Below are 57,671 nucleotides of genomic sequence, written 5' to 3' on the forward strand. Positions count from 1 at the left end.
CTTTTACGATGTTGCTGATGCAAACGGATATCAATCCAACGGACAGCCTTCGTTATGCCATGTTCAATAGTGTCTCTGCACTGACCACCACTGGATTTATGATGCCGCCAGTTTCTAATGGCACTCTGGTATGGCCTATTGGTGTCGTGTTTTTGATGTTGCTGGCGGCGACCATCGGAGGCTCTACAGGTTCTACAGCAGGTGGTGTGAAGCTTCTGCGTATCATCATGTTGCTGAAACTTGGGCTCGCCGAAGTGCGTCGATTGAGTTTTCCACGTGCTGTAATCCTTCTTAAATACGGGAAGGAAAACATCACCAAGGACACGATATTGTCCACTTGGGCGTTCTTTGCGTTCTACTTGTTCGCCGCCATTTTAGTGTCATTGGGACTGGCCCTTACTGACTTGGATATGGAAGCGTCACTGACGCTCGCGCTTGCAAACCTTGCCAATGCAGGAGCTATAGTATCCACTGATTTAATTGTTCAAACGTCAGAAAATCCGCAATTTGTCTCCTACGAGGCGCTCAGTGGCTTTGCCAAAATAATCTTGTGTATCGCCATGCTGGTTGGACGTCTTGAGTTTTTTGCCATACTTACATTATTAAATCCCGCCCTTTGGCGTCGATAACGAGGTTAGATTATGTCGCGCATTGCATATGTTAACGGCCAATATGTTCCACATGGTGAAGCCGCAGTTCATATTGAAGATCGGGGGTATCAGTTTGCAGATGGAGTGTATGAGGTTATTCCCATTGTAAACGGTAAAATGATAGGCGAGCAGGGGCACATGGACCGTCTGTGGCGCAGCATGGACGAGCTGCAAATGGATGCCCCAATGGCGCCAGGTCCAATGAAGATTGTCATGCGAGAAGTCCTACGTCAGAATAAAGTTGAAACAGGTTTGATCTATATTCAGGTGACTCGTGGGGTTGCTCCGCGTGATCATCCGTTTCCCCTAGATGCAGTACCATCTCTTGTGATGACGGCAAAGAAAACCTCCATGGATGCCGCAGATGCCAAAGCTGATAAGGGTGTGTCTGTAATCACGACCCCTGATATCCGCTGGAATCGTTGCGACATTAAATCAGTGGCGCTGCTTCCAAATGTTCTGGCCAAACAAGCCGCAAAAGAGCAGGGGGCCTATGAAGCCTTTCAATATGATGCTGACGGAAACATTACCGAAGGCAGTTCTACAAACGCCTGGATTGTTGATCAGGATGGCACATTGATCACACGACCTACTAGCAATTCCATCCTCGCAGGTATTACCCGCGCAGAGCTTCTGGACCTGCTGGAAAAGGAAGGGATCAAAGTAGAACTTCGTGCCTTTTCAAAAGATGAACTGATGAATGCCCGTGAAGTGTTTTTGACTAGTTCTTCCTCCTATGTTCAGCCGGTTGTTGAAGTGGATGGAAAGGTGATCGGCAACGGAAAACCTGGTAGTATTTCCAGTAACTTGAGGGGAATTTTCAAAAGCTATATGCAGAATTAGTGCATACTAATTCCGTTTGTTCATGAAATTCACAGTTTTTTAAGAGGAAACTTGGATTATTTCTGTGATTTCACTGCAAATGTGCTTGTGTTTTTGGGATTATATCCTTATGTCAGGAAAACTTTTTTTGCCTTTCAGAATTTCGGCCTTATTATAAAAACCTGATAAAGCTGAAAAACTTTGAAAGTTAATTTTAATAAAAAGAAAGAGACTGTTAAATGGCCTCTGAGAAATCACTGAACGTTCAAGACGTTTTTCTTAACAAAGTTCGCAAAGACAATGTCCCTGTCACCATTTTTCTCGTAAATGGCGTTAAACTTCAGGGTTCTGTTAGTGCTTTTGACAATTTTTGCGTAACTCTGCGTCGCGACAAACAGGATCAACTGGTTTATAAGCATGCCATCTCTACCGTCATGCCAGCTACTCCAATCCAACTATATGATCCGTCAGCGCAGTAAGCGCGCCAAATGAGTATTTGACGATTTAGTATGGATAATGATCAAGAACGGGCAACGTCCCGTTCCGGGGATCAGGCACTTGTCCTGCATCCTTATCTGAAAAAAGGCGAAAAAATAAGCGGCCGTGACCCCGAAGCTTGCCTGCAAGAGGCGGTGGCACTGACGGCTGCTATTTCCCTAGACGTTGTTCACAGCGAAGCTGTTCCCCTATCTAAACCAAAACCCGGCACGCTTTTTGGCGAAGGAAAGCTGGAAGAATATAAAGACTACATTGAGGCCAATGACATTGATGTGGTGATCATTGATGGAGCAGTGACACCCGTTCAACAACGCAACATCGAACGCCGCATCAAGGCCAAGGTTATTGACCGTACCGGTCTTATTCTCGAAATTTTCGGAGATCGCGCGCAGACCCGTGAGGGTGTGTTGCAGGTTGAGCTTGCCCATCTTTCCTATCAGCGTACACGCCTTGTTCGGTCATGGACACACCTTGAACGTCAGCGGGGCGGTGCAGGCTTCCTTGGTGGTCCCGGTGAAAGCCAGCTTGAGATTGACCGTCGTTTGATTGACGACCGAATTACCAAGTTAAAGCGGCAACTGGAAACGGTTGTGCGTACACGTGAACTGCACAGGTCAAAACGCAAACGGGTTCCATATCCGATTGTGGCACTTGTTGGCTATACCAATGCCGGTAAATCCACCTTGTTTAACCGCCTGACAGAATCCGATGTCTTTGCCAAGGATCTGTTATTTGCGACACTGGACCCGACCATGCGCAAAATTGATCTACCGGGCGGTCAAACTGTGATTTTGTCTGATACGGTGGGCTTTATCTCAGATCTTCCCACAGAACTGGTGGCCGCTTTTCGGGCGACTTTGGAAGAAGTGCTTGAAGCTGACCTCATTGTTCACGTGCGCGACATCACCCACGCAGATACTGAAGCGCAGAAAAAAGACGTCTTTAACGTTCTCAAAAAACTTGGGATCAATCGGGAAGAAGACGGCCTTTACCTTGAAGTTTTAAACAAAATCGATTTGCTGCCAGAGGAAGAGAGGGATTTCATTGAAAATGAAGTTTCTCGCCGTGAAGACCTGTTGATGATGTCAGCAGTTACAGGTGAGGGGGTGGATGAATTCCTTCAAACTGTTGAGAATATTATCACTCGGAACCAGAAAAACCTGATTATTGAGGTGCCAGCCTCAGATGGGGCAACAGTGTCCTGGATCTACCGTAATGGCACTGTTGTTAATCGGCAGGATGTGGATGATGTGGTTAGGCTGGAAGTGAAGTTCTCACCAGAAAACTTTGGAAAGTTAGAGAAAATGGATGTGGAAATAAGCAAAGCCGCGAAATAGGAATGCTTATTCCTTCGCTTTTGCTTTATTCCAAAGATCATCCATTTCTTCCAAATTTGAAGTAGCAGGGGTTTTGCCCAATTTGGCAAGCTCCGCCTCTACATCCTGAAAGCGGCGCGTAAACTTGCGGTTGGTCCGGGCTAAGGCCACTTCCGGATCAAGGCCTGCTTTACGGCCGAGGTTAACAACCGCAAACAAGATGTCGCCAAATTCATCTTCCAAGCGGTCTTTTTCCGCATTTTGCGTCAATTCCTGCTTAAATTCGTCGATTTCTTCGTGAATCTTGTCAAAAACCGGTGGAAGGTCAGGCCAGTCAAAACCAACTCGTGCCGCCCTTTTTTGTAATTTTTCCGAACGGGTAAGTGCAGGCAGGGTTTTAGCGACCCCATCCAGTGCAGATATAGGCCCTTCGGATTTAGAGGCTTTGACCGCGCGTTCTTCCGCTTTTGTTTCTTCCCATGCTTTAGTTTGTGCATCCGCTGTTTTGATAGATTTGTCACCAAATACGTGTGGATGTCGAGAAATCATCTTGTCACTGATGGCCCCAACAACGTCGTGAAAATCAAAATCACCTTGTTCTTTGGCCATCTGGGCATAGAAAACCACCTGAAACATCAAATCTCCGAGCTCTGATTTCAGTTCTGCCATGTCATTTTCTTCAATGGCTTCAGCAACTTCGTAGGCCTCTTCAATGGTATGAGGGGCAATGGTAGAGAAGGTTTGTTCCAGATCCCAGGGGCATCCACCATCAGGATCCCGCAAGCGTTCCATGATTTCCAGAAGACGGGTCATTTGATCTTGGTTTGTCATTTTATTCGGCCTCATCATGGGGGTGTTCAGGCATTTATATCCTGTTTGACCGCTACTGCAAACTATCCGATAGTGTCCCCATGGACGATATGGAAAAACAGCCCAAAAAGCGAAAACCACGACCGCTCAAACCCGTTGAAAAACAAAGGGTGAGGGAGCAAGCATTGCGTTATCTGGATCGCTTTGCCGCCACCACAGACAAACTAAAGCGACATCTTTTTACTAAGAATTACAAAGCGATGGCGCAACATTCTCAGGATGAGGAACAAGTACGTCAATTGATTGAGGAAGTGGTTGAAAGCCTTGTGAAAGCGGGACTGATGGATGATCAGCAATATGCAGATGCAAAAGCCAGATCTCTATCCCGTCAGGGCAAATCCACCCGTCATATTCGTCAGAAACTGCAATCACTGGGGTTGAAAGACCGACAAGCTGATCATGCTTTAACAGAACTGAGTGACGTTGAAGGCTATACAGACCTTATCGGCGCGGCCAAATATGTTAGAAAACGCCGTTTTGGTCCGTATAAAGATAAAAACACCCGTGATGAACGACGGGATAAGGAGTTATCAGCTCTTATGAGAAACGGATACTCCTTTGATATTTCAAATAAAATACTATCTCTTCATACAGTGGATGAAGTTGAAGATATCATTTATGGGTCATCTGATTTAAAGGGGGAATAATTCAATGACATCAACCACAGTTTTGATCACAGGTGCTAATCGCGGGATTGGTCTGGAACTCACCAGGCAGTATCTTGAAAAGACGGATTACAATGTCATTAGTACAGCGAGAAATATAAATAATGCGCATGATCTCAATAACTTAAAGGAAACACATAGAGAACGACTTCAAGTTCTCTCGCTTGATGTCACAAGCGACACTTCTGCAAGTAATCTGAGTTTGGAACTAAAGAATACCGACATTGATATTCTGATTAATAACGCCGGGATTATGGGCGGAGCCCATCAGGAATTTCGGGATATGGATTATGGTGATTGGGCAGAAGTGCTCGCGACCAATAGCATGTCGCCAATGAGAATTACAGAAGCGCTGTATGAAAATCTGAAGCGCAGTAAAGGTAAAGTCGTCACAATATCCAGCCAAATGGGCGCTATGGGCAAAGAAGGTGCGGGACGTATTGCATATAGATCCAGCAAATCAGCAGTAAATAAAGTCATGCAATGTGTCGCGGAGGATGTAAGGCGTGATGGTATTTCAGTAATGTGTGTCCATCCAGGATGGGTTCAAACAGACATGGGCGGCAGTGCTGCAGATATTACTGCGGTCGAAAGTGCGTTAGGCATCCGTCAAATCATCGAAGAGCTGACAATAGAAAAATCAGGCTGTTTCATGAATTGGAACGGCACAGAACATGTGTGGTAGGGATATTTCCTATCACATCAATAATGCGCATAATATATATTATGGAAAATATGGATGTTATAAAACAGCTGAAATCAGAGATATGTTTATTTCATCTTACATCTGAAACTCTTCTTCGGCTTTGGCCACGCAGATCACATATCCGTCTGTGTCTCTTAAATAAAGTTCGTTCATGCCGTACCAGGACAATTTGGGCTCTCTGATGATCTGATCCTTGGTCGCGCGTTTCTGAACGGCTTTAGGATCATGGTCGCGGAAATAAATTGTCCCTGTGAAAATTGGCTGATCTGCCTGTTTCGCATTTGGCATATCTTCACCAAGGCTGTCTGTTCTCTGTAACATTAACTGCTGACCATCCAATTCAACAGTCGTGAATACGATATCCTGACCGGCTTCATCACCGTCATTTAAAACCTGTTGATCCTTAGTTATGAAATACAGAACTTTCATACCAATCACGTCGCGATAAAAAGCTGCTGCTTTTACCACGTCTTTCACCATTAAATTCGGAACAATCACTATTTCCCCCTTTAAATGCAAACGGCGCCGAATTGGCGCCGTTCTTATCAGTTTGATTTAAGCTACAAACTCTTTCCAGGTCTCTGCAATTTTATCGATAAAGAAATCGCTGAGCGCTTCGTTTCGTAGATGTTCACGTGTTGCTGGCAGCGACATGCTTTCAAATGAAGGATCCGCCTGTACTTTTTCTACGAAATCATGATGCAAGATTGCGGCGCGACCTGCCATCACCATGTCAGCACCGGCATTCAGGGCTTCATTGGCATCTGCTGCTGTCATGATTTTACCTGCAACACAGAGTTTTGTGTTTCCGCGATCCAGTCCCGCAAACCAGTCAATCAGGCGCTTTCCTTTATATTCAGGGTCAACAGGTTCCATAAAGCAGTCCCACAAGGACATATCGATGAAATCGAGCTTCCCGTCTTCCATAATTTTCTGTGCTAGCTCAAGAATTTCACCGATCTCCATGCCGAAGCGTTCTGGTGATAAGCGAAGGCTTAAGTTAAAATCAGAGCGAACACGCGCGCGGATACCATCAATAATATCCAATATCGGACGGGCCCGATTTTCAAGGGATCCGCCGTATTTATCGTCACGGTTATTAAGGCCCGGACTTAAGATCTGGCAAAGAAGATACCCATGGGCACCATGAATTTCCACACCATCAAAACCAGCTTTTTCACAGCGGATGGCCGCCAGAATAAAGTCTTCGATCAGCTGATCGATTTCTTCTGTTGTCATGGCACGGGCATTATATTTCGGCTGATCTGACGCTGAAACTGGCTGTACACCTGTCAGAGATTCATCTGAACGCATCCCGCCGTGATATAACTGCGCGATTGCCAATCCGCCGCCTTCATGGATACCATCCGCAAGGCGTTTCATTCCTGGTAACAAGTCATCTGAAAAGACGCCAAACTGCCCTTCAAAGCCTTTGCCACTTTCCTGTACATGTGCGGCGCAGGTCATTGTCATTCCAAAACCTGCTTTTGCGCGTTTTACCAACCAGGTATATTCCGCATCAGACAGTGTGCCATCATCGTTACTTTGCCAGTTGGTCAGAGGTGCCAAGGCAAAACGGTTGGACATCTGCCCGCCATGGGCGAAAACTACTGGTTCAAATAGTGAAGTCATTTTACAGTTCTTCTCTGTTATTGGTTGTTCTTTACAAGATAAACTGAACTTATGTCTCGATGTCGCAGTTCGCAATTTCATTTTATTATGCTTGCGAAGTGCATCACATTTCTTCTAGTTTTTCCAAGAACATCATAAAAAAAGAAAAACAATGCTGCCAGAACATAAATTCCTAAAATTACAAGATTTTGATCTCTCCTACTATGAATGGGGAGATCCGGATGCGTCCCCTATTCTCTTTGTCCATGCGACAGGAATGAACGCGCGGGTTTGGGATGAAACGATCAAACGGCTTCCTGACACTTACCGTATCCTTGCGATTGATCTTCGTGGCCATGGCGGTAGCCGTTGGAAAGATTATGTAAATGATTGGTCCATGCTCGGAAATGATGTTATCGATTTTATCGAAACCCTTGAATTAAAAAATATTTTGGGTGTTGGGCATTCCATGGGCGGGCATTGTATGTTGCAGGCAGCAATGAAGCGCCCTGAGTTATTTGAACGCCTTGTGCTGGTTGACCCGGTTATTTTCGATCAACATTTCTATGATACCGGTGGGCGGCATGAATTTCCATCTCCTACCGAACATCCAATAGCGCGCCGGCGCAATCATTTTAGAGATTGGGAAGAAATGTTCACCGTGTTTTCCCAGCGGGAGCCTTACTCGCTTTGGAATGAAGATGTGCTCGAAAATTACTGCCGTTATGGTCTTATAGATAACGAGGAAGGCAGTAAATCTCTTGCCTGTTGGCCAGAAACGGAAGCCTCGATATATATGAGCCATCGAAGCGTTAACCCGCTCGATCAACTTATTCATGTTGAAGTGCCAACTAAAATATTGCGGGCAAGGTTTGAAGCTGTCCGGGATCCGAAAAAAATAGATTTTTCGCTGTCCCCAACGTGGCCAGAGCTGGCATCTGCTTTCCCTGACGGGGTTGCGAAAGATGTATATCTGCCGCATTTAACCCACTTCATTCCCATGCAAGATCCTGATCTGATGGCAAAAGAGATTTTAGAAGCTTAGAAAGGGTGTGATAAACACACCCTACTTCGTTGTTTTGCTTATTTTTTCCTCTGGCTATCAGCCATGGATTTTGCATCAAATCCACCCAGTTTATCGTCTGAGATAAGTGAATTATGCGCGTGGGCGAAATGGTGCATCCCGAACACAGCTTCCATGCCTGTCCGTTTTCCTTGCAGATCCTCAATATGATTGATCGCCTGCTTGGTAAGGGCAAGGCCAAGCCTTGGCATCACAGCAATTCGTGAAGCGATGTCATATGTTTCAGCTTCCAAGTCATCTCGTGCGACAACTCTATTTACCATTCCCATCTGATAGGCACGATCCGCGTTCATACGCTCACCCAGAAATAGAAATTCTTTTGCAATACGTGGGTTTAGCTCAAATGGATGAGCAAAATACTCAACACCGGGAATACCCATACGTACCACAGGATCAGAGAAAAACGCATCGTCCGAGGCGATAATCATATCGCATGTCCAAGCCAGCATCAGCCCACCTGCAATACAGGCCCCATGCACCATAGCAATGGTTGGTTTTGGGATTTCCCGCCAACGGCGACACATGCCAAGATAGGCTTCCTGTTCTTTAATATATTGGAATTCCGCACCCGGCTTATTCGCATGGTCATACCACATGCTTGTGCGTTTCTGGCTAAGGTGATGATCACGTCCTGGGGTGCCGATGTCATGGCCTGCACTGAAATGCTTTCCTTCACCCTTTAGGATAATGACTTTTACGTCATCATCTTCCACTGCCTGACAATAGGCGGCGTCCAACGCATAGGTCATCTGATTGTTCTGTGCGTTGTTGTATTTCGGGCGGTTCATGCTAATGGTCGCGATGCCATCCTTAACACTGTATAAAATAGGTTCATCTGTTTCATATATGGGATCTGGAAACGCGTTTTCTTGATCGATATCTGCCATGTCAGCCTCCTTTAACCGCACAATTTCTGCGGTGCGCTGTTTCTTGTGGTTACTTTATTCTGTGCGCATATACATGATGGACAGGAAACCAGATACATATCAATTAAAAAATTCGCATAATAGATGGTAATATTGTATGGTTATCATGCAAAAATAGTAAAAGCGGGCGTGTGTTGTGGATTGGAACGGAATTAGAGATTTTCTGGCGGTTATTGAGGCCGGGAGCCTTACATCTGCCGCACAGTATCTGAATGTCAGTCAACCGACGTTAAGTCGCCGCCTGTCCGCTTTGGAAGAGGCTCTTGGAGCCAAGTTATTGATCAGAACCCCCCGTCACCTGCAACTGACGGAAGCGGGAAAACAGATTTACAAGTTGGCGACCCGAATGGGCGAAGAAGCCGTTTCAATTGAAAATATTGCACTTGGCTTGGATAAACAGCTGGCGGGAAAGGTTCGTATTTCGGTTACAGAAATCATTGGGATCAATTGGCTTACCCCGATTTTAAAAGAATTTAACGTCTCACATCCCGGGATTTTGATCGATCTGCAGATCAACAATGATGTTGCCAACCTCCAAAAAAGAGAGGCTGACATTGCGCTTCGTCTTATGCCGCCGTCACAGCAGGAAATTGTTGCAAGGCATATCGGCGATATTGGATATGCCCTTTATGCGTCGAGGGACTATATTGAACGTTACGGGAACCCTACGACACAAGAAGCCCTCTCAAATCATGTCGCGGTCAATCTTGCAGGAAATACATCTACAGCTCAGTGGATGCGGCAGTTATTTGACGAACGTAATATCTCTTTCCAGTTCAGCACATTGCTGGGGGTGCATCGCGCGGTTGAAGCGGGGTTGGGAATTGGTCCCCTGCTCTGCTATTTCGGGGATAAGGACCCTAATCTCATCAGAATTTCTTTTGGAATGGAACCCGTGTTAAAAGAAGCATGGCTTTGCACACTTCCTGAAATTCACTCGAACGCGCGTATTAAGGCTGTCTACAACTTTATCCGCACTAAATTTGCCAAAGAACGGGCAGAATTTAAAGGATAGCCAAACCGGGGAACAACTCCCCGGTTTGATACAAGTTTCTAACTAAGCAAGTTTTGCCAAGCGACTGTTGATAATGTCGTGGGCTTCACTCATGATATTGTCGATCAATTCCTGGCATGTTGGAATGTCATGGATCAGTCCCGCAACCATGCCGCAGCTCCATGCGCCGGCTTCCATATCACCGTCTTGCATGACGGCTGGATAAACACCAGCAACAAATTCCATGATATCTTCAATCTTGGTTTCTGCGCCTTTTTCACGCTCAACCTCGATCAGCTTCTCAACTGCCTGGTTTGTCAGAACCCGCTCTGTATTGCGAAGGGGGCGCATCACGAGGCGTGTATCCAATTCAGACGCGGCCACAATGGCATCTTTTACATTCTGGTGAACCGGTGCGTCTTTTGTCGCGATAAAACGTGTTCCCATGTTGATACCATCAGCACCCAAGGCCAACGCCGCAACCAGTTGCTTGCCGTTCCCCATGCCACCAGAAGCGACAAAAGGAATGTCCAACTCTTCTGCCGCACGAGGCAACAGGATCATGTTCGGAATATCATCTTCACCCGGATGGCCGCCACATTCAAAGCCGTCAACGCTCACTGCATCGCACCCAATATTTTGGGCCTTCAATGAGTGACGAACGGAAGTACATTTGTGAATAACTTTGATGCCAGCATCTTTAAGCGCCGGCATAAAGGCTTCCGGGCTTCGACCAGCTGTTTCAACAATCTTTACGCCGCCATTGATGATGGCTTCGATATATTGAGGATATGGTGGATTTGCAAAACCTGGAAGGAATGTGAGGTTCACGCCAAAAGGCTTGTCTGTCATTTCCTTGCAACGGGCAATTTCTTTTGCCAAATCATCAGGTGTTGACTGCGTCAGACCAGTAATAATGCCTAGTCCGCCTGCATTTGAAACCGCTGCGGCCATTTCCGCAAAGCCTACATAATGCATACCACCCTGAATGATCGGATGCTCAATTTCAAACAGCTCTGTAATTCTTGTTTTCATTGTTGTCTCCAATAGCTTTAATAATGAAAGTTATATGGAGTTTGACCGCATTGAGCAACGCCTATTTGTGCCTGGGTGAAATTAGTGGATTTTGCGCCAGTAAAAGAACTTGCGGACAAGAATAGCTTGTGTACTATTTATTAGTGTACTCAAATTCGTTACCTAAAAAGTCTTCTAGAGTTTAGTCGCTTGCAAATGCACCATCTTCTTTTCAATGCCATCAATAACAAAGAGTAATAAAAATGCATTTCTCCAAGATAGTCCTGTTTTCATTAATCGGAATTTCTTTGAGCGCGTGTCTAACTGACAGCTCTCAAAAAGAAGAGAATTTGGCGGATTGCATTAAGGGCTGGTCATTAAATCAGCGTGGGCAATATACTAATGCTCTGAATCTCTACGACAGATGCATTGAATATGGAAATTTAACGGAAGGCAATTTGTCGCGAACTTATCGGAATATCGGCATTGCTTATCGTGGCTTGAAAGAATATGAAAAATCAATTGATTACTTCAATAAATCAATGTCATTCAAACCATATGATAAACAGAATGATTATATTAACAGGGGTAATTCTTGGTCTGATTTAAAACAATATCAAAAAGCCCTAAATGACTATTCCATGGCTTTAGAGATTGCTCCCAGAAATGGTCAGGCAATGTATAACCGTGCGTTAGTTTATGAACGTATGGGGAGGCTAGATGATGCCTTATCCGAGTATAAACTAGCTGTAAAAAATGGTTACACGTCAATTGATGTAATTAATGCAATCAGACGCATGAATTTTCTCTATGGAAAGACGTAAACTAGTGGATCGCGATCTCTTTGCATTCGGCCGGTAGGCTTTGCAAAATGTTTAATTTGCTGGAAATCTTCTCAAGATATGGATTTTCCAACTTGATATATTTGCGATTGGATAAGTTAAGTTTGTGGATGCTTTTTCCGAAATAATCGCTCCACAACTTAAGAAAACTTCCATCCTCGCAAGCTAATTTGAGACCTTCACTTAAGCGTTTTGCCGCTTTGTGATTATCTTTTGTTGTGAAAAAGAACCTTGGAAAGGGATAGTGTATTAGAATTTCACTTTCCACATATAAGGTTACCGGAAGTTTCTGGTTTTTGACCTCAGCCTCGACTTCATTGGCGCCCCTTAAAAACATATCAACACGTCCATGGGCCACCATTTCCCGCATACTTTCAAATCCTGGTCCTGTTACCACTTTTACGCCATTAGATTTCAGAATATTTGTGTCTGGCCAGCCAATTCCTTGCACCACTTGAAACTTCTTCAGGTCTTCGAGTGTTTCAATTTTAGAAATTCTGGATTGAGAAAAAGAGGAGATCAGAGCAATTCTGTATCCTGTTATTCCCCGATCAATTGGAAAATATACTGGTCTTAATTCGTTCAAAGATTGATCAGATACCATGGCCCGCAAAAAGAAGTTTTTATATAGACCTGACTTTGCAAATTCATAGGCGCGTTTGTAATTCAAGCCAACTGGTGTGCGTTCAATTCGATAAGAGCCGTAACTTGAAATGGTCTTTTCAAGAGCCAGTTTGACAAGCGCATAATCATAGTTCATGCGCTGATCGCCTTCATATTCTGGTCCACGAACAGTAAAAACCGTCTCAGCGGTGACCATTTTTGGAAATATAGATAAGGCGATTATTAAAAATAAAGTTTTCAATTCCCTGGCTCATTCCATTTTGTTAATTAATCAAAATGGAATATAGAAACCAATTTGCGCATGACCATTTGTATAAATGCATATTAGATCTGCGTTTTTGGAATTGCTTTTATATATGCGCCTTATTGATTCAGGAGATCTAGTTTCATACCAAGATGCGAGCCAGAGAAACCCAGATCTTCATAAAATTTATGAGCGTCTTTCCGTCTAAGATCCGTTGTTAGCTGCACTAGGCCACACCCTTGTTTCTTGGCATACTCGATAGCGAATTTCATCATTTTCCCACCGATACCGCCACCCCGCGCTTTACTGGAAATACGCACGCCTTCTATTTGGCAACGGCTCATGCCTTTTCGGGAGATGCCGTGAATAATGGTAAGCTGCATACAGCCGATAACTTGACCATTTTTAACAGTAACAAACAGATCGTTTCCGTTTTGGCGGCTCATTCGTTCAAATGCTTCTCGATAAATAAGGGGCAATGGCCGGGAGGCTTGTTCACGAACACTACCTAGCTGATCATCTGCCAGCATTTCCACTACATCTTCAAGATCTTCAACCTTCGCTTTTCGAAAGCTGATTTCTGCATTTTTGTCAGACATTTATCTCCATTCCATCATATGCGGGTTCTACCCCTTCTGGAAGATCCCGAATAAGCGTCTGGTAGTCCAGATCCACATGCATATTAGTTAAGATGGCCCGGCGGGGTTTCAATCTTTCAATCCATTTGAGCGCTGTTTCCAAATTGACGTGGGTAGGATGCGGTTTGTAGCGCATGGCATCAACAATCCAGGTATCAACGCCTTCCAGAATCTCGAAACCCCGATCATCCAAATTTACCAAGTCATTTGAATATCCGATTTTCCCCATTCTGAACCCAAGGCTGTGAATGGCACCGTGATCCTGTTCAAACGGAATAAAATCGATATTTCCGATCGTAAAATCTCCAGTAATCAGATGATCCTGCAGGATCGCTGGATATGGGCTGCCTGGCAGCTGTTCAAAACAATAATCAAACCTGCGCTTTAGGACAGACAATGTGGCATCATCACCCCATACATCCATGCGGCGTCGATTACGAATGGTGAGCACTCTAAGTTCATCAATGCCGTGGCACTGGTCCGCATGTTCATGTGTCCAAACAACACCATCCAGATCGGTTACACCCGCATCCAAAAGCTGCTCCCTAATATCTGGGGAAGTATCAATTAGGACCTTAGTGCCTTCATTTTCAACAAGGATGCTGCACCGGCGTCTCCGGTTTTTAGGCTCATTCGGATCACACGCTCCCCATTCATTTCCGATACGAGGTACTCCACCGGAAGTTCCGCAGCCGAGAATGGTTACCTTCATGCTGCCCCCGGCTTAGCTTTACTGAAAAGTTTAAAGAAATTATCTGTTGTGGCGGTGCCAAGTTCATCCAATGAAACATTTTTCAACTCAGCCACCTTTTCTGCCGTATGACGCACAAAGGAAGGCTCGTTCGTTTTACCGCGATTTGGAATGGGGGCGAGGTATGGGCTATCTGTTTCTACCAGCAATCTGTCCAAAGGAATTCTTTCTACATGTGCCCGAAGTTCAGAGGCAGCTTTAAAAGTCGCAATCCCAGAAATAGATATGTAAAATCCAATTTCCATTGACTTTTCAGCGACTTCCCATCCAGAGCTGAAGCAATGTATGACACCAGTGAATGGTCCTTTTGCGTATTCTTCCTGCAAAATCTCAATGGTATCTTCGTCAGCATCCCGTGTATGAACAATCAACGGCAAACCAGACTGTCGCGCTGCGTCAATATGGATGCGGAAAGACCGTTTTTGAACGTCTCTTGGTGAATGCTCATAAAAATAGTCAAGGCCGGTTTCACCAATGGCAACAACGTTGGGGTCTTTTGCAAATTCTAACAATGCCTCAACAGTGACATCTGCGCCTTCTGTCTCCGCTTCATGGGGATGAATTCCCACGCTGCAGGTGATGTTTGCATGATCCTGGGCAATTTTAAGAACAGATGGAAATTCACGTAACTTCGTACCAATAGTCAGCATATGTCCAACATCCGCTAGATCTGCCCGGCGGAGGATATCTGGCAGATTGGTAGAGAGTTGTTCGAAGTTCAAATGACAATGACTGTCAACAAGCATTGATAAGCCTATGTTTTATTTATTTAATGTGGCGATCAAAAACAAATCTAAGACAATTTGCTTCTTATCAAGATTGATGCGATCCGCATCACTTATGCGTTCATTAGCACGTTCCCAGACATGTATCCAGAAATCTACAGGCCGTTGAGCTGTTAAAGTCTTGAAAAGCTCTGCTTCGCCAGCAAGCAACTCCTGCCCTGACATAGAGGCGGAGGACATCCTTACCAGCCTTGAAATCCACCACGGAAAGATCTCACAGAACAGCTGATAAGTCGTTTCTGCATTCTTTTTGCCGCAAATGTCTGCAAGATCATGCAACATCTGCCCATCATAGTTGGGGTAGCCGCGAAAGATATCAAGGATGGACGCAAAGACTTCCAGCCCCCCATTTTGAAGCATAAGGGCAGCACGGCCGGGACTACCGTCTGCAAGAATAGGCAACGCTGGGTCCCCTATTCTCTCATCCCCCGGCAATATTTCCTGAAGAACAGTTCGGATATTCGTCTCTGATAACGTTGAAAACTGAACTTTCCGGCAGCGCGATCTGATCGTTGGCAGCAAACCTGCAGGCGCGTGTGATATCAGCATAAATACTGTTTTTTCAGGTGGCTCTTCCAGCACTTTTAGTAGCGCATTGGCGGCGTTGTTATTCATATCGTCGACTGTATCAACAATGACAACGCGCCAGCCATCCCCTGATGTTTTCAACCCAAAAAAGGACGACAAGGCCCGAACATCATCCACGCGGATTACAGAAAAATACTTCTTACCCTTCAGATCATATTCACGTTTGAGAATTTTTAACGCAGGGTGAAGGCCGCTTTGTATCAGATGCGCATCCGGTGATCCGCTGTCCACATCCAAGGTTTCGGGTGGCCCAAACAGCCCACCGCCACTTTGTCCATTTGCCAGCAGGAATTTCGCGGCACGATAAGCAAAGCTAGCTTTTCCAACACCTTTCGGACCTGTTAGAAGCCACGCGTGGTGAAAACGCCCTCCATTAAAACTGGAAAGAAATTCATCCTCGACATTTTTGTGACCAACTAACTGGTTGCACATCCTTGGATGCGGCAGGCCTTCGATACAGTCGATGGGTTCTATTTCTTCAACTGAAGCCATATCTGTCCTTCAGGATCGCCCGCATATCTTCTTGAACTTTGTCGATATTTTGATCGGCATTAATGACAACACAACGTTCAGGATTTTGTTTGGCGATATCAAGGAATCCTTCACGCATACGTTCATGAAATTCAATTTCCATGCGCTCAAACCGATCTTCATTGTGATCGCGCCCTTGTGTACGAGACAGCCCCGCTTTCACGTCGATATCCAGAATAAAGGTTAGATCCGGCTCAAAGTCTCCGACTGTTACTTCATGAACCTTCATAACCTGATCAACACCAAGCTGATTACCATACCCTTGATAGGCAATAGTGCTGTCAGCAAACCGATCAGAGATCACCCATTCACCGCGCTCAAGGGCAGGCCAAACCGTAAGACGTAAATGGTTTCTTCGGGACGCATAGAAAAGCAGAGTTTCCCCCACCGCATCCCAACGATCCGGATCGCCTGTCAGGATCAGTTCCCTTACTTCATCAGATCCCGGTGCACCGCCAGGTTCTCTTGTCAGAAGCGGCTTTATGTTATTTTGCTTGAGAAAGTCAGCAAGAAGTCGGGCCTGTGTTGATTTCCCGGTTCCGTCCCCACCTTCAAGCGTAATGAATTTTCCCGCCATTTTCGACATACCAGGCTTATCCTATACTTTTAATGCACCTGTTAGTTGGCGGAGGCGCCAAATAGTACGTATTTGATTGCAGAGGCAACACGCTTGAACAAACCGGGGCGCTCAACATTTTCAGCGGCCAAAAGCGGAACTTCAATATTTTCCATTTCCGGGGCTGTAATTACCAGCCGCGCAACCGGTGTTCCTTTGATGATTGGAGCAGGTACAGGTTCGTTATAAACTAGTTTTACCTGCATGGAACGGCGGTTTTTCCGGGACATGGTAACGGTTAGATCCTCATCAACCATCAATGGAACCAAGTCTTTAGCACCAAGCCAGACACGTGCTTTGGCAACTTCCTGGTCTTTCTTAAACAGGGCGTAATTGTCAAACTCACGGAAACCCCATTCCAGAATACGTTCCGACTCGCGACCACGTTGTTTGGCACTGTTAAGTCCGTTTACAACAAGAATAAGGCGGCGGTCATCCCGTTTCGCAGACCCTGTCAGGCCATAACCAGACTCTTCTGTATGACCTGTTTTCAGACCATCAGCACCTGAATTGGAATAGAGAAGCGGATTTCTGTTCCCTTGCTTGATTTTGGAGAAGGTAAAGCTCTTCTCAGAAAAGATACCGTAATATTCCGGGAAATTTTTAATGATGTACTTTGCCAATGTTGCAAGGTCACGGGCTGTCATCCGATGATTTGGATCTGGCCAACCTGTTGCGTTACGGAATGTGCTTTGCTCAAGACCAATTTCACGCGCGCGATCCGTCATTGTCTGGGCGAATGCTTCTTCAGATCCCCCTAGCGCTTCTGCAACTACAATGCAGGCGTCATTACCGGATTGAACAATGATGCCCCGTAACAGATCCTGCACGGCAACACGCTTGTTGACCTCCACAAACATTTTGGAGCCACCTTTGCGCCATGCCTTTTCACTTACTGGAAATGTATCTTCCATCTTAAGTGAGCCATCTTTCAAGCGGTCCATAATCATGGTAACCGTCATCAATTTACTCATAGAAGCCGGTGGCATAAGTTCATCGGCATTCTTTTCGAACAAGATTGCACCAGTATCATAGTCAACCAAAAGCACCTGTTTCGCAGGTGTCTCAAGAGCAGTTGCGAGTGAACTGAAACTTCCTAAGACGAGGAAAACAGCTAGAAAAAGCGCATTCTTAGATGACTTTAGGATTTCACTGGCGGCTTTTTTCATTCTATCAAACAATCCGTTATAATCTTGGCTTTACCGGTACCCGCTCCTTAGCGATCAAATTTGCCTCAAATGTGGCAACAGATACAAATAAAGGCTTACTAATCCTGTTCTACAATAATTCGCGCTTCTGTGTGGCCGTTATTTATCAGCTTAGCCAGCAACATATCAGCTTCTTCAACTGATTGAAGTGGCCCAAGGCGCACGCGGTAAAAGTCCTGACCGTTTATGAGGACCTGATAAACTTTTGCAGGGCCGAGGGGAGACAATCTTGCGGTGAGCCTATTTGCGTTGTCAAAATCAATAAAAGCACCCGCCTGAATATACATTTCAGAAGGCGATACCGCGGAGGTAACTACATTCTCAGAGTTGAGTGGCCGGGCCTCTACGCCAATTTTGTTATCTACTGGTTGAGCGCCTGTGGGTGCCGCCAGGGGTTTTTCTGAAACTTTTGCCTGTTTTGGCGGCTCCAGTGAAGTTGAGTTTACATTCGTCTGCGGGGCCGCAGCAACTTTACGCTCTTCCGGTGCTGTGTTTGCTTTAGCCAGATAACGAATGTCCTGCTGATCGCTATCCAGTGCTTCCACCCGAACTTTCGCAGTCCCTTTCTGGATAATACCCAGAAGCTGTGCAGCGCGGCGCGACAAATCAATAATACGGCCATGTACAAACGGACCACGATCGTTGATGGTCACCACAATGGACCGACCATTTTCAAGATTAGTCACACGAACTTCTGTTGGCATGGGCAGGGTTTTATGCGCCGCTGTCATTAAGTTCATATTGTAGGTTTCGCCGTTCGCCGTTTTTCGGCCATGGAAAGGATCCCCATACCAGGAAGCAAGCCCTGTTTCAACATAGCCAGGTTGTTCTTTGGGATAATACCAGATGCCATCAATCTTATAAGGCTTGCCCACTTTTCGGTTTGCACGAATGGAGGCAACTTTCTTTTCTTCTGCTTTCGGGTCCGACAATTCCGATGCTGCATGGCCAAGAAGGCTCATTTCCGCACAGCCGCCTAAAACAAGCCCTCCCGCAACCAGAATACTGGCGGTAAGAGACTTTTTAGAGAAAAGATGCTTAGTGATAGATGACATGAGGGGGCAATCTCCTAGTTTCCAATCCGGTCTGCCAGATGTCCGACAGACATGGCAAAGTAAGTGGATCGGTTCCATTTCAGGATCGTGCGGTAATTGTTATAAACGAGGAAAGTTTGACCGTTACCGCCTTTTGGCTCCACCAGAGATCCCATCAATTGACGGGTTGGAAGATCGGTACCGTCAATGCGGCGCACACCAAGGTCCTGCCACTCCGCCATTGACTTTTTAACTTTTAAGGAGACCAGCTCCTTATCGAAACCAGTTGGGAGTTTCACTTCACGCCCCCAAGTCTGATCATAGCGCCACCCTGATTTGGCCAGATAATTCGCAGCTGAGGCAAAAACGTCTGCTTTGGTAGTCCAGATATCGCGGCGGCCATCCCCATCATAATCGACAGAAAAATTGATAAAGCTGGACGGCATGAACTGCGACTGTCCCATGGCCCCTGCCCAGGAGCCTTTCATATCTTTAACGGTAATATGGTTATCGTTCAAAATCTGCAAAGCTGTCATCAATTCTTTGCGGAAATAATCTGCACGGCGATTGTCATATGCAAGGGTTGTCAGTGCTTCGATGACGTTAAAACCGCCTGTGTAACGACCAAAGCGGGTTTCTACGCCCCAAAGGGCAACGATAAAGCGCGGCTGAACACCGAATTTTTTACCAACTTCTTCCAAAATGGTACGGTTTTCGTTCAAGCGGGCACGACCTTGATCCACCAAAGACTGTGGCAAACGTTTTTCCATATATTGCTGGAATGTCTGGGTGACTTCAGGTTGCTTGCGGTCCAGTTTGACCACTTTTTCCTTGAATTTGACATTGGCAAAGGCGGTGTCGACAATTTCTTTCCGGATGCCGTTTGCAAGGGCTTCGCTTTTCACATCTTCAAGCCAAAGTCCGAATGGTTTTTTGTCAGCTGCAAATGATATAGATACTGAACAGGCCATTACAGTCGCTGCTGCAATGGTCAGAATTTTTGATGTCAACTTTGCCATTCCCCTCACCCGTTGTTGTTCTTCCTTTTTGCCACAGCAAAGGCCACTACGCAATGGTTTGCACACAACAATTATCGTTTACATCAGTAAAACGTAGTTAGAAGCATCTAGCAGGTTAAATTTCTGGGAAAGTTGAAGAAATTTGAAAAGAGGTCATCAAGCCTATTGACACACATCGCCGCTACCATTAAATCAACTGCTCACGGCGTCACGCGCCGAACCGGGCCTATAAAACCCATATTCGGAGGGATGGCAGAGCGGTTGAATGCACTGGTCTTGAAAACCAGCAAGGGTGCAAGCCCTTCCGGGGTTCGAATCCCCGTCCCTCCGCCACCTTACTCAGGGTTTCATTTTCCCGCAATTATGGCGAAGTAGTCTTCGTAAACCAATCCACCTATTGTCTTAAAATTCAAATTTCTTATAGACGTTTTGGGAATGACCAACATGATTAGGGACATTGAAACGAGAAATTGATGGTGTCACCCAACGAATGTTGACACAGCAACTTCGTGAATTGGAAGAGGATAAAGTCGTCGCCCGCAAAGTCTATGCCGAGGTCCCACCAAGGGTCGAATACTCCCTCACTGCCTACGGCCGCACGTTGGAACCCATCATGATTGCCATGCGCGACTGGGGTGCAGAACATCTGAATGTTGAATAAAAAAAGGGACCCGAAGGTCCCTTTAATTTTAGGCTGCTTTTTTTGCGCCGGGTTTTTTACCGAAGCGTTTTTTGAAACCACCTGGTTTGCCGCCTGGACGGCCGCTTGGACGACCACCTGGACCTTTGCGGCGTGGGCCGCTACGGGCGCCGAATTTACGCTCTCCGCCCTCGGCTGAGTTATCGCCTCTTGGACGACCTGCGCCACCTTTACGATGATTGCGGCCTTTGCCTTTTTTACGCTGATCCCGTGGTTTGTCAGGGTTCATCAAACGATCAATAGCGTTCCAACGGCTCCAATCATGTGGGGCAATCAGACAAATAGCGTGGCCTTCGGCCCCTGCCCTTGCTGTACGGCCAATACGGTGGATGTAGTCTTCTGCAGCTTGCGGAAGGTCATAGTTTACCACATGTTCAATATGTGGAACGTCCAGGCCACGAGCAGCGATGTCGGTTGCTACTAGGATACGGAATTTCTGGTCCCGGTAACGGTCCAGAACTCGGTCACGTTTACGCTGTGGCAGATCACCGTGAATGGCCTGTGCTTTGTGGCCATCATCGGACAATTTCGTCGCAAGCTCATCAGCGCCGATTTTTGTTTTCACGAAGATGATGACTGTTCCGGTGCGTGTTTCCAACTCATTCAGAAGCGTTGGGTATTTTTCAGAAGATTTAACTTCAACGATATCCTGCTTCACATTTTTCGCAGGTTCTGATGTCTCACCCACAGCTACACGCTCAGGGTCAGTAAGATACGTATCTGCAATGCGAACAATGTTCTTTGGAAGTGTGGCAGAGAACAACAAAGTCTGACGTTCTGGCGCCATCACTTTGATGATGTCTTCGATCTGTTCGGAGAAACCCATATCCAACATTCGGTCGGTTTCATCCAGAACAAGGAAATCCGCTTTGTTCAGTTTCAGGCTTTTACGGCGCAGATGGTCGTTAATACGGCCAGGTGTTCCCACAATAAGGCGGGGGACATCACGCAACTGACGAAGCTGTTTAACGTATGGTTCACCACCAATAAGAAGTGCAACCTTATTGCGAGAGCGGCGGCTGATCATCCCTTGAACCTGGTTCATCACCTGGGTTGCCAATTCACGTGTTGGTGTCATGATCAGAGAGACAGCGTCAGGATTTTCTTCCATACGTGCCGCAATGGGAATACCAAAGGCACCGGTTTTACCTGTACCTGTCTGGGCGGACCCCAGAATGTCACGCCCTTTAAGCGCGAGAGGAATAGCCTGTTCCTGAATAGGCGTTGGTTTTTCAAACCCCATCGCTTGGAGTCGGTGAACCAGAGCCTCGGATAGGCCGAGACCTTCAAAATCTTCCATTATGTTTCCTTTGCACAGGACAACCCTGTTGCAGTAATACAGATCCCTTTTGGTAAAGGGAGAAAATAAACTTAACTCTTTACCAATCAGAGGATCGTCACAACAAATGGAAGATCATCAAAGGGCTTGTAAAAACAAGCGGCTACAACACCATAGCCCCGGTTTCGCAAGAGTGGGCGAAACAATTGGGCGCTTATAGACCCGTTTTCCCTAATACGCAAGCAATAGATCAATGCGTATAAGGGATAGGAGCTATGCGCGCCTACTTCTTGACCGCGATAAACTGGACAACAGCTCCTACTCCAATACAATATTTGCCTACTTAGTAATTTTAAATTGGAAGCAATTGTATTTCTTAGATCTCACATGAACTTCTTTGGCATTCATATTTTCAAAAACATTTAGGGCAAACTCTTCGATACCCATTGCTGACACTATGTCGCCGCTTCCATAAATGATCCGCTCCTCGGCATCATAACCGCGTATCAAGTATGCATTATCCCCATATGCAATTTTGGGAAATTCATTTTCTTTGTGTCGCTCACATTCTTTTTCACACAGAAAGACCGGACCTGTTTCAGAGTAAGCATGAGTTCCAGAAAATGGTTTATAGGCGAATACAAGAATGCCCGCACCCTCTGGTATTTCTTCAAGACAATGGCGACACGGATTTCCTTGCCCGTCAGAAATAACTCTGTCTGGAGGATTCCCGTAGGCATCAATGCCGCCACGCTGGATAGATCTGGCATGATTTGTCGGGATAGCACAGTAACTTAGTTTCATTTTTCTCTCCAATAGGACTTATCGGAAGAAAAATTAGTCGCACCTACATCATAAGCCGACCCGTTTCTTGCTATTTTATTGAGCCTACTGAATTTGAAACATTAGGTGGCTGGGACACGTAACCTATAGATCCAAAATCACTGTTTATTTTCAAGTTCTGCAAAGATCTTTTGCGCCGTTGGTGTCATGGCAAGGCCGCCTTTACCGGTGCAGCGAAGCTCGCATGGGATGGCGAGGCCGACTTTATGCATGGCGACGATCACCTCGTCCAAAGGAATAAGTGCATCAAAGCCCGCCAATATCATATTAGCTGCGGAAAGCGCATTTCCTGCCATCAACACATTTTTCCCAAGGCATGGTGCCTCAACCCGATTGGCAACCGGATCGCACACAAGACCAAATGTGTTCTGTAACGCAAAGGACGCCGCAGAAACGCATTGATCAACGGTTCCATCAAACAGCGTTACCAAGGCCGCGGCCGCCATGCCGGACCCCGACCCTGTTTCTGCCTGACAGCCCCCGAGTTCTGCCGAAAAAGTGGCCATATGGGCAATGAAAACACCTATAAGACCAGCCGATAGCATCGCTTTGACTTTTAAGTCTTCATCAAGCCCCAAGGCATTGGCAACACCAAGGCAGGTGCCGGGTAAGGTTCCACATGATCCCGCTGTTGGTGCGGCGACAATAACCCCCATGGAACTTTTCACATCCATCAATGCAGTGACGGCCAAGATGACATCGTCTTGCAGGCCAAGGTTCATGCCCTTGTTTGCGCCCATACGTTCCTTGTAAAGCGGAGCTTGCGCGCCATACATACGGTCTTCGTATTCAGTGCCTTTAATCCCTAATCGGATGGAGTTTTCCAGAATGCGGACAATCGCCCGCATTTTTTCAAACACTTCGTCTTCGGAAATGTTGCCGCGGGCGCTTTCGTATTTAACGGCCAGTTCCCAAAAACTCAGGTCCCTGCCTTTATTATAATCCAGCATTTCTTCACTGGTCGTAAATGGAACGGAAAGGTCTTTGCGCGCTCCGACAGGGAGAACCGGCTTCATTTCCTTGGAAGAAACACCTTCCGGTAAGGATATCGGTTTTTGTGATTTAATCTGGAAAGCGCCATCACGCTTAATGATGTAATCAGCGTCTACGCCTTCAACAACGTTTTCGTCATCTGAGAAGACAAGCGTTTCGTGATAGTCGCCAAACATGGAAACTTTTACACCATTAATTTCGGTGATTTCCATCATGCCGCCGCCGATAGAAATGGCATAAAGTGTCATTTCCTCATTGTCGTTGGCGACCGTCAAACGGTAGGTGTTTTCATGGGTTGCACCGTAATCCAGTATCCGGATTTCAACTTCAGTACCGCTCTCTTCAAGATGGGTGCGGGCCTCTGTCATCCGTGGATCGGTTACATCCCACCCCATCAAACCTGTAAACAACCCCATGTCAGAGCCCTGACTTTCATGGGTCGGTCCTAATGAAGTGTTGGGGTCATAATCCACAACGACTTTCTTGATATTTCCATTCATATAGTCCCGCGCAAGTGCACCAATACGGTGCGCCGCGGCCACATGGGAACTGCTTGCCCCGCGCATCACCGGGCCGATGGCATCATTGAAAATGGATGGGTAATTCATGAGTTATCCCTTCAACATGGGCCAAGTATCGCCAATACGGTAGCCTTCTGGCCACGGATCTGTTGGATCCAGCATATGTTGATAAGTGCCGGTAATCCATGCCTGACCGGAAAGCTCTGGAATAATGGCTTTCTTATCGCCAAGAGTTGTCTCGGATATAATACGTCCATCAAACCGGGAGTTAATCACTGATCGTTGGATATAATTTTCACCAACCTGCATTATTCCGCGGGCGTGCAAAACAGCCATTCGGGCGGAAACCGCCGTTCCTGTTGGGGATCGGTCCAATTTGCCCGGCTGAATAACAACTGTGTTTTTGACAGATTTAACGCCCTCTTCTTCCGTCATTGGGGCATGGATCTGACAGAAGGAAATATGCTGCCAATCGGAATTAGTTGGATGGCTGAACCCAAGCTGCTCATTGGCGGCATTGGTGATTTTAATGCCAACCTCCGCCAAATCACGGGCTTCATCCGGTGTAATGTCAAACCCAAGTGCTTTGGCATCCGCCATGACAAAGCTATCGCCGCCAAAGGCGGTATCCACGGTAAGTGTCCCTACCCCGGCAACTTCTAATGTGGCGTCCAGTTTATCGGCAAAGGACGGAACATTTTGTACATACACCTTGGTGACCTTGCCGTCCTTGCAGTCGGCACGCACTTCAACCAAACCGCCCGGGGCTTCCAAAGTCATATGGGTCACCGGCTCCTGCATCGGTATAATCCCGCTTTCCAGAAGAACCGTGCTCACACAAATGGAATTTGATCCGGACATGGGCGGCGTGTCTTCGGGCTCCATAATGATCCAACCCATTTGCGCCTTCGGGTTTTTGGGCGGCACCAATAAGTTTACATGGCGAAACACACCACCACGGGGCTCGTTTAGCACAAAGTTACGAAGCGTTTCGTCTTTTGCAATAAAGCGGGATTGTTCCCAGATAGTCTCACCCGGCGGCGGGGCAACGCCACCAACTATAACATCGCCAACTTCACCTTCGGCGTGACAGCCAATGATATGGATGGATTTACTGGAACGCATTACTTCACCACAAACCCGTGTGCATACGGATCCCTGTCATCAATATAAATTGTATTGGTTCCTGTCTGGCGCGCCCAACCTGCCACGGATGGAATAATTGCTGATTTTCCAGCAACTTCCGTCACATCTTCAACACGTCCTTTGAACATGGAGCCGATGATGCTTTCATGATGAAACTCATCCCCTTTATTCAATTTTCCAAGGGCTGCCCATTGCGCCATCCGGCTGGACGTTCCTGTTCCGCAAGGAGATCGATCAATAGCCTTGTCTCCATAAAAAACAGCATTACGGGCATGTGCACCGTCAACTGTCGGCTCCCCAGTCCATAGGATATGACTAAGGCCATTGATTTCTGGATGTTCAGGGTGAACAAAGTCGTATTTGTCGTTTAATGCCTGGCGTAGCAGCGGGCTGTATTTCACTAATTCCGTTGCAGAATAATCTGCCATGTCACGGAAATTATCCTGTGGATCAACGATGGCGTAGAAATTACCGCCATACGCCACGTCTACGGTAATTTCACCCAGATCTTCAATTTCCGCTGTAAGCCCTTGTTTGTAAAGGAAGGCTGGCACATTGGTAAGCCGCACTTCTTCCACATACTCACCTTCTTGACGATATTCGACAACAACGCGTCCAGCAGGCGTATCAAGGTTTAGAACTCCTGGGGTTTTGGGTGTCACAAGACCGTTTTCAATGGCCATGGTCACGGTTCCGATGGTCCCATGACCGCACATAGGCAAACATCCAGATGTTTCGATATACAGAACACCCACATCGCAATCGTCACGGGTTGGCGGATACAAGATCGATCCTGACATCATGTCGTGACCACGGGGTTCGAACATCAAGCCGGTTCGGATCCAGTCATATTCCGCCAGAAAATGTGCCCGCTTTTCCAGCATGGTATTGCCTTTAAGTTCCGGTCCGCCGCCAGCGACCAAGCGCACCGGGTTACCGCATGTATGACCATCAAGACAGAAAAAGGTGTGTCGTGCCATTAGTTGTACTCACTTAAAACGAGCTGCGCTCAACGCTTTCATATTGATATCTTTAGGTGTTTTGCCCTGGATCAGCTGGCTTACCATTTCGCCCATCGCAGTGGATTGGGTTAATCCCAGATGGCCGTTTCCGAAGGCATAAATGATGTTATCAGAGGCGGAAGAATATCCAATCACTGGCAGAGTATCCGGCAAGGACGGACGACGTCCCATCCATTGCTCACCCCCTTCAGGATTTAGTTTTGGCAGCATTTCTGCAGCCTTGTTCAGCATATATTCTGACCGCTTGTAATTTGCGGGGCTATCCAATGAGGCAATTTCTGATGCGCCGCCAATTCGTACGCCATTAGCAAGAGGGGTCACCATAAATCCGTGATCACCGAACACCAAAGAATGCTCCAATTCAGGCCAAGCGGATTTTGGCAAGGTGGTGTTATATCCCCGCTCCCCGATCAATGGGATGTTATCGCCAAGATCATCGGCCAGTGTTTTAGACCAGGGACCGGCTGCGATAACGATTTTATCGGCGACTATTTCGCTGCCATCTGTCAGGTAAACAACCTTGTCTGACACCTTTTTTACCTCTTTTTTCACCATTTTGACGCCTTTTTGCGTCAAATAGTCAAAAATGGCATGACAGAAGTCATTCGGGTTTGAAACAGATTGCCAGGAACTCGCATAGATCCCTGCAACGAACTTATCAGACAATCCGGGCTGAAACTGATGGAGCGCGGTTTTATCGAAAGTCTGGTAAGGAATGCCGTGTTCAGCCACATATTTCCAGTTTTCTACATCCGCATTAAAGGACGCTTCACTTTCATAAAGGCTGAGCGCGCCGTTTGTTCGAACCATGGATTGCAGTCCAGTCCGATCCAGCATTTTTGGATATGTTTCTGCGGCCAAATGCATCAAGGACGCCTGCACATTGATGCTGGTTTTATATTGTGACGCCCGCGTTGATTTCAGAAACTTAAAAAGCCACGGGGCAACCTTGAAGATATCCCGCGGAACCACAGAAAAGGGTCCCACAGGATCCAGAAACCACTTGATGGCTTTTTTGATAACTGAAGGGGAAGCCAGCGGCAAAATTTCCGGAAAGGCAAGTCCTGCTGCGTTGCCAAAACTGGCCCCAGCCGCAATGCCTTCCCTCTCAACCATTGTTACCTGATGACCGTCTGCAATTAAACGTTCAGAGGTGTTGAGGCCAATAATTCCGCCGCCAATTACTACTACTTGATACGACTTCCCCATCTATTTCTTTCCTTAAGGCAATGTGTAAGAAGTTTTTACAACTGAATAGAATTCAGCGGCGTAACGACCCTGTTCACGAGAACCGTAGGAAGAGCCTTTCGTGCCGCCAAATGGAACATGATAATCCACACCCGCAGTAGGAAGATTTACCATAACCATACCCGCTTTGGAATTGGCTTTAAAATCAGAAGCATACTTCAAAGACGTTGTGCAGATACCGGCGGACAGACCAAATTCTGTTTCATTGGCCAGACGCAATGCATCCGCATAGTCTTTTGCTTTGATAACAGTGGCAACCGGACCAAACACCTCTTCTGTGTTGATGCGCATGTCGTTTGTTGTATCAACAAACAATGCTGGTGCCATGAAGTGACCGTTACCGTCAAGTTTCTCACCACCGCAGGCAAGCTTTGCACCTTCCGCCTTGGCGATATCTACATATTCAAGATCTTTAACCAGCTGACGTTCGTCAACAACAGGACCAATTTGTGTAGAACTGTCGCGTGCATCCCCTACTTTCAATTCGGAGACCGCCTTTGTCATAGCCGCAACGAAGTCATCATAAATGCCTTCTGTCACGATAAGGCGGCTGGATGCCGTGCAGCGCTGACCCGTTGAGAAAAAGGCACCGTTCAAACAAGCGCCAACCGCAACGTCCAGATCAGCATCGTCCAGAACCACCATCGGGTTCTTGCCCCCCATTTCCAGCTGCACCTTCTTAAGGTTTCTTGCGCAGACTTCGGCAACAGTTTTGCCTGTCGATACGGATCCAGTAAATGAAATCGCATTGACTTTTGGATGATCAATCATCACAGGACCAATTTCAGATCCGCGACCATTTACAAGATTGAAAACACCATCTGGAAGGCCTGCGCGTTTCAAAATATCCGCAATTGCCCAAGCACAACCAGGTACAAGTTCAGCGGCTTTCAGAACAACAGAGTTACCAAAAGCCAACGCGGGCGCCACTTTCCATGCTGGAATGGCAATCGGGAAGTTCCATGGCGTAATCATACCGACAACACCAACAGGTTCACGGCGGATTTCAACGCCAACACCCGGGCGAACGGAATCCATGCTTTCGCCCTGAATACGAAGGGCTTCACCTGCGAAGAATTTGAAAATCTGACCGGCACGCGCAACTTCACCAATACCTTCTGGCAGAGTTTTACCTTCTTCACGTGCGAGAAGATCACCAAGTTCTTCTTTACGGGCAAGGATTTCAGTACCGGCCGCATCAAGTATATCGAAACGCTGCTGCGGGTTTGATTTACCCCAGCTTACTTGTGCTGCGACCGCCGCTTCAATGGCGGCTTCCATTTCTGCAGGTGTAGCACTTGCGGCCATACCAACAGTGTCATTCGTATCAGATGGGTTGATGTTGGGAACGCTGCGCGTTCCCATTGTCCATTCCCCACCGATCAGGTTTGGAAATTCAGTCATCATCTGCCTCTTAGAGTGCGTATTTGGAAAGGTCAGGACGGCACGCAATCTGATCTTTAACGATCTTTTCTACTTTCGCGCGGTGTTCACCTGCCAGGATCTGACGTGGTGCACGTACATATTCAGTAGAACCGATTGCAATGGCTTCTGCCAATTTGATCTGCTGAACAAGGAATGTAGAAACATCAAGATCCAGAAGTGGACGCATCCAACGGTAAATTTCGCGGGCTTCTTCAATACGGCCGGCTTTTACCAGATCGTAGATGCGCTGGTTTTCTTCAGGGAATGCAATGGAAACACCTGAAACCCAACCATCAGCACCCATTAGAAGTGCTTCAAGACCCAAGTTATCTACACCTGTCAGGATCTTGTAGCGATCGCCACATGTATTGACGATCTCAGTCAGGCGGCGGATGTCGTCTGAGCTTTCCTTAATCGCAACCATACGATCATCTTCAGCAAGCTCTACCATCATTTCTGGTGTCACATCAACACGGTAAGCAACACGGTTGGAGTAAATCATCACAGGAAGATCGCCTGCAGAAGAAATGGCTTTCAGGTTAGTGATCGTCTCATCACGGCTTGTGTGATAGATCGGGGATGGAACCACCATCAGGCCATCTGCGCCTGCTTTGCGGGCTTTGTCTGCCAAATCACATGCTTCACGCGTGCCTGCTTCGTTTACAGTCAGAAGAACTGGCTTGCTGCCCGCAGCAGATTTGGCGATTTTCATCACTTCGATACGCTCATCTGGGCTCAGCATGGAACCTTCGCCCAAGGTACCACATACGATGATACCGGCATTACCTGCATCGATCTGCAAACCTACGCAGCGTTCTGTTTCTTTTGCATCGATTTCACCGTCAGCTGTAAACTTGGTTGTTACAGCAGGCATCATTCCATTCCACATGGTTACTTCCTTCTATTCAACGTAAATTCTTAATTTGGTTGTATGCTACTTCTTAACGAACGTTCGCCAAGAATTTTTTCGTATGTTCACTTTTAGGTTCGCCAAAAATCTGCTCTGGCGGACCAATTTCTTCCATAATCCCCTGATGGAAATACGCCACACGATCAGATACATCGCGGGCAAATCCCATTTCATGAGTAACACAGATCATCGTCATGCCCTCCTCGGCCAGCATGCGCATGGTCTCCAGCACCTCACCCACCAATTCCGGGTCAAGTGCAGACGTCGCTTCATCGAACAGCATATAGTCTGGCTCCATCGCCAATGCACGTGCGATGGCAAGGCGTTGTTGCTGACCACCTGATAAAGCGGACGGGTAAACATCCAACTTGTCTGCAAGGCCCACATGGCGAAGTTGTTTTTCCGCCATTTCCATGGCCTGTGCCTTGGATTGTTTTTTTACAATCCGCGGTGACAAGGCCACATTTTCAATGGCTGTCAGGTGCGGGAAAGAATTCCATTGCTGAAACACCATCCCAAGATTTTGACGTAACTTATTGATATCCGTTCCTTTTTCATGAACAGACACTCCATCAACAATCACTTCCCCTTCCTGAATGCTTTCAAGACCATTAATGCAATAAAGCAAGGTTGACTTACCTGAACCGGAAGATCCGATGACGCTCAAAACTTCACCTTTGGCCACATTCAGATCAATTCCTTTGAGAACGTGCAGCTCTCCGAAATACTTATGGAGTCCCTTGATCTCAATCATGAGGCCCACCTCTCTTCCAATTTCTGTGAGTATTTTGACAGCGGGTATGACAGCAAGAAGTAGAATGCCCCCGCAGACGCTAGAATAATAAATGGCTCTTGTGTTCTGGTGATCAGGATCTGAGAAGCGCGCAATAGCTCCACATATCCAAGAACAGATACCAGTGCACTGTCTTTCACCACGCTAAGGGCAACACCAACCCATGCCGGGAATACTGCTCTCAGTCCAATTGGCCACACCACATAACGCAGATCCTGCCAGTAGCTCATACCTAGTGAGCGGGCGGCACGGCGCATAGGCTCTCCGACTGCTTCGATACCTCCACGGGCTACCTGAGCCACCAGTGAGGCTGTATAAACGCTAAGAACAACTGCACCGGATGCAAAAGGGTCTAAATTAAGGCCAATAATTGGGAAGAAGTTATAGAAGAGTACCAGCTGAATAATCAGCGGCACACTTCTAAACACGTCCAAGATTGAACCGATGGTGGCCCCTGCCACAAATTTGGAGGCTGATAACGCCCAACCAAATACAATACCCAGCACAGTACCTGCGGATATAGATACCGCAGATATCAGCAAAGTACGCCCGGCGGCTTCACCCAGGAATAAAAGGTCTCGTGCCTGAAATTCACTAAAGAAGGCAACTGAATCACTCATATCTTCTTCCTTTCTTTAGTATCTGAACAGACGGCGAGCCGCCAATTTTGAAACAAGTAAAACGATTTTCACGATCACGTAGTAGATTACGGCTGTCATCGCGAAATATTCGAAAATCCGATATGTTTTAGAAGCAAAGAATTGTGTCTCACCAGAGAGTTCCCTAAAGCCAACCAGCATACCGAGGGAGCTCATCAACACCGCCCAAACCATCTGGTTTGTCATTGGGTGGTAAACGATCCTCAAAACCTGCGGAATGATAATTCTGATATAGGCTTGTGTTGCGGTCATCCCTAAAGAACGGGCCGCCCGTAACTGCGTGTCAGGAACTGCCTGAAAACCGCCACGAAAATTTTCCGCAAGATAGCCAGCGTTATTAAAGGATAATCCCATCAAAACAATCAGATAAGGGCTCAAATGCAAGCCAAAAGCCCCAAGACCAAAACCAAAAAAGAACAATTGAAAAAGAACCGGTGTGTTTCGGGCAAGTTCGACCCAAGTGGTTGCAAAAGCCCGAAGAGGTGCAGGACCCGACATCCGAGATATTGCCAGAAGCATCCCAACCACAATTCCGATAATCATGGAAAGCATCGCGACTTCCAATGTCAGAAGACCGGCCTCAAGGAGTTCCGGTAGTTTTCTGATAACAGGGCGCCAGTGAAAATTATAATCCACGATCATATACCTCTCGTGCAAAGGGTCTCCCGCACGGCAATGCGGGAGACAAGTTGATCATTAATACAGGACACCTGGAATACGTAGTTCTGGCGCATCGCCGCCAACATACTTCTTCCAAAGTTCCGCATAACGACCGGAGCGAACCTGATGAGTTACAAACAGGTTGAGGTAGTTCAGCCAGGAAACGTCTTTGCGAGGGCCAACGACTGATGTGTAGTCAGTTGTCCATGGCATACGTGGACCGGCGATGACAGTGTCATATTTTTCTACGATTGGCTTAACAGCTGTGTTTGTCGTGATACCAACGTCAGCTTTACCCTGAGCTACAGCAAGGAAAACTTCGTTTTCGCTTTGGTAACCCTGGTAATTACCTTCCCAGCCGCGCTCTTTCGCGATTTTCAGATATTCTTGTTCTGGAACTGTACCAACAGCTGCCGCAACACGCTTACCCGCAAGATCGTCAAAAGTTACAACGCCGCTGTCTTTACCAACAACTGCTTGTGCGTAATAAATTGCGTATGGAATTGTGAAACCAACTGTTTTCGCACGCTCTAGGCTGTCAGAAGTTGCACCAAATACAACATCTGCACGGTTTGTTACGATAAGTGGAAGACGTTCCGCCCAAGTTGCCGGGATGATTTTTGCTTCAACATCCAATGCTTTTGCAAGGTCAGTACAGTAATCAACATCGAAACCTGCTGGTTCGTTGTTTGAGTCGCGATATCCGATTGGTGGGAAATCAAGAACAACGCCACAACGCAGTTCGCCACGGTCGATAACGTCATCAAGTTTATCAGCTTGTGCTGGGCTCATGGCTAACAGTGTCGCAAGACCTGCACCAAGGGCCGCAGTCTTCATAATTTTAGAAAACATAAGAAAACCTCCAAGTTAGTTCCCCCGACCCTGGCCAATTTGCCTTGTCTCCGCCGGTGGTGAGAGAAACTTATTGTAGATTGGATCCAATATGCAATATATTTTTTACAATGATGTTTTACAATCGTCCGCCATTTGACAGAAACGCGTTAGTCGCCTATTCAAAATGTTATAAAAAACAAGGAGTTTGGATTGTGTATGAGGGTATGAAAGCACGGGCAATTGATCTTGCGAGAACAGCATCGTCATCCGATGTTATTTTCGACGCCCTTCGTGATGAAATCATCAGTGGCAATCTACAAGCTGGTGAGTCGATCCGTCAGGAATACATCGCAAAACTGTTTAACGTCAGCCGAATTCCAGTGCGTGAGGCCCTGAAACGTCTGGAAGCTCAGGGGCTTGTAAAAAATGAACGGTACAAAGGTGCTGTCGTTTCATCCCTCTCTGATGACGAAATCCGCGAGATTTATGAGATTCGCATGAATCTGGAGCCCTTGGTGATCCAGTATTCCGTGGAAAACATGAAGCCAGATACTCTCGCTTTGGCCCGAGAATACTGCGACCGTTTCGGTGAAGAGGAAGACCCCGCCCGCTGGGGAGAGCTTAACCGCAACTTCCATGAAACCTTATACCGGGAATGCAAACGGCCGTTTCATTTAAAGATTGTTGGGGAAGCAATCGACAGGATTGATAGCTACATTCGGGCTCAACTAGTGCTTACAAAGGGTATGAACAAAGCTGTCGTCGAACATCAGGCGATCTTGGACGCCTGCGTTGAGGGGAACGGAAAATTGGCTGCCGACCTCACAAGGCAACATATTGAGGACTCGTACGATTCCTTGATGAGTTTCCTGAATAAAAAAGGGGCTCAATAGAGAGCCCCTTTCACCCCTTTAAACCTACTTGAAAGCTACTGAAGGCAGGTATTCATCTCGGTGGCGATCTTTACGATCAACATCTCGTAAAGATCAGCATCTGGATTTATGGTTGACCCAACTGGATCAAGTGTCCCTGATCTAACCTCTGAACCTTTAGACACGACTTTGACCAACTTTTCGGGGAATTGCGGTTCTCTAAAAATACATACGGCCCCACGGTCTTCGATGACATCTCTCAGTTCCGCGACGCGTTTCGCGGATGCGCCTTCATCGGGACGCAGAAGAATGGATCCTACACCTGTCAATCCATAGTGTTTTTCAAAATACTGAAACGCATCGTGGAAAACGATGTAGGGCTTTGATTTGACACCCTCTAACAAGCCAGCCACTTTCCGATCAGTTGCTTCAATTCTTTCAATAGCCTTTTCAGCATTTGCCTCAAATTGAGCTTTTTTATCAGGGTAAGTTTCAGACAGTTTGCTGGAAATAGCCTTCACCATCTTGATCGCATTTTCGGGATCTAACCATACATGCGCGTCGGATGCACCATGATGATCATGGTCGTCATGTTTTGCATGATCGTGCCCTTTGTGGTCGTCATGCTTCTCATGGTCATGATCTTTGTGATCATGGTGCTTGTGATCGTCATGTTTCTCATGATCATGACCTTTGTGGTCATCATGCTTTTCATGGTCGTGATCATCATGTTTTGCATGGTCATGATCTCTGTGATCGTCATGTCTTTCATGAGATCCGTGATCATGTCCCGCCCAGATACCTCCTTCACGAATGTTATGAAGGGTGAGACCTTTAGTTTCATTTAGTTCGACAGATTTCATTTGCCCGTTCAGTGGTTTGGACAAGAAACTTTCAATATTTGGACCAATCCAAAACACAAGATCAGAAGAAACAATCTTCTTCATTTCAGAGGGGCGCAGATAGTATCCGTGCGGGGAACTGGAACCCGACACAAGAAGATGGTTTTCTCCCTGCTCCCCCATAACCATGGAAACCAGAGAATGAACGGGAGCGATACTAGAGACGACTTTGATGTCTTTAGCGATTGCAGTTTGAGCAGTGATCAAAGTGAGACCAGCAGCAAACAAAGTAGAGATGGATAATTGCTTCATAGTGGTTATGTTATACTATAACATTTCTTTAATCTGCAAGCACAAAAACAAACCCGGGAGGCATCACGCGCTCCCGGGTCAACGATGTTTTAAGACTGGAGAACTCCATAGGGCGGTGCTCTGCTTAGATACCCAGTATTTAAAGCAGGATCAGGTAATTCAGAAACCAAACTTCCGTGAACAACGGGAACTGCGTTCAACAAAAGTATTTCTGAAACGTCTGATGCTGGTAGCGCCGTACCGCCCTTTTCTATTGAGAGGCAAATAGGACAGTTAGACAGTACCTGCTCGGCTACTGGGGTGACATCTTTCCCTGTTTCCAAGTCAATATGACGAAGCCCATAAGCGGTACAAACAATGGTCCGCCCTGGAAGCATGTCGCTGGAAGAATTAGAGGCCGCAATTGCGTGACCAACAGGCAGAAGAAACTGCAAATAAATTGCAAAGAAGGCGAACAGAAAACCCCATCTGTTCCTATGTCTTCTTGCGAGTGTCATTCGTCAGTCTTCACCAGTTTCGAAATTAGATAAGTTTACAATACCAACTATTGCCGTAACCTGAACCCCTAATGAGCCGAGTTGCGGCAATTTGTCGTAAGGTGCGGCCTTATTTTTCGTCTAGCACCTCTATGATTTCCTCTCGACCGATGGTCTCCTCTTTTTCAAGAAGAGATACCAGCTGTTCAATACGAGGTTTGTGATCCTTTAATATACTAATAGCTTTTCCCTCTGCTTCCTGAAGCAGTTTGGAGACTTCACTATCAATTCTGCCCGCCATTTCTTCGCTATAATGCTTTGGTTGCGTGATTTCGCGCCCCAGAAATGGATGAGATTCACTGATCCTGAGATCAACAGGACCGATTTCATCTGACATACCCCACTGAGATACCATGGCCCGCGCAATCTTTGTGGCACGCTTGATGTCGTCATCGGCACCGGAACTGACATTCCCAAGGAAGACCTGTTCTGCAGCCCTGCCCGCCAGCATAACCGCCATCTGATCTTTCAAATAATCTTCAGATTGAGTGTACCGATCTTCTTCTGGCAGCATATGTGTTCCGCCTAAGGATCGGCCACGCGGAATAATCGTCACTTTATAAATGGGGTCTGCATTTGGAAGATAATAGGCAGCCGTTGTGTGCCCCGCCTCATGAATAGCAAGGCGATGGCGTTCATCTTCCTGTATGGCAAGCGTTCTGACGGTACCCAGCAAAATCTTATCTCGGCTCTCATCGAAATGTTGCAGGGTGATTTCAGAAGCCCCTTCGCGTGCCGCAGCAATAGCGGCTTCGTTGGCGAGGTTTTTAAGGTCTGCGCCAGAAAAGCCGGGACATCCGGCAGCTACCGTTTCCAGATCCACTTCTTTGGCCAGTGGTTTTTTCTTTGTATGAACTTTCAAAATGGCCATGCGCGCCTTTTTGTCCGGCAGTTCAAGGGTTACATGCCGATCAAAGCGCCCCGGGCGCAGGAGAGCCGGGTCCAATACATCTGGTCTGTTTGTCGCCGCCAGAACAAAAACCTGTTCATGCCCGGTAAAGCCATCCATTTCAGACAAAATCTGATTGAGCGTTTGTTCGCGCTCATCATTACCGCCGCCAAGTCCGGTTCCCCTCACCCGGCCCACAGCATCCAGTTCGTCGATAAAGATAATGGCTGGGGCTCGTTTTTTGGCTTCTTCGAACATTTTTCGAACCCGAGAAGCGCCCACACCCACAAACATTTCGATAAATTCTGAGGCGGAGATATAGAAGAAATTAACTTCAGCCTCCCCTGCAAGAGCGCGAGCCAGCAAGGTTTTACCCGTACCAGGAGGCCCCATTAAAAGAACACCACGCGGTGGTTCCGCGCCTAATTTCTGGTAATTCTCCGGAAACTTTAGAAAGTCGACAAGCTCAGCGACTTCTCTTTTGGCATTGTCCTGCCCGGCCACATCGTCAAATTTGACCTTCGGGGCGCCTTTCTCTTCACGCTTGGCATCCCCCATTAGGAAATCTGATGCCCCGCGATCTCCGAACCGGTCCATCATGCCTGATTGCATGCGCCTGATCATATAGAAGTAAACACCAATGATCAGCAACCACGGTAGGAAACTCCATAACCAGTTGTTCCCTTCAGGTGCAGGTTCATTCCATATCTGCACGTTCTTTTTTTCAAGCAATGGAATGAGGTCTTCATCCCCGCTTGAAGGCAGACCAGATTGAACATTTCGTACTGGCTCCTGTCGCGATGGGAATTGTCGTGCTGCTTTCAAGGTAGCATCGATAAGTTCCCCTTTCAGGGTAACTGTCTCAACATCCCCCAGTTCCACCAGTTGCTTGAATTCAGTGTAAGAGACTTTCTGAAAAGGTGCCTCCCCTTCGAGTCTTGTGAGCGCCAGAAAACCAAACAGGACAAGTCCAACGACAAAATACCAAACCCATATAGGTTGTAGTTTCATTCAAGCCTCCGGCGGGAACACAAGATAAAGGAGAAAGCGATCCGTTGACTTTATCAGCTGTTCTTCAAGTTGTCTTTGTGAAAACCAGCCAAACGTTTATAAGATGTCGCCACTTCTTCAAGAGTGTCTTCTGGTACGCAAGTATGCTTGTCACCGCATTCACCCTTACACTTTTCTTTGACCATTTCCATCACCCGTTCAGGTCCGGTTTCACGGTTGGCAAGAACGATTTTTGAAACGGCTTCCCGCCGGGCATCTTCGTATTTTTGAAGTAAGGATGGAATATCGCTGCTGTCTTCCGCAATTAAATCTGCAAAGGTCATTGCATCGAGAACCCCTTGAGAAACACCGTTTGACCCGTTGGGATACATGGCATGTGCGGCGTCCCCCATCAAAGTGACAAGTCCAAAGCTCCATTTAGGAATGGGATTCCTGTCGATCATCGGGAATTTATGAATGGAAATTGCGTTCCTATAAAGAGACTTGATATCGAGCCAGTCCAGTTTCCAATCATCAAAGTAAGAGGCAAATTCATCCAATGTGCCTTCTTTATTCCAATCCCCTTGACGGGCTGCTAGGTCTGAAGGAATACGTCTTTCAGCGATCCAGTTGATGTAAGATTTTCCACGCTTGCGACTTTCTTCCCGAATTGGATAGGCGACAAGTTTCAAATCATTATGACCTGCCATGAACATGGACCGTCCATCCAAATACGGATCCATTTCGGTCACACCACGCCAGAGCATTTGCCCTGAATAGTGAGGGGGGCCTTCGTCCGGGTATAGTATTTTTCGTAATCTTGAGTTAATACCATCGGCCCCAATAAGGTAGTCCGCCGTTACATCTTCCCGCTTCTGATCACCCGCGTGATTAGTGAAAGAAGCAATTACCTTGCCCCCCTCTTCCCGATAACTTTCAAAGCGATGATCTTGTACGATCGCGTCCTCACCTAAACGTTCCTTTACTGCGTTAAGTAGAATCATGTGGAAATCGCCACGGTGAATCGAGAATTGCGGAACGTCATATCCAGCAGCCAATCCACGTTTTTCCGACCAGATAAGTTTACCATCGTCAGTGTAATAACTCAGACTGGACGTCTTTATGGCTACTTTTTCAAGCTCGGAGAGAAGACCAAGTTTGCTCAGGCTTGTAACAGAATGAGGCAGCAGGTTGATGCCCACACCCAAAGGTTTAATTTCTGAAACAGATTCATAAATCTTTGATTTAAAGCCCTTTTCATGGAGAGCTAATGCTAAAGTCAATCCAACCAGGCCACCGCCAGCAATAATTCCAACAGGTCTTCCCATGGACAATTCCCCCTAATTAGTTTTATTTGAAACTATATCTGTACGGAGGAAAATAACAAGGGAGTAAAAAATTAGGCCTAAAGATCTATGTGGTAATATTTTCTTAAAATAAGCAGACTACAGAATAGCTAGTTGAATTTTAGGGAAAGTACTCGGTATGGCTGATGCATTTGATCCGTCGTTAAAAGACATGGTCGAAGAATGCTATTTCGAAACAGTGGCTGAAGCCCTTGAAGCGGGACACAGCAACCTTGTAGCACATAAAGAGGGTGTGACCGGGGCCGCCATGCTTCTGTCATCCATGAGCGAGATGGAACATGAAGATGCGAAGGCCGCCATTGTAAGCCTGAACCTTCGCCCCTCCCAATTACATGTGAACTGACCTTAGAAACCGTGCGCGGTTAGCCCATCATCAACCTCGATGATGCTTCCGGTCATGAAATCAGATCCTGGACCCGCTAACAAAAGAAGAGTTCCATCCAGATGTGTTGGCTCACCCACACGGCGGCCAGGAAGACGTGAAATCAGCTTCTTACCTGCGTCTGTTTCCCAGTAATCGCGGTTAATCCCGGTCACGATATAACCCGGGTTAATGCAATTCACCTGAATATTGTAGCGGCCCCATTCATCCGCCAATGCATGTGTCATATGTTTAACGGCGGCTTTTGACATGCAATATGCAATATTCTGTTTCAGAACACGTTGCGAGGCAACTGACGCAATATTGATGATTTTTCCGCCATTGCCATGCTTGATCATGCTACGGCCAACAGCCTGTGCCACAAAGAAAGCACCTTTGGCATTTGTATCCATGACAAAGTCAAAATCTTCTTCGGAAATCTTTTCTGAGGGGCTCAGTGCACTTACACCTGAATTGTTCACCAGAATATCAATTGGCCCCAACTCTGTTTCTGCTGCATGCACACCATCCTGAATGCTCTTGATGTCTGTAACATCCATACGGACAGGTAACGCGCGACCATCAAAGGCTTCAATTTCCTTTGCGAGAGCTTCCAATTTATCAACACTGCGCGCCGCAAGAGAGACTTTTGCACCTGCACGGGCAAGTGTCAGGGCAAACTGCCAACCGAGACCGGAAGAAGCACCAGTTACAAGTGCGTGTTTACCTTCTAAAAAATTCGGGGAGGACAATGATTTTCTCCTATATCACTAGTTTATTTTTATATTCGTCCGAATAGTTTCATTTTAAATGGCTATTTATCTGGTTTCCAACGGAAAATATTGTGACGATGCATAGATTTTTAACAAATTCCGGCCTATTTTCATTGCATAGATAACTGGGAATAAAAAATCGATGGCTGTTTCTGCAAATATTCTGCTCATTTCCGAAGAACCTAACGATTTCATTCTGACATCATTGCAAGATATGGATTTTGGGGTTGTCCAGAAAACGACCACTGAAATTCAACAAGCACCGCAAGTGGCCGAAGGCGCTGATATCGTAGTTCTGCATTTGCCGCAAGCAGATAAAGCCGGGCAGGCCATTGCTGATGATTTGGTGGAACAGAATAAAGCCCTGCTCATTATAGGAGCGAACCACCGCCCATCAGAAATACAATCAATTTCCATAGATTTCTGTGATCTTGAGTTTAAACGCCGCCTCTACTCCCTACACCGCGTCAACATCATGTCGCAGGAATATGAACGCCGATCTGAGACAACAGAGCTCTATGGCCTTAAAAGCGAGCTGGCTGAAGCAGAGGAGACATCACTGGATAAACGTAATGTTCTCATTCTTGGAAATGACAGCACGATGCTAGGTGATACGTTGCTGCACCTTGAGAACAAAACAAATGTGCGGGTTAGCCCCTCCCCTGATGGGACGATTGATTTGCTCCGCGAAAGAAGATTTGATGCGTTGATCGTTTTTGGCGCTGGACAAGGTGATGTTCATTTCCGCCTTTGCACAGACATTCGTGCGGATAGTAGGCTCTACAACCTGCCGATTATCTTCCTGCTGGATAATCGGAATGACCGTAAAGCGGCGTATATTCACGGGGCGTCAGATATAGTTATTTATCCCGATGAACTTGATCAACTAGCTGCCCGCTTAAGTTTGCATACAAGCCGTACAGATTATCGTTTCCAATTGCAGCAGTTATTCCGCACCTCCAAACCGCTTGCCGTGATGGACGGCCTTACAGAGTTGTATTCTTATGGGTTTGTACAAAGCCATTTGGGGCGTCTGATAGAAAACTACCATCAAACGAACCGGCATCTCACATTCGCCGTTATCACGCTGAAAAACCTGGAAGAAATTAACAGCAAATATGGCTATCACGCGGGCGACCAGATCCTTCGCCAAATGGGTAATATCTTGTCTTTTCTGGTGCGTGGTGAAGATTTCTGCGGGCGTTATTCAGGTGATAAATTCATCATCGCGCTGCCCAGTACCAGTATCGAGGATGCAGGTATCGCGCTGAACCGTATCTTTGGAGTCACCAACAACACGGAATATTCGGTTCATGGATCAGAGGAGCCAGTATTCGCTGACATTCATATGGGCTGCGCTCAGCTTCAAGAAGGTGAAACACTGAAAGAAGTAGAAAAACGCGCCAAAAAGGACCGTTTTAACGGATAAACTAATTTTGAACATTCATTCCAGATAGGGCTTGCGATCACTTTCGCAGGCCCTTATCTTTTGTGTTATGAAAATCGATATTATCTCAGATACCGTTTGCCCTTGGTGCCTCATCGGCAAACGAAAAGTGGAAAAGGCTATGCAAGAGCGGCCGGATCTCACTTTCGAAGTGAACTGGCATCCCTTCCAGTTGCATCCTGACATGCCAAAAGAAGGTGCCGATCGCAAAGAATTTACGGCCAAAAAATTTGGATCTGTTGAAAGGGCCCGAGAACTTTATCAGCATGTGGAAAATGCGGGTAAAACAGTTGGTCTTGATTTCCAGTTCAAGAAAATCGCCCGCTCGCCGAACACATTGGATTCCCATCGTCTGATCCTGTGGGCCAATAGCGCTGGCAAGCAGGATGAAATGGTCGAAATTCTGTTCCGTAAATTCTTTATGGACGGTCAGGACCTAGGTGATCATCAGACACTGATTGATGCCGCAGAAGAAGCCGGTATGGATACAACGATTGTTGCTGACTTGCTTAAATCTGACCGCGATTTGGATCGTGTTCAGGCAGAAGAAGGTCAAGCCCGTCAAATCGGTGTTCAAGGTGTTCCCTTCTTCATCATTGACGATAAATATGCGCTTTCAGGGGCGCAAGATCCGGAAGCCTTCTTGCATGTCTTCAAGAAGATCGAGGAAGAAGCCGCGGCCCCTTCCCCATCTGAATAATTTATCAGGCGCTGGCGATACGCGACAGATTTTCTGCAAGTACCGTCACGCCTGAAAGCCTGTCTTCCGCGTGGTTCCAGCTGCGCGTGTAAACCAGCTTGTGATCCCCGCGTAATTTTGCACTTCCCGGCTGACGGGAGATGAATTCAACCAATCCGCCCGGATTGGCAAAGTCATTATTTCTGAACGTCAGAACAGCGCCTTTTGGTCCCGCCTCAATTTTTTCGATATTTGCCTGACGACAATATTGTTTGATGGTCATGACCTTAATCAGATGCTCAACCTCATCCGGCATCGGGCCAAAACGGTCCACCAATTCAACAGCAAAGCCGTCAATTTCTGCACGCGTATCAAGGGCCGCAACGCGGCGGTATAATTCCATACGCAACGACAGATCTGCCACATATTTATCAGGGATCAAGACGGACGTACCGATATTGATGGTTGGTGACCATTTATCTTCAGCTTCTGCTCCATCTTCGAAATCTGATGCTCTTGCATTGGCAACCGCTTCTTCCAACATCTCCTGATAAAGCTCAAACCCAACCTCTTTTACATGGCCGGACTGTTCCTGCCCAAGGAGATTACCAGCACCGCGGATGTCCAGATCATGGCTTGCGAGTGTAAATCCTGCCCCCAATGTATCCAGGGACTGAAGAACGCGTAAGCGTTTCTCGGCAGCTTCGGTCGGTTTCTTGCGCGGTGGCATCGTAAGATAAGCATATGCCCGGGTTTTGGACCGGCCAATGCGCCCCCGGATTTGGTATAGCTGTGCCAACCCAAACATATCAGCCCGATAGGTCACCAGTGTATTCGCCCGCGGAATATCCAATCCACTTTCTACGATATTGGTCGCAACAAGAACATCATACTGCCCGTCATAGAAGGCATTCATGACATCATCCAGATCCTTGGCTGACATTTGCCCATGGGCAGTGACAAACTTCACTTCAGGAACTTGTTCACGCAAGTACTGCCCAACTTCATCCAGATCTTTAAGGCGTGGGCAGACAAAGAAGCTTTGACCACCACGGTAATGTTCACGCATCAAGGCTTCGCGAATAACCACCGGATCAAACGGCAGCACAAAAGTCCGGACTGCCAAACGATCCACAGGCGGTGTCGCGATGATAGACAAATCCCGAATACCCGTCATGGCAAGCTGCAGGGTTCTCGGGATCGGTGTCGCAGTCAGGGTCAAAACATGAAGATCAGACCGCATTTCTTTCAGGCGCTCTTTGTGGGCAACACCGAAATGCTGTTCCTCATCCACAATGACAAGGCCCAGATTTTTGATATTTACCGACTTACCCAAAAGCGCATGGGTACCAACGACAATATCCACCTGACCACTTGCAAGCCCTGCTTTGGTGACATTGGCTTCTTTTGCTGTCACCATACGGGACAGTTGCGCTACATTTACTGGAAGCCCAGTAAAGCGTTCTGAAAATGTTCTGTAATGTTGACGGGCCAGCAATGTGGTCGGGGTGACAATGGCCACCTGTTTGCCAGACAACGCCGCAATAAAGGCCGCCCGCAAGGCCACTTCCGTTTTACCAAAGCCAACATCACCGCACACAAGTCGGTCCATTGGTTTACCTGATGACAAATCACTGATCACATCGCCAATGGCCCGCAATTGATCTTCCGTCTCATCAAAAGGAAAGGCAGCACAGAATTCAGCATACGCGCCAACTGGCGGTGTCAATCGTTCCCCTTTACGAAGTTCACGCGCGGCTGCAATGGCGATCAACTGATCCGCCATCTCCATTACTTTTTTCTTCAGCTTGGCCTTACGGGCCTGCCAACCGGATCCGCCAAGTTTATCAAGAACCGCAGCACTGTCCGCACCGCCATAACGGGACAGCATTTCGATATTTTCAACGGGCAGGTAAATCTTGTCGCCGCCTGCATAATGAAGGGCGACACAATCATGAGGCGCGCCTGAAATATCGATTGTTTGAAGGCCCGTATATTGTCCAATGCCATGTTCCACATGAACAACGTAATCCCCTTCCCCCAACTGGGACGCCTCCGCAATAAATTCACTGCCTTTACGGGCAGCACGCTTAGGCCGCGCCAACCGATCTCCGAGGATATCCTGTTCACTCAGGATCACAAAGTCAGGGGCTTCAAAACCATGCTCAATTGGCAAAACGGTAAGGCCAACTGGTTTCGATCCTTTTCCGGATCCAATTTCCTTGAAATCAGTGATTTCCTGAACGGGGGCAATTCCATGATCCGCCAGTACGGTTTTATTGCGCGCCAATGAGCCTTCTGAGAAATGTGCGAGGATAACCTGGCGTTTTCCCTGCATTGTTGCAACCACATGTTTTCGAACGTGGTCATAGATATTGCTGTCCTGCTGTTTCCGTTCGACCGAAAACTCCCGCCCCTGACGGCCATCAGCATCCAGAATGTTGTCACCCGTTGCACCGCTACGGAACGGGGAAATATGACACAAAGTTCTGGCAGCTGTCAGATCGTTCCATTCTTCTAGGTCCAGATACAAAGCCTTTGGCTCAAGTGGGTGATAATCAGAATGCTTGTCGCCTTCTACTGCTTTTCGGCTTTCATAATAATCTTGAATGGTATCAAGACGCGCTTCCAAAGATTCACCAAACAAATAATCGGTGAAAATCGTGGCATTTGGCACGAGATCAGATACGCGCACCATTTCATTGTGGAAAAGTGGCAGCCAATGCTCCATTCCTGCATGTTTACGCTTTTCACTGACCGCTTCGTAAAGTGGATCCAGTGATGTCACAGATCCAAAATGTTCCCGATATCCGCTTCTGAAACGGCTCACGGAATCATCATCCATCAAAAACTCTGAAGCTGCGATGAAATCTATCGCCGTTAGCTTTTCATCTGAACGCTGGGAAATAGGATCAAAATACCGCATTCCGTCAATCTGATTACCAAACAGGTCAATTCGAACCGGACGGTCTGTGCCCGGTGGAAAAACATCAATAATGCCGCCGCGGATCGCAAACTCGCCAGGCTCCATGACGGTACCGATGCGGCTAAATCCATTGGCAACAAAGAAATCTGTGAGGCGTTTCAGGTTAATGTGGTCGCCAACTTTGACCGGATAACTAGCCTTAGATACCATCTTGGAAGACGGGACCCGCTGCAGGGCCGCATTTACAGTCGTTAGAATAACCCGAGGTGTTTTTGAAGGCGTGCAAAGTTTAACAAGTGCACTCATCCGTTCTGCAACGATTTCGGGGTTTGGTGATACCCGGTCATAAGGCAGACAATCCCATGCAGGAAATGTGATAACTTCAAGTTCAGGATCAAAGAACTTTAAGGCAGCTTCCGTTGTGGCCATGCGCAAGTCTTCACGCAGGATATACAAGATATCCTGAGAGGTCTTTGCCGCATATTGCGACAGGATATACGCGTCATATCCCTCCGGAACGGCTTCCAGAGTGAGAGTGGCGACCTGTTTTTCAGAAGCGACCAGCCTGTCAATCAGACCGGTCATCAAGGCATTAGTCATTATCTTCTACGTGGGCGGGATCGTGTTCGTAGATAGCAAAGTTTTTGAGCTTTTCCATGACTGACGTGTTGTATTCATCTGGAATTTCTTCGCGGCCAACTGCCCAGGCATAAATGCTTGGATCACCTGCCTTCAGCAATTTTTCGTAGATATCCAATTCTTCATCGTCAAATTTCTTCAGATATTTGTTGGCGAAACGGCCAAGCATCAAATCGGTTTCTTTCATTCCTGTATAACGGGAACGATGCAACAGACGTTTACGGCGAATTGTAATATCTTCAGTCATTTCGGAGCTCTTTCACAAGGTATCTGAAGCATATACTCTTTTTAATCTGGAATGTCAGCCCCCCGGCTGGACCCATAGCAAAATTCGAATTAAAGTGCGCTCATGCGACCAGAAGTTCTCTTCCCATTATTTCGCCCAATAAATACCTTAAAAGGTATTGGGCCACGCCTCGCCGCGCTAATTGAAAAATTGGCGGGACCTCATGTGGTGGATGTTCTCTTTCATCTGCCGTCAGGCGCGATTATGCGAGAAGAGATAGAAACTTTAACCCCACAGCATCTGACGCGACAAATTATCATCAAAACGCAGGTTATTAAGCATCATCCGTCTCGAAGTCGCCGTGTCCCCTACAAAATAAGCTGTTTAAGCGGTGATGAGAAACTGACACTGACTTTCTTTAATGGCCGCGAAGACTATTTACGCCGCGCCCTTCCTGAGAGAGAAGAGAGAATTATTTCCGGTAAACTCGAGCAGTTTTCAGGAAGTTACCAAATCACGCATCCGGACCATATCTCCCGTATCAACGAAACAGCAGATATCAAGAGATGTGAACCTGTCTACCCTTTGACGGCCGGTGTCACCAGCAAAACGTTTCATAAAGCGCTCATTCAAGCGCTGGAAGACCTTCCGCATCTTTCTGAATGGACAGACCCTCATCTGATAGGGCGCCAAAATTGGCCCAAGTGGAGGGAGGCGCTTCAAGCCTCCCATAATCCAAATACCATATCCGACCTTGAGCCTGAAAATCTAGTACGGCAGCGTCTGGCCTATGATGAGCTTCTATCGAACCAGGTGGCGCTGGAGCTTGTTCGCCGCAGTATGAGACGGCGCAAAGGTAGACGCTTCGAAGGCAAAGACGGTCTTATCACACAGATTGAAAACGCGCTTCCCTATTCTCTTACCCATGCGCAACAATCCGCCCTGTCAGAGATCTTCGCTGACATGCATAGCGACAATAGAATGCTCCGACTTCTACAAGGTGACGTGGGAAGCGGTAAAACCGCTGTTGCGTTGATGGCGTTGGCGAAATGTGTTCAGTCAGGTGCGCAAGGTGCCATGATGGCACCAACTGAAATTCTGGCGCGACAGCATATTGAAAGCATTAAACCTTTTATAGATGCAGCTGGCCTTAATGTGGCGCTGTTGACCGGGCGTCTAAAAGGCAAGAAACGCGAGGCACTTCTTGAAGAGATCGCAAATGGCAATATTCACATTATCGTTGGAACACATGCTTTGTTTCAAGATGATGTGATTTATCATGATCTTGGCCTCGCCATTATTGATGAACAGCATCGCTTTGGCGTTCATCAGAGACTGTCCTTAAGCGCAAAAGGTCGCCCCGATAAAGGCGGTGTAGATATCCTTGTAATGACCGCAACGCCTATCCCCCGAACTCTGGCTTTAACAGCTTATGGGGATATGGACGTTTCCATCATAGGGGAAAAACCTCCAGGGAGAAAACCTGTCACCACGCGGGCCATTGATATAGCGCGCCTTGATGACCTTGCTAATAGCCTTTCCAGAAAGCTGGCAGATGGGGAACGTATTTACTGGGTTTGTCCATTGGTCGAGGAAAGCGAGGTTATCGACCTTGCTGCTGCTGAGGACCGATATGAATATCTAAATCGTCTCTACCCCGGTCACGTTGGTTTGGTGCATGGCAAAATGAAAGCCGATGAAAAAGACGCAGCCATGCAGAACTTCAAAGAAGGTGTCACCAAAATCCTCGTGGCGACGACCGTTATTGAAGTTGGTGTGGATGTTCCGGAAGCTACAGTTATGGTGATCGAACATTCCGAACGTTTTGGCCTCGCACAACTTCATCAGCTTCGAGGACGTGTAGGCCGCGGTGGTTTGGAAGGATCCTGTCTGCTTTTATACACAGGACCGCTTGGAGAAACACAGAAAGCACGCATTAAAATCATGCGGGAAACGGAAGATGGTTTCAGAATTGCCGAAGAGGATCTACGCCTTCGTGGCGCTGGAGAGTTTCTGGGCACACGACAAAGCGGCATGCCGGTCTTTAAACTGGCTGATCTTGCTCATCACAGTAAGCTATTGAATGTTGCAAGAGATGATGCCCGCGCATTTTTGGAGCAAGACCCTGAACTCAACTCGGAGCGAGGGCAAGCAATCCGCACCCTGCTCTACTTATTTGAAAGAGACAGCGCCATCAGGTATCTCTCTTCAGGTTGATATTAAGATGAGGATTTCTCTTCATCCTCATTTTCACCGTCTTTAGGCCAAATCATGCCCGCCGAAATAACGAGCTTAACCCCCTCTTCCACCGTCATATTCATAAACTTCAGGTCATGTTTTGGAACGAAAAGCAGAAATCCTGATGTGGGGTTCGGCGTTGTCGGTAGAAACACGCTGATCATCGCATCCTCATCCATGTCTGCTACGTCACCTTCCGCTTCACTTGTGACGAAGGCAATGGCCCAGATGCCGCGGCGCGGATATTCAACTAAAACAACTTCACGGAATGACGTACCGGATTGCGCCAATACTGTTTCCATGATCTGTTTCAGGGCATTGTAAATGGATCTTACAACCGGCATCCTTCCAACAATTCTCTCTCCAAATTTTAGGAAAGATCGACCAAGGAAGTTGGCCGTGAGGAAACCTATAAGAATAAGGGCAATAACAGCAACAAGAACACCCATGCCAGGCACACCAAATGGAAGGTATGTTTCTGGATTGTACCGCGCGGGAATAAGAGGCGTTACGTTGGCATCAACAAAATCAACAAAAATGTAGGTCAGGTAAATTGTAATTGCGATCGGCGCAGTCACTACAATACCCGTCAGAAAATAGTTCCTGAGCCGATGCAATAGGCCTACTTTTGGGGCAGGCTCCACTAGAAGTGGCTTGAGTTCACCATCTTCTTCCGGATGTTCAGGCTGCTGATTTTTATGTTTCATGACGCTGTATCACTTGTGAAAATCAAAACGCTCTTACTCGTATGTAAGAGCTGTCAGGATCATAACAACAACTCATAAATCGACTAGCTTTTTCTTTATGCTCGAAATAACTGTTTCTTAATTTTGATATATGACAATCGGCGCAGCTAACTGGTAGAATAACATCTGTCTTAATCTTTGAAATTGGGTAAGCAAGGACTGACGTGGGTATATTATTTCGATATCGCGTATTGATACTCGCATTGCTAGGTTGCACTCTTGTGACACTTTTGGTCGTTGCTTCAGATTTCATTGCATCTTCAGTGATCTATCTGGTTCTTGGAGTTTTCCTTGGAATTATTGTATTTCTGACCATAGATAGGAGCAGCTTTTACTCAGGATCCAAGCAGTTTTTGGAAGTTCTTGCCCCTACGTTGAACTCACTTAACGAAGGCATTTTGGTTTTCGATAACAAAGACCACCTGACTTACATCAACGACACTTTTTACAAACTCTCTCCCATGATGTCGGGTCTAATCAAAGTCGGCATGACTAGAGAGGAAGTCGTCAATCTGTATGTAAGCAGAATTGAGGATGAAGATAGCTTAAGGCGCCTTCAGGAGAACTATGCAGCTTCCAAAAACAATCCAATAGATCGGAATGAGGGGACTGTTGTCAAACTTCCCACTGGCCGCTTTATGTCTTACACGCAGAAAAAAACACCTTCGGGCGGTTTATTTCTTTTTATTCGTGACATAACTGAAGATGTTGCAAAAAGGGAGACACTTCAATTCCAGAGTGAACTTCTGGATATTGTCTATGAGAACCTGCCATTGGGTATTTGTATTCTGGACAAGGAAAACAATATCATCAGCTGGAACAGATCCCTTCAGGATATCACAGGCTTACAAAATGATGAAATATATAAGGGAAAACCCTATCACCTACACCTTCTTGAGGCATTTGACAGATTTTCAGAAAGCGCATCCACCCCTGAAGAGTTTGCAGACAGTGTTTTAGCAGCTTTTGAATCAAAATTTCCGACCAGAGCAGAAAGAGTTTTGAAGAATGGAAAAATAGTAGAAATTTATCGTGCGACCCTGGACGATGGGCGTAAAATCTGCACCATCACAGATGTAACACTGCAACGCACAACTGATAAAATCCTGAAAGATAGCGAAAAACGCTATCGCGAGATGGTGGAACATTCACCAGAAGCTATTTTCGTTCATAAAAACAGCATCGTCATATACGCCAATGACGCAGCGGTAAAATTACTCGAAGCCAAAGATCTTCATGATGTAATTGGGACAAAGATAGATCGTTATTTTGCGCACGAAGATCTGGAAAAACTGCAGCATCATCTTTATCAGGACGAAGATCTTGATACCGATACGGATTATCCAGCTGAAACAGGTCGTATCATCCTCAATAGCGGAGATCTGGTAGATGTTGAGGTTGATTCAACTTCACTTCTCTACGGAAAAAAGCCTGTCTTACAAGTGATTGTCCGTAATATTTCTGCGCAAAAGAAAACCCAGGAGCTCCTTAAACAAGCGAAAGAAGAAGCGGAGTATGCTGCTCAGCTAAAATCAACCTTCCTCGCTAATATGAGCCATGAGCTCAGAACCCCACTTAACGCTGTTATTGGATTTTCTGAGATTATCAGGGGACAGATTTTCGGGAAGATTGGATCCCCGAAATATGTCGAATATGCTGATGACATCCACGCCAGCGGGCTGCATCTTCTTGATCTTATCAACGACATTCTGGATCTTTCCAAGGTAGATGCTGGCGGCATGGACTTGCTTGAAGAGAAAATTGATGTCTCTGAAATTATTAAAGTCTGTATGAGGATCGCCGAGCCACAAAGGGCGAAATCAGGTGTCTATCTCGAATTCGAGGAACCGGATACTCACCCTAAAATTCATGCAGACAAGAAGATGCTCAAACAGGTTCTTCTAAACCTGCTCTCTAACGCCTTCAAATTCACCCCACAAGAAGGAAAAGTAAGTATCAACGTGAAATCAGGTACAGATGGCAGCTTAACAATTACGGTAAGTGATGAAGGGATCGGTATCAAAAAGAATGATATTGAAAAAGCTCTCACTGCATTTGTGCAGATCGATGGGGAACTCGGACGTAAATATCAAGGTACCGGATTGGGGCTCCCTCTTTCCAAACGTCTGATGGAGTTGCATGGGGGCACTCTTGACCTGAAAAGTTCCTTTGGCAATGGAACAACTGTGTATCTTTCCTTCCCGGCGGAGCGGGTTTTGACCAAGGCTGCTTGATCGGCCCAAAATAATTCTATATTGTTTGACGCAAATCATTTAACGAATTGCAGAACATATCTGGAAAAGATATGTCTCACAGGAGGTTCAGGTGCGTCTCGAAAACAAAACAGCGGTTATCACGGGTGCAGGATCAGGCTTTGGTGAAGGTATGGCTTTACGCTTTGCTGAAGAAGGGGCAAAAGTTGTTGTCAGTGACATTAATGGGGATGCAGCAAAGCGCGTTGCGGATGATATCATCGCAAAAGGTGGTCAGGCGATTGCTGATGTTACTGATGTAACGGATGCCGCACAGGTGCAGGCAATGACGGACAACAGCCTGAAAAACTATGGCAGCCTGGATATTCTGGTGAATAATGCGGGAATGCCACAACGCAATGCGCCGATGCTGGAAACTGACGAAGCAACTTTCCAGAAAATCTATGATGTAAACGTAAAAAGCATCTTCTTCACTACAAAATCAGTTGTTCCTGTTATGCAGGAACAAAAAGGTGGAAATATTCTAAATATCGCCTCTACAGCAGCCTTGAGCCCCCGTCCCGGCCTTGTCTGGTACAATTCCAGTAAAGGCGCAGTAGTGACCATGACTAAAGCTATGGCTGTTGAATTGGCCCCTCAGCAGATCCGTGTGAATGCACTGTGTCCTGTAATCGCAATGACCGGCATGACTGTAGAATTTATGGGCGGTGAAGATACTCCAGAAATCCGGGAAAAATTCCAGTCAACCATTCCGCTTGGACGTATGAACACACCGCGGGATCTAGCAAATGCTGCCTTGTACCTAACATCTGACGAAGCCTCGTTCATTACAGGCGTGGCGATGGAAGTTGACGGCGGTCGTTGCATCTAATAACGGATCATATTCTCGAAAAAGCGGGCCATGTGATGGTCCGCTTTTTTTATTTTCGACTATTTGATCTGATCATAGGACTTCAAGGGTAAAGCCTGAATAAAGATCACAAGATCCACAACGTAGTTATAAAAAATAGTAGGACAGAAGGTCAGTATTGTCCCCAAGTGAACTGGATCTGAACCAAGTGAAGCGAAGCTAGAAGAAAGCCCTGCTTTTCTAAACCTGTTGTTTATGAATCCAAAGAAGCCTGAATTTCAGGAGCAATTGAATAAAATGCAAACACCTTTGCTATCTGGGACAATTTTGCAATCCAACAGTGCACAGTAGTAATGTCTACTATCATCACCCGTTGTCTAGATGAGCTAGCGGGTGTTTTTTTGTTTCAGAACGAGTTTGTTTTATCTAAGTTAGAGGCCGGTTCAACAAACGGTTAAACGAGGTAGATCGGTGCAGACTATATTTATCATGGTGAAATGTGAGCTTGGAAAGGCTTATGAAGTCGCTAATCGCTGTGTTGAACAGGTTGAAAATGTATCTGAAGTCTATTCTGTATCAGGTAAATACGACCTGATGGTCAAATGTTTCCTGGAGGACGATCAGGATATCGGCCACTTTGTGAATGAACAAATTCAGACTCTACCCCACATCAAAGATACTTTTACTATGATCACATTTAAGGCGTTTGCATAACTATTACTGGAATTGACTACATTCAGGTTATGCTCAATGGGTTAAATTGTTACATTTGATTCTCTTTCTGACATTCAGATCGTTACAAATAATGGCTCATCAGTAGTAAAATGTGATGACGTCAAAAAAAATTCATAAAGGTCACTATAAGGAAATAAGAGTTAATCCGTCTTTCCTATGATTTCTTTTTCGCCCTACGACCATATTCGAATACACCGATGGTAGAATAATCTAGAATGTTAGTTGCCAACTTGGGTTCCGGCGTTCAGCAAATTTTTTTCATTATGTTTTTCATAGCCTTAGGCAACGTGAAAAAGATTCACAATCATACCGTTAAGTTGATATAAACCAATTTCAGGATTTTAGGAATATCCACTAAATTTGAAATAACATGCAATTAGTATACTTATTCTAATGTGCCTAAAGTCTTAATTCCAACAGATACACTACATTACAAATGTAATTATTTGTAACATTAGAATATATAAATTAACTCACTGGTAATAATTTCCTGTTTTCTTGTGCCTCGGAAAACGAGGGGAAACCCCTTGTCACTGTTACTTAAATGGGCAAATGCCTTTCTTTGCGTGATGAAGGAAAATCAAATGGGTGTTACATACAGCTTTAAAAAAGCCGCCCTGAATGCACAGAAAACGATGGCGCTTCTAGAGGATCGAAAGATCAAGAAGATCCCACAGAATTTTACTATCTGGTTTGAGTATCTCAGCGACGAAAACCCTGAAATCAAGGAAGTCGTTAATCGATTGATCGCGGAGCGTGGCAAGTTTAATGATGAAGTCGCGCAGCAGATCTACAATGAATTCTTCTCGCATGAGAAAGAAAGCAAACAGATCCGCGAAACCAATCGCCTCATGCAGCAATCCATGGAAACGCTGCTTCGGGAAATTCGCTGTTCAAGTAATGGCCTGACAAACTACGAAGAAACTTTGGAAAATTTTGCAGGAAGTGCAGAAGGATCCAGCGTAGATGAAATGCAGCATATGGTCGCTCGCGTAATTAATGAAACGCGCCAAATGTCTGCTCAATCTAAGATACTAAATGAAAGCCTCAATCAGGCTTCTGCAGAAATCGATATTCTTCGGGAAAAACTCGAAACAATTGAGCATGAAAATCTAACAGACTCCCTCACCGGAATTGCCAATCGCAAGCGGTTTGATATGGTTTTGGAAGAATATAGTGAACGAAGCAAAAACGGCGACACAAGCATGTGTCTTGTAATGTCTGATATTGATCACTTTAAGAAATTCAACGACGACCACGGACACCTTTTTGGTGATCAGGTTCTAAAGCTGGTAGCGCAAACCTTACATAATGGCATCAATGAAATTGGTATAGCAGCGCGTTACGGCGGTGAAGAATTTGGCATTATCCTGCCAGAGACAAATATCAATAAAGCCATTCGCCTCGCCGATGAATTACGTGAAAGCGTTTCAAGCAAGAAACTAGTGAAACGGAATACTGGTACAAATGTCGGGAAAATCACCATGTCATTCGGCGTTGCACAGTTCGATCCGAAGGAAAGCATTAATGACTTCGTCTCCCGTGCTGATCAGGCACTTTATTGTGCTAAGGCTGCTGGCAGAAACCAGGTTAAAACATTTAATAGTTCAATGCAGATATCTGCGTAATCAGCCATAATCAGACTTCGAAACAACATTAAAATCAGTTACCATCCGGTAGCTGATTTTTTTTGATCTTCTTCGATGCGATACATTTTTTCATATTTTTTGAATTTTTTTGTATTACATTGATCCTAATTAATGCTAGATAAAAATAAAGATGGAGGGAGCAATCCATATGAGTTTTGAAACAATCAAATTCGAAATCGATCAGGGTGTTGCAAAAATTACTCTAAATCGTCCTGAAAAGATGAATACTTTCAATGGGAAGATGTTCGACGAGCTTCGGGACATTATGCCAAAATTGGAAGGTGATGATGTCCGCGCTGTTCTGATCACTGGCGAAGGCCGTGCATTTGGTGCCGGTGCTGATCTTTCAGATGGTGACGGCCTTGATGTTCGTGAGGCGCTTAGCAAAAACTACAATCCACTTATTCGATTCCTGACGAGCTTGGAAAAGCCGGTTATCAGTGCAGTAAATGGGCCAGCCGCAGGTGCAAGCGTTTCTTTGGCGTTAGCTGCTGATATCTGTCTTGCTGCCAAGTCTGCATATTTCCTTCAGGCCTTCTGCCATATCGGTCTTGTACCTGATGCGGGTGGTACCTACTTCCTGCCACGCAAGGTTGGCATGGCCAAAGCAATGGGCATGGCCCTACTTGGCGATAAGATCCCAGCGGAACAGGCTGAAGATATGGGTCTGATTTGGAAAGTCTGTGAAGATGATGCTCTTATGACAGAAGCTACCGAATTAGCAGCAAGATTTGCAAAAGGCCCTACTAAAGGTCTTGGCATGATCAAAAAAGCTATTCGTGCAGGCGTGACTAATACAATGGATGATCAGCTTGATCTTGAAGTTGATCTGCAGGAAGCCGCTTCAAACACAGATGACTTCAAAGAAGGTGTTCTGGCTTTCGCTCAAAAACGCGCCCCGAATTTCACAGGTAAGTAATAGTGACTGAAATAACGTACCTTTCTGCGCAGGAACTGGCAGAAAAGGTGTCCGAGGCCATGTATGCAGATGATCTGGCCTCGCAGCACCTTGGAATTACCCTGGATGAAATTGGACCAGGGACAGCAACAATGTCCATGTTGGTGACAGATGTTATGCTAAATGGCCATAAAACGTGTCATGGTGGATATATCTTTACATTGGCAGATACGGCCTTCGCCTTTGCGTGCAATGCCTGCAATCAAAATACCGTAGCCGGTGCCGCACAGATTAACTACCTGAAAGCTGTTCCAAATGGCACGCGTATGATTGCCAAAGCCGTTGAAATCAACCGTACCAAACGGACGGGTTTATATGATATATCGGTCACGGATCAGGACGGCAATTTGGTTGCCTCTTTCCGTGGGAATTCTCACACAATTAAAGGTCAGCGGATCCCTGGCCTTGAAGCAAAAGAAGAAGAAAAATGAAAAACGTATTTATTTGCGATGCAATTCGTACTCCTATTGGCCGTTATGGCGGCTCTCTTTCTCAGGTGCGCACAGATGACTTGGGTGCGGTGCCGTTGAAAGCTCTGATGGAGCGTAACGCAAATGTCGATTGGTCAAAAGTTGACGACGTTCTTTACGGTAATGCCAATCAGGCTGGTGAAGATAACCGTAACGTGGCCCGGATGAGCTCCCTACTCGCAGGTCTGCCAACAGACGTTCCGGGTGCAACAGTAAACCGCCTTTGTGGCTCCGGTCTTGATGCGACCGCGGGTGCTGCCCGTCAGATCATGACTGGTGAAGCTGAACTAACAATCTCAGGCGGTGTTGAAAGCATGAGCCGCGCGCCATTTGTGATGGGCAAGGCCACATCCGCTTTCAGCCGCAATGCAGAAATTTATGACACAACAATCGGCTGGCGCTTTGTCAACAAACTGATGAAGGAACAGTATGGCACTGACAGTATGCCAGAAACCGCTGAAAATGTTGCAGATGACTATGGTGTCAACCGTGAAGATCAGGATCTGTTCGCTTTACGTAGTCAGGAAAAAGCCGCCGCGGCACAAGCAAACGGAAATCTGGCAGAAGAAATTACTGCGGTAACAATCCCGCAGCGCAAAGGCGATGCCATCATTGTCGATAAGGATGAGCATCCACGTGCGACCACCATCGAAAAACTGGCCGCTCTTCGTCCGATTGTCCGTCCTGATGGTACTGTTACTGCGGGTAACGCTTCTGGTGTGAACGATGGTGCGTGTGCACTGCTGCTGGCATCTGAACAGGCCATTAAAGATTATTCATTGACACCTAAAGCCCGCGTTATTGCAACTGCGGTTGCAGGCGTGCCACCGCGCATCATGGGCATCGGCCCTGCTCCAGCATCACAGAAAGTTCTGAAACTTGCAGGTCTTTCCATTGATGACATGGATGTCATTGAACTTAATGAAGCGTTTGCAGCACAAGGACTTGCTGTAACACGTGAACTTGGAATTGCTGACGATGACCCTAGGGTCAATCCACAAGGCGGTGCGATTGCACTTGGCCACCCATTGGGTATGTCAGGCGCACGTCTTGCGACGACGGCAACTTATCAACTGCAAAGAAATGGCGGTCGCTACGCCCTCTGCACCATGTGTATTGGTGTGGGGCAAGGCATCGCCATGATTATTGAAAAGGCCTAACAAAGAGCCTTAGAAAGAGTTTGGGAGGAAGTATGAGCCGTTTAACCCCACCAAAGAAAGACGATCTGGATCCTATTGAATATGCAAGCCGGGACGAAATCTCGGCATTGCAACTGGAACGTTTGCAATGGTCTGTGAACCACGCTTACGAAAATGTTGCCATGTTCAAAGAACGTTTTGATGAAAATGGTGTTCATCCATCTGACATCAAGACACTGGAAGATCTAAGTAAGATGCCTTTCTGTAAAAAGCAGGATCTTCGCGACAACTATCCTTTTGGATTGTTTGCAGTTCCTCGCTCTGAAGTGGTTCGTCTCCATGCTTCCTCTGGAACGACAGGCCGTGCAACTGTTGTTGGTTACACCCAAAGTGATATTGATAACTGGGCTGACCTTGTTGCACGCTCTATCCGGGCGGCAGGTGGCACACGCGACCATATGGTTCATGTGACATATGGATATGGCTTATTTACAGGTGGCCTTGGCGCCCATTATGGTGCGGAACGCCTTGGATGTACCGTCGTCCCCATGTCGGGCGGTCAAACTGAACGCCAGGTTCAGATCATTCAGGATTTCCAACCTGAAATTATCATGGTCACCCCATCTTACATGATGGCCTTGGCCGAAGAATTTCATCGCCAAGGCATTGATCCACGTTCCTCTTCCCTCAAAGCTGGTATTTTTGGGGCAGAGCCATGGAGTGAAGGCATGCGCGACCAAATCGA

Annotated in this window: 56 protein-coding genes, 1 tRNA gene and 1 pseudogene (2 of these 58 only partly in view); 24 read left to right on the forward strand and 34 right to left on the reverse strand. The window is 46.5% G+C overall.

The window, feature by feature from the left end:
* From GUA87_RS10770 to hflX, 4 genes are all read left to right on the forward strand, one after another.
* Positions 1–629: the 3' portion of a TrkH family potassium uptake protein gene (locus GUA87_RS10770; protein WP_321575902.1), read on the forward strand. 811 nt of this gene lie to the left of the window's left edge; only the last 629 of its 1,440 coding nucleotides appear in the window; its start codon lies off the left edge, out of view; the stop codon is at positions 627–629.
* A gap of 12 nt (positions 630–641) precedes the next feature.
* Positions 642–1,493, forward strand: coding sequence for a D-amino-acid transaminase (dat, locus tag GUA87_RS10775; RefSeq protein WP_193716561.1), 852 nt, complete (start codon positions 642–644; stop codon positions 1,491–1,493).
* A gap of 218 nt (positions 1,494–1,711) precedes the next feature.
* On the forward strand, positions 1,712–1,951 hold the full coding sequence (gene hfq / locus GUA87_RS10780) for an RNA chaperone Hfq (protein ID WP_193716562.1): 240 nt from the start codon (positions 1,712–1,714) through the stop codon (positions 1,949–1,951).
* 30 nt (positions 1,952–1,981) lie between these two features.
* Positions 1,982–3,307 carry a GTPase HflX gene (gene hflX / locus GUA87_RS10785; protein ID WP_193716563.1) on the forward strand — a complete coding sequence of 442 codons (1,326 nt, stop codon included), beginning with the start codon at positions 1,982–1,984 and terminating at the stop codon, positions 3,305–3,307.
* A gap of 6 nt (positions 3,308–3,313) precedes the next feature.
* On the opposite strand, the gene mazG is transcribed toward hflX, so the two are convergent.
* Positions 3,314–4,117: a nucleoside triphosphate pyrophosphohydrolase gene (gene mazG, locus GUA87_RS10790; RefSeq protein WP_193716564.1), complete on the reverse strand. Its 804-nt coding sequence runs from the start codon at positions 4,115–4,117 to the stop codon at positions 3,314–3,316.
* A gap of 80 nt (positions 4,118–4,197) precedes the next feature.
* Between mazG and GUA87_RS10795 the strand changes: the two genes are divergently transcribed.
* A complete protein-coding gene (locus GUA87_RS10795) occupies positions 4,198–4,803 on the forward strand; it encodes a regulatory protein RecX (protein ID WP_193716565.1) in 606 nt (201 codons plus the stop codon).
* A 4-nt stretch (positions 4,804–4,807) separates the two neighbouring features.
* A complete protein-coding gene (locus tag GUA87_RS10800; protein WP_193716566.1) occupies positions 4,808–5,506 on the forward strand; it encodes an SDR family oxidoreductase in 699 nt (232 codons plus the stop codon).
* 96 nt (positions 5,507–5,602) lie between these two features.
* On the opposite strand, the gene GUA87_RS10805 is transcribed toward GUA87_RS10800, so the two are convergent.
* Both GUA87_RS10805 and GUA87_RS10810 read right to left on the reverse strand, forming a co-directional pair.
* On the reverse strand, positions 5,603–6,025 hold the full coding sequence (locus GUA87_RS10805; protein WP_193716567.1) for a VOC family protein: 423 nt from the start codon (positions 6,023–6,025) through the stop codon (positions 5,603–5,605).
* A 57-nt stretch (positions 6,026–6,082) separates the two neighbouring features.
* Positions 6,083–7,159, reverse strand: a complete 1,077-nt coding sequence (locus GUA87_RS10810; protein WP_193716568.1) for an NADH:flavin oxidoreductase — start codon at positions 7,157–7,159, stop codon at positions 6,083–6,085.
* 151 nt (positions 7,160–7,310) lie between these two features.
* Here GUA87_RS10810 and GUA87_RS10815 point away from each other — a divergent pair, with 151 nt between their 5' ends.
* Positions 7,311–8,183 carry an alpha/beta fold hydrolase gene (locus GUA87_RS10815; protein ID WP_193716569.1) on the forward strand — a complete coding sequence of 291 codons (873 nt, stop codon included), beginning with the start codon at positions 7,311–7,313 and terminating at the stop codon, positions 8,181–8,183.
* A 38-nt stretch (positions 8,184–8,221) separates the two neighbouring features.
* On the opposite strand, the gene GUA87_RS10820 is transcribed toward GUA87_RS10815, so the two are convergent.
* A complete protein-coding gene (locus GUA87_RS10820; protein ID WP_193716570.1) occupies positions 8,222–9,109 on the reverse strand; it encodes an enoyl-CoA hydratase in 888 nt (295 codons plus the stop codon).
* 175 nt (positions 9,110–9,284) lie between these two features.
* Here GUA87_RS10820 and GUA87_RS10825 point away from each other — a divergent pair, with 175 nt between their 5' ends.
* Complete coding sequence (locus tag GUA87_RS10825) at positions 9,285–10,163, forward strand: LysR family transcriptional regulator (RefSeq protein ID WP_193716571.1); 879 nt, start codon at positions 9,285–9,287, stop codon at positions 10,161–10,163.
* 42 nt (positions 10,164–10,205) lie between these two features.
* On the opposite strand, the gene GUA87_RS10830 is transcribed toward GUA87_RS10825, so the two are convergent.
* The gene (locus GUA87_RS10830; protein WP_193716572.1) at positions 10,206–11,177 is read right to left on the reverse strand and encodes an NAD(P)H-dependent flavin oxidoreductase; all 972 of its coding nucleotides are present in this window, start codon (positions 11,175–11,177) and stop codon (positions 10,206–10,208) included.
* 242 nt (positions 11,178–11,419) lie between these two features.
* On the opposite strand from GUA87_RS10830, the gene GUA87_RS10835 reads away from it, so the two are divergent.
* On the forward strand, positions 11,420–11,980 hold the full coding sequence (locus GUA87_RS10835; protein ID WP_193716573.1) for a tetratricopeptide repeat protein: 561 nt from the start codon (positions 11,420–11,422) through the stop codon (positions 11,978–11,980).
* 1 nt (position 11,981) lies between these two features.
* On the opposite strand, the gene GUA87_RS10840 is transcribed toward GUA87_RS10835, so the two are convergent.
* The 9 genes from GUA87_RS10840 to GUA87_RS10880 all read right to left on the reverse strand — a co-directional run bounded on the left by GUA87_RS10840 (position 11,982) and on the right by GUA87_RS10880 (position 20,036).
* The gene (locus GUA87_RS10840) at positions 11,982–12,758 is read right to left on the reverse strand and encodes a transporter substrate-binding domain-containing protein (RefSeq protein ID WP_193716574.1); all 777 of its coding nucleotides are present in this window, start codon (positions 12,756–12,758) and stop codon (positions 11,982–11,984) included.
* A gap of 227 nt (positions 12,759–12,985) precedes the next feature.
* Positions 12,986–13,465: a GNAT family N-acetyltransferase gene (locus GUA87_RS10845; RefSeq protein ID WP_193716575.1), complete on the reverse strand. Its 480-nt coding sequence runs from the start codon at positions 13,463–13,465 to the stop codon at positions 12,986–12,988.
* Complete coding sequence (locus GUA87_RS10850) at positions 13,458–14,216, reverse strand: MBL fold metallo-hydrolase (protein WP_193716576.1); 759 nt, start codon at positions 14,214–14,216, stop codon at positions 13,458–13,460. Before GUA87_RS10850 ends, GUA87_RS10845 begins: the two co-directional genes overlap by 8 nt.
* The gene (locus tag GUA87_RS10855; protein WP_193716577.1) at positions 14,213–15,001 is read right to left on the reverse strand and encodes a TatD family hydrolase; all 789 of its coding nucleotides are present in this window, start codon (positions 14,999–15,001) and stop codon (positions 14,213–14,215) included. Before GUA87_RS10855 ends, GUA87_RS10850 begins: the two co-directional genes overlap by 4 nt.
* 15 nt (positions 15,002–15,016) lie before the next feature.
* Positions 15,017–16,120 (reverse strand): DNA polymerase III subunit delta', encoded by a 1,104-nt coding sequence (locus tag GUA87_RS10860; RefSeq protein ID WP_193716578.1) that lies wholly within the window; start codon positions 16,118–16,120, stop codon positions 15,017–15,019.
* A complete protein-coding gene (tmk, locus tag GUA87_RS10865; RefSeq protein ID WP_193716579.1) occupies positions 16,107–16,745 on the reverse strand; it encodes a dTMP kinase in 639 nt (212 codons plus the stop codon). The genes GUA87_RS10860 and tmk overlap by 14 nt, the downstream gene beginning before the upstream one ends.
* A 32-nt stretch (positions 16,746–16,777) precedes the next feature.
* The gene (locus tag GUA87_RS10870; RefSeq protein WP_193716580.1) at positions 16,778–17,944 is read right to left on the reverse strand and encodes a D-alanyl-D-alanine carboxypeptidase family protein; all 1,167 of its coding nucleotides are present in this window, start codon (positions 17,942–17,944) and stop codon (positions 16,778–16,780) included.
* 98 nt (positions 17,945–18,042) lie between these two features.
* Positions 18,043–19,038: a septal ring lytic transglycosylase RlpA family protein gene (locus GUA87_RS10875; RefSeq protein WP_321575904.1), complete on the reverse strand. Its 996-nt coding sequence runs from the start codon at positions 19,036–19,038 to the stop codon at positions 18,043–18,045.
* Between the two features lie 14 nt (positions 19,039–19,052).
* Entirely contained in the window at positions 19,053–20,036 is a 984-nt protein-coding gene (locus GUA87_RS10880; protein WP_193716581.1) for a lytic transglycosylase domain-containing protein, read from the reverse strand.
* Positions 20,037–20,279: 243 nt separating this feature from the next.
* Between GUA87_RS10880 and GUA87_RS10885 the strand changes: the two genes are divergently transcribed.
* A tRNA-Ser gene (locus tag GUA87_RS10885) sits at positions 20,280–20,369 on the forward strand.
* A 124-nt stretch (positions 20,370–20,493) separates the two neighbouring features.
* Positions 20,494–20,697: pseudogene (locus GUA87_RS10890) on the forward strand (winged helix-turn-helix transcriptional regulator); the annotation flags it as partial.
* 28 nt (positions 20,698–20,725) lie between these two features.
* On the opposite strand, the gene GUA87_RS10895 reads toward GUA87_RS10890, so the two are convergent.
* The 12 genes from GUA87_RS10895 to GUA87_RS10950 all read right to left on the reverse strand — a co-directional run bounded on the left by GUA87_RS10895 (position 20,726) and on the right by GUA87_RS10950 (position 33,087).
* Positions 20,726–22,036 carry a DEAD/DEAH box helicase gene (locus tag GUA87_RS10895; RefSeq protein WP_193716583.1) on the reverse strand — a complete coding sequence of 437 codons (1,311 nt, stop codon included), beginning with the start codon at positions 22,034–22,036 and terminating at the stop codon, positions 20,726–20,728.
* Positions 22,037–22,354: 318 nt separating this feature from the next.
* Positions 22,355–22,819 carry a DUF1203 domain-containing protein gene (locus GUA87_RS10900; protein WP_193716584.1) on the reverse strand — a complete coding sequence of 155 codons (465 nt, stop codon included), beginning with the start codon at positions 22,817–22,819 and terminating at the stop codon, positions 22,355–22,357.
* A gap of 137 nt (positions 22,820–22,956) precedes the next feature.
* Positions 22,957–24,459, reverse strand: coding sequence for an L-serine ammonia-lyase, iron-sulfur-dependent, subunit alpha (locus GUA87_RS10905; RefSeq protein WP_193716585.1), 1,503 nt, complete (start codon positions 24,457–24,459; stop codon positions 22,957–22,959).
* Positions 24,460–24,462: 3 nt separating this feature from the next.
* On the reverse strand, positions 24,463–25,497 hold the full coding sequence (locus GUA87_RS10910; RefSeq protein ID WP_193716586.1) for a trans-3-hydroxy-L-proline dehydratase: 1,035 nt from the start codon (positions 25,495–25,497) through the stop codon (positions 24,463–24,465).
* Entirely contained in the window at positions 25,497–26,498 is a 1,002-nt protein-coding gene (locus GUA87_RS10915; RefSeq protein ID WP_193716587.1) for a 4-hydroxyproline epimerase, read from the reverse strand. Before GUA87_RS10915 ends, GUA87_RS10910 begins: the two co-directional genes overlap by 1 nt.
* A gap of 9 nt (positions 26,499–26,507) precedes the next feature.
* Positions 26,508–27,749: an NAD(P)/FAD-dependent oxidoreductase gene (locus GUA87_RS10920; protein ID WP_193716588.1), complete on the reverse strand. Its 1,242-nt coding sequence runs from the start codon at positions 27,747–27,749 to the stop codon at positions 26,508–26,510.
* 12 nt (positions 27,750–27,761) lie between these two features.
* Positions 27,762–29,192, reverse strand: a complete 1,431-nt coding sequence (locus GUA87_RS10925) for an aldehyde dehydrogenase family protein (RefSeq protein ID WP_193717026.1) — start codon at positions 29,190–29,192, stop codon at positions 27,762–27,764.
* A gap of 10 nt (positions 29,193–29,202) precedes the next feature.
* On the reverse strand, positions 29,203–30,102 hold the full coding sequence (locus GUA87_RS10930; protein WP_193716589.1) for a dihydrodipicolinate synthase family protein: 900 nt from the start codon (positions 30,100–30,102) through the stop codon (positions 29,203–29,205).
* A gap of 52 nt (positions 30,103–30,154) precedes the next feature.
* Positions 30,155–30,877, reverse strand: a complete 723-nt coding sequence (locus tag GUA87_RS10935) for an amino acid ABC transporter ATP-binding protein (protein ID WP_193716590.1) — start codon at positions 30,875–30,877, stop codon at positions 30,155–30,157.
* The gene (locus GUA87_RS10940) at positions 30,874–31,536 is read right to left on the reverse strand and encodes an amino acid ABC transporter permease (RefSeq protein ID WP_193716591.1); all 663 of its coding nucleotides are present in this window, start codon (positions 31,534–31,536) and stop codon (positions 30,874–30,876) included. The genes GUA87_RS10935 and GUA87_RS10940 overlap by 4 nt, the downstream gene beginning before the upstream one ends.
* Positions 31,537–31,551: 15 nt before the next feature.
* Positions 31,552–32,214 carry an amino acid ABC transporter permease gene (locus GUA87_RS10945; RefSeq protein WP_193717027.1) on the reverse strand — a complete coding sequence of 221 codons (663 nt, stop codon included), beginning with the start codon at positions 32,212–32,214 and terminating at the stop codon, positions 31,552–31,554.
* Between the two features lie 57 nt (positions 32,215–32,271).
* Complete coding sequence (locus GUA87_RS10950; RefSeq protein ID WP_227711830.1) at positions 32,272–33,087, reverse strand: transporter substrate-binding domain-containing protein; 816 nt, start codon at positions 33,085–33,087, stop codon at positions 32,272–32,274.
* Between the two features lie 206 nt (positions 33,088–33,293).
* Here GUA87_RS10950 and GUA87_RS10955 point away from each other — a divergent pair, with 206 nt between their 5' ends.
* On the forward strand, positions 33,294–33,962 hold the full coding sequence (locus GUA87_RS10955) for a GntR family transcriptional regulator (RefSeq protein ID WP_193716592.1): 669 nt from the start codon (positions 33,294–33,296) through the stop codon (positions 33,960–33,962).
* Positions 33,963–33,997: 35 nt separating this feature from the next.
* Here the strand turns inward: GUA87_RS10955 and GUA87_RS10960 are convergent, their stop codons facing one another.
* The 4 genes from GUA87_RS10960 to GUA87_RS10975 all read right to left on the reverse strand — a co-directional run bounded on the left by GUA87_RS10960 (position 33,998) and on the right by GUA87_RS10975 (position 38,838).
* Positions 33,998–35,095: a zinc ABC transporter substrate-binding protein gene (locus tag GUA87_RS10960; RefSeq protein WP_193716593.1), complete on the reverse strand. Its 1,098-nt coding sequence runs from the start codon at positions 35,093–35,095 to the stop codon at positions 33,998–34,000.
* Positions 35,096–35,184: 89 nt separating this feature from the next.
* Positions 35,185–35,592: a DUF2946 family protein gene (locus tag GUA87_RS10965; RefSeq protein ID WP_193716594.1), complete on the reverse strand. Its 408-nt coding sequence runs from the start codon at positions 35,590–35,592 to the stop codon at positions 35,185–35,187.
* A gap of 109 nt (positions 35,593–35,701) precedes the next feature.
* The gene (ftsH, locus tag GUA87_RS10970) at positions 35,702–37,531 is read right to left on the reverse strand and encodes an ATP-dependent zinc metalloprotease FtsH (RefSeq protein ID WP_193716595.1); all 1,830 of its coding nucleotides are present in this window, start codon (positions 37,529–37,531) and stop codon (positions 35,702–35,704) included.
* Positions 37,532–37,584: 53 nt separating this feature from the next.
* Positions 37,585–38,838: a flavin-dependent oxidoreductase gene (locus tag GUA87_RS10975; protein WP_193716596.1), complete on the reverse strand. Its 1,254-nt coding sequence runs from the start codon at positions 38,836–38,838 to the stop codon at positions 37,585–37,587.
* Between the two features lie 157 nt (positions 38,839–38,995).
* Between GUA87_RS10975 and GUA87_RS10980 the strand changes: the two genes are divergently transcribed.
* Entirely contained in the window at positions 38,996–39,220 is a 225-nt protein-coding gene (locus GUA87_RS10980) for a hypothetical protein (protein WP_193716597.1), read from the forward strand.
* Positions 39,221–39,222: 2 nt separating this feature from the next.
* Here the strand turns inward: GUA87_RS10980 and GUA87_RS10985 are convergent, their stop codons facing one another.
* Complete coding sequence (locus tag GUA87_RS10985; protein ID WP_193716598.1) at positions 39,223–39,990, reverse strand: SDR family NAD(P)-dependent oxidoreductase; 768 nt, start codon at positions 39,988–39,990, stop codon at positions 39,223–39,225.
* 163 nt (positions 39,991–40,153) lie between these two features.
* Between GUA87_RS10985 and GUA87_RS10990 the strand changes: the two genes are divergently transcribed.
* Both GUA87_RS10990 and GUA87_RS10995 read left to right on the forward strand, forming a co-directional pair.
* Positions 40,154–41,440 (forward strand): diguanylate cyclase domain-containing protein, encoded by a 1,287-nt coding sequence (locus GUA87_RS10990; protein ID WP_193716599.1) that lies wholly within the window; start codon positions 40,154–40,156, stop codon positions 41,438–41,440.
* A gap of 67 nt (positions 41,441–41,507) precedes the next feature.
* Positions 41,508–42,158 (forward strand): DsbA family oxidoreductase, encoded by a 651-nt coding sequence (locus GUA87_RS10995; RefSeq protein ID WP_193716600.1) that lies wholly within the window; start codon positions 41,508–41,510, stop codon positions 42,156–42,158.
* A gap of 4 nt (positions 42,159–42,162) precedes the next feature.
* Here GUA87_RS10995 and mfd read toward each other — a convergent pair whose 3' ends face one another.
* Both mfd and GUA87_RS11005 read right to left on the reverse strand, forming a co-directional pair.
* The gene (mfd, locus tag GUA87_RS11000) at positions 42,163–45,663 is read right to left on the reverse strand and encodes a transcription-repair coupling factor (protein ID WP_193716601.1); all 3,501 of its coding nucleotides are present in this window, start codon (positions 45,661–45,663) and stop codon (positions 42,163–42,165) included.
* Entirely contained in the window at positions 45,656–45,949 is a 294-nt protein-coding gene (locus GUA87_RS11005; protein ID WP_193716602.1) for a succinate dehydrogenase assembly factor 2, read from the reverse strand. Before GUA87_RS11005 ends, mfd begins: the two co-directional genes overlap by 8 nt.
* A gap of 102 nt (positions 45,950–46,051) precedes the next feature.
* On the opposite strand from GUA87_RS11005, the gene recG reads away from it, so the two are divergent.
* Positions 46,052–48,145 (forward strand): ATP-dependent DNA helicase RecG, encoded by a 2,094-nt coding sequence (gene recG, locus GUA87_RS11010; protein ID WP_193716603.1) that lies wholly within the window; start codon positions 46,052–46,054, stop codon positions 48,143–48,145.
* Between the two features lie 2 nt (positions 48,146–48,147).
* Here the strand turns inward: recG and GUA87_RS11015 are convergent, their stop codons facing one another.
* Positions 48,148–48,873: a DUF502 domain-containing protein gene (locus GUA87_RS11015; RefSeq protein ID WP_193716604.1), complete on the reverse strand. Its 726-nt coding sequence runs from the start codon at positions 48,871–48,873 to the stop codon at positions 48,148–48,150.
* Positions 48,874–49,133: 260 nt separating this feature from the next.
* Between GUA87_RS11015 and GUA87_RS11020 the strand changes: the two genes are divergently transcribed.
* The 8 genes from GUA87_RS11020 to paaK all read left to right on the forward strand — a co-directional run.
* On the forward strand, positions 49,134–51,146 hold the full coding sequence (locus GUA87_RS11020) for a PAS-domain containing protein (protein ID WP_193716605.1): 2,013 nt from the start codon (positions 49,134–49,136) through the stop codon (positions 51,144–51,146).
* A 91-nt stretch (positions 51,147–51,237) separates the two neighbouring features.
* Positions 51,238–51,996 carry a glucose 1-dehydrogenase gene (locus tag GUA87_RS11025; protein ID WP_193716606.1) on the forward strand — a complete coding sequence of 253 codons (759 nt, stop codon included), beginning with the start codon at positions 51,238–51,240 and terminating at the stop codon, positions 51,994–51,996.
* Between the two features lie 450 nt (positions 51,997–52,446).
* Complete coding sequence (locus GUA87_RS11030; protein WP_193716607.1) at positions 52,447–52,689, forward strand: Lrp/AsnC ligand binding domain-containing protein; 243 nt, start codon at positions 52,447–52,449, stop codon at positions 52,687–52,689.
* A gap of 548 nt (positions 52,690–53,237) precedes the next feature.
* Positions 53,238–54,338: a GGDEF domain-containing protein gene (locus tag GUA87_RS11035; RefSeq protein ID WP_193716608.1), complete on the forward strand. Its 1,101-nt coding sequence runs from the start codon at positions 53,238–53,240 to the stop codon at positions 54,336–54,338.
* 169 nt (positions 54,339–54,507) lie between these two features.
* On the forward strand, positions 54,508–55,278 hold the full coding sequence (locus tag GUA87_RS11040; protein WP_193716609.1) for an enoyl-CoA hydratase-related protein: 771 nt from the start codon (positions 54,508–54,510) through the stop codon (positions 55,276–55,278).
* Positions 55,279–55,280: 2 nt separating this feature from the next.
* Positions 55,281–55,748, forward strand: coding sequence for a hydroxyphenylacetyl-CoA thioesterase PaaI (gene paaI, locus GUA87_RS11045; protein ID WP_321575906.1), 468 nt, complete (start codon positions 55,281–55,283; stop codon positions 55,746–55,748).
* Complete coding sequence (gene pcaF / locus GUA87_RS11050) at positions 55,745–56,947, forward strand: 3-oxoadipyl-CoA thiolase (RefSeq protein ID WP_193716610.1); 1,203 nt, start codon at positions 55,745–55,747, stop codon at positions 56,945–56,947. The genes paaI and pcaF overlap by 4 nt, the downstream gene beginning before the upstream one ends.
* A 32-nt stretch (positions 56,948–56,979) precedes the next feature.
* On the forward strand, positions 56,980–57,671 hold the 5' portion of the coding sequence (paaK, locus tag GUA87_RS11055) for a phenylacetate--CoA ligase PaaK (protein ID WP_193716611.1). It continues 610 nt past the right edge of the window; only the first 692 of its 1,302 coding nucleotides appear in the window; the start codon lies at positions 56,980–56,982; its stop codon lies off the right edge, out of view.

Source organism: Sneathiella sp. P13V-1, from assembly GCF_015143595.1.
GTDB lineage: Bacteria > Pseudomonadota > Alphaproteobacteria > Sneathiellales > Sneathiellaceae > Sneathiella.

What these genes read in the sequence shown, in the direction of transcription:
- dat (WP_193716561.1), top strand. Translation starts at nt 642, where the DNA reads ATGTCGCGCATTGCATATGTTAACGGCCAATATGTTCCACATGGTGAA.
- hfq (WP_193716562.1), top strand. Translation starts at nt 1,712, where the DNA reads ATGGCCTCTGAGAAATCACTGAACGTTCAAGACGTTTTTCTTAACAAA.
- hflX (WP_193716563.1), top strand. Translation starts at nt 1,982, where the DNA reads ATGGATAATGATCAAGAACGGGCAACGTCCCGTTCCGGGGATCAGGCA.
- mazG (WP_193716564.1), bottom strand. Translation starts at nt 4,117, where the DNA reads ATGACAAACCAAGATCAAATGACCCGTCTTCTGGAAATCATGGAACGC.
- GUA87_RS10795 (WP_193716565.1), top strand. Translation starts at nt 4,198, where the DNA reads ATGGACGATATGGAAAAACAGCCCAAAAAGCGAAAACCACGACCGCTC.
- GUA87_RS10800 (WP_193716566.1), top strand. Translation starts at nt 4,808, where the DNA reads ATGACATCAACCACAGTTTTGATCACAGGTGCTAATCGCGGGATTGGT.
- GUA87_RS10810 (WP_193716568.1), bottom strand. Translation starts at nt 7,159, where the DNA reads ATGACTTCACTATTTGAACCAGTAGTTTTCGCCCATGGCGGGCAGATG.
- GUA87_RS10815 (WP_193716569.1), top strand. Translation starts at nt 7,311, where the DNA reads ATGCTGCCAGAACATAAATTCCTAAAATTACAAGATTTTGATCTCTCC.
- GUA87_RS10820 (WP_193716570.1), bottom strand. Translation starts at nt 9,109, where the DNA reads ATGGCAGATATCGATCAAGAAAACGCGTTTCCAGATCCCATATATGAA.
- GUA87_RS10830 (WP_193716572.1), bottom strand. Translation starts at nt 11,177, where the DNA reads ATGAAAACAAGAATTACAGAGCTGTTTGAAATTGAGCATCCGATCATT.
- GUA87_RS10835 (WP_193716573.1), top strand. Translation starts at nt 11,420, where the DNA reads ATGCATTTCTCCAAGATAGTCCTGTTTTCATTAATCGGAATTTCTTTG.
- GUA87_RS10840 (WP_193716574.1), bottom strand. Translation starts at nt 12,758, where the DNA reads ATGAACTATGATTATGCGCTTGTCAAACTGGCTCTTGAAAAGACCATT.
- GUA87_RS10845 (WP_193716575.1), bottom strand. Translation starts at nt 13,465, where the DNA reads ATGTCTGACAAAAATGCAGAAATCAGCTTTCGAAAAGCGAAGGTTGAA.
- GUA87_RS10850 (WP_193716576.1), bottom strand. Translation starts at nt 14,216, where the DNA reads ATGAAGGTAACCATTCTCGGCTGCGGAACTTCCGGTGGAGTACCTCGT.
- GUA87_RS10855 (WP_193716577.1), bottom strand. Translation starts at nt 15,001, where the DNA reads ATGCTTGTTGACAGTCATTGTCATTTGAACTTCGAACAACTCTCTACC.
- GUA87_RS10860 (WP_193716578.1), bottom strand. Translation starts at nt 16,120, where the DNA reads ATGGCTTCAGTTGAAGAAATAGAACCCATCGACTGTATCGAAGGCCTG.
- tmk (WP_193716579.1), bottom strand. Translation starts at nt 16,745, where the DNA reads ATGTCGAAAATGGCGGGAAAATTCATTACGCTTGAAGGTGGGGACGGA.
- GUA87_RS10870 (WP_193716580.1), bottom strand. Translation starts at nt 17,944, where the DNA reads ATGAAAAAAGCCGCCAGTGAAATCCTAAAGTCATCTAAGAATGCGCTT.
- GUA87_RS10875 (WP_321575904.1), bottom strand. Translation starts at nt 19,038, where the DNA reads ATGTCATCTATCACTAAGCATCTTTTCTCTAAAAAGTCTCTTACCGCC.
- GUA87_RS10880 (WP_193716581.1), bottom strand. Translation starts at nt 20,036, where the DNA reads ATGGCAAAGTTGACATCAAAAATTCTGACCATTGCAGCAGCGACTGTA.
- GUA87_RS10895 (WP_193716583.1), bottom strand. Translation starts at nt 22,036, where the DNA reads ATGGAAGATTTTGAAGGTCTCGGCCTATCCGAGGCTCTGGTTCACCGA.
- GUA87_RS10900 (WP_193716584.1), bottom strand. Translation starts at nt 22,819, where the DNA reads ATGAAACTAAGTTACTGTGCTATCCCGACAAATCATGCCAGATCTATC.
- GUA87_RS10905 (WP_193716585.1), bottom strand. Translation starts at nt 24,459, where the DNA reads ATGAATTACCCATCCATTTTCAATGATGCCATCGGCCCGGTGATGCGC.
- GUA87_RS10910 (WP_193716586.1), bottom strand. Translation starts at nt 25,497, where the DNA reads ATGCGTTCCAGTAAATCCATCCATATCATTGGCTGTCACGCCGAAGGT.
- GUA87_RS10915 (WP_193716587.1), bottom strand. Translation starts at nt 26,498, where the DNA reads ATGGCACGACACACCTTTTTCTGTCTTGATGGTCATACATGCGGTAAC.
- GUA87_RS10920 (WP_193716588.1), bottom strand. Translation starts at nt 27,749, where the DNA reads ATGGGGAAGTCGTATCAAGTAGTAGTAATTGGCGGCGGAATTATTGGC.
- GUA87_RS10925 (WP_193717026.1), bottom strand. Translation starts at nt 29,192, where the DNA reads ATGACTGAATTTCCAAACCTGATCGGTGGGGAATGGACAATGGGAACG.
- GUA87_RS10930 (WP_193716589.1), bottom strand. Translation starts at nt 30,102, where the DNA reads ATGTGGAATGGAATGATGCCTGCTGTAACAACCAAGTTTACAGCTGAC.
- GUA87_RS10935 (WP_193716590.1), bottom strand. Translation starts at nt 30,877, where the DNA reads ATGATTGAGATCAAGGGACTCCATAAGTATTTCGGAGAGCTGCACGTT.
- GUA87_RS10940 (WP_193716591.1), bottom strand. Translation starts at nt 31,536, where the DNA reads ATGAGTGATTCAGTTGCCTTCTTTAGTGAATTTCAGGCACGAGACCTT.
- GUA87_RS10950 (WP_227711830.1), bottom strand. Translation starts at nt 33,087, where the DNA reads ATGTTTTCTAAAATTATGAAGACTGCGGCCCTTGGTGCAGGTCTTGCG.
- GUA87_RS10955 (WP_193716592.1), top strand. Translation starts at nt 33,294, where the DNA reads ATGAAAGCACGGGCAATTGATCTTGCGAGAACAGCATCGTCATCCGAT.
- GUA87_RS10960 (WP_193716593.1), bottom strand. Translation starts at nt 35,095, where the DNA reads ATGAAGCAATTATCCATCTCTACTTTGTTTGCTGCTGGTCTCACTTTG.
- GUA87_RS10965 (WP_193716594.1), bottom strand. Translation starts at nt 35,592, where the DNA reads ATGACACTCGCAAGAAGACATAGGAACAGATGGGGTTTTCTGTTCGCC.
- ftsH (WP_193716595.1), bottom strand. Translation starts at nt 37,531, where the DNA reads ATGAAACTACAACCTATATGGGTTTGGTATTTTGTCGTTGGACTTGTC.
- GUA87_RS10975 (WP_193716596.1), bottom strand. Translation starts at nt 38,838, where the DNA reads ATGGGAAGACCTGTTGGAATTATTGCTGGCGGTGGCCTGGTTGGATTG.
- GUA87_RS10980 (WP_193716597.1), top strand. Translation starts at nt 38,996, where the DNA reads ATGGCTGATGCATTTGATCCGTCGTTAAAAGACATGGTCGAAGAATGC.
- GUA87_RS10990 (WP_193716599.1), top strand. Translation starts at nt 40,154, where the DNA reads ATGGCTGTTTCTGCAAATATTCTGCTCATTTCCGAAGAACCTAACGAT.
- GUA87_RS10995 (WP_193716600.1), top strand. Translation starts at nt 41,508, where the DNA reads ATGAAAATCGATATTATCTCAGATACCGTTTGCCCTTGGTGCCTCATC.
- mfd (WP_193716601.1), bottom strand. Translation starts at nt 45,663, where the DNA reads ATGACTAATGCCTTGATGACCGGTCTGATTGACAGGCTGGTCGCTTCT.
- GUA87_RS11005 (WP_193716602.1), bottom strand. Translation starts at nt 45,949, where the DNA reads ATGACTGAAGATATTACAATTCGCCGTAAACGTCTGTTGCATCGTTCC.
- recG (WP_193716603.1), top strand. Translation starts at nt 46,052, where the DNA reads ATGCGACCAGAAGTTCTCTTCCCATTATTTCGCCCAATAAATACCTTA.
- GUA87_RS11015 (WP_193716604.1), bottom strand. Translation starts at nt 48,873, where the DNA reads ATGAAACATAAAAATCAGCAGCCTGAACATCCGGAAGAAGATGGTGAA.
- GUA87_RS11040 (WP_193716609.1), top strand. Translation starts at nt 54,508, where the DNA reads ATGAGTTTTGAAACAATCAAATTCGAAATCGATCAGGGTGTTGCAAAA.
- pcaF (WP_193716610.1), top strand. Translation starts at nt 55,745, where the DNA reads ATGAAAAACGTATTTATTTGCGATGCAATTCGTACTCCTATTGGCCGT.